The following is a 55,998-nucleotide window of genomic DNA, read 5'->3' as shown; positions in this document are numbered from 1 at the left end:
CGCTATTCTGGCGGTGGGCGAATTCTATCAGAATGCCGATGTGGTCCGGGGCGCGCTGCTGACCTCAGCCAAGACGACGTGGCTCTTCGTCGGGCCGGTGGCGATCATCGTCTTCACCATGCTGTTCCTGATCGTGCGGCGCGGCAGCCTGACGATCGAGCGTCAGACCGTCGAGCTCCGCCGTCAGTTCTCCGAGCGCGAGCGTCTGCTGCTCGGCAATTCGCAATTGCACCGCTCGATCGCCGAGGCCGCGCAGAATGCGTCGAATATCGACGAGCGCGCGAAACGCCGCATCGGGGCGGACCTTCATGATGGGGCGTGCCAGCTTCTGTCCTATCTGGTGCTGGAGATCGACCGGCTGGAGCATATGATTCGTTCCCCCGGTGCGACCGATGAGCCGAAAGCGGCCGGGATTGTCGCGGAAATCAAGAAAGTCGCGCGCAAGACGATGGAGGAAATCCGTGCCATCTCGGGCGGATTGGTCGCGCCGCAATTCGACGCCGCGCCGACGCTTGCCGCGCTGATCGAAACGCTCGCCACGGACCATGGCCGACGCACCGGGGCGCAGGTCACACTCGCGCTTGCGCCGGGCGCGCCGGAGCTGACCGAGACGACGCGGCGCACCTTGGGTCGGATCGTGCAGGAGGCCTTGGCCAATGCTGCGCGTCACGCGCCCGGATCGAGCCAGAAAATTGAAACCTATCAAGAAGATGGCTCATTCGTCCTGCGTATCTCCGACAGTGGCCCGGCCCCCGGCTACACCATCGAGCAAGAGCGCGAATACCGCGAGGGCGGGCTTGGCTTGCCGGGGATGCAATTCCGGGCGCAATCGCTTGGCGGCACGCTCGAATTCCGACGTCTTGAGCCGCAGGGCGCGGAGGTGGTTTGCCGCATTCCGCTCGCTCCAGACGCCCCCTGCAGGTGACGCGCACGTAATCCTAACGGTCTATAGCCATAGCCAGATGGGACTATTCTGTAAGCGTCTTTCTTTATTGTGTTTATTCAGGACACCTTCATTCTGTTGGTCAGGGGGAAGAAGGATTTCGCGGCATTCCGGACGGCACGGCCGTCGCGCGTTGGGGAACGCGGTCGCGGGATCGTTTAAGGGGTATTTCCATGTCTGATTTCGTGCCGACGACGGCTTGTATTATCGATGATCATCCAATTTTCCGGCAGGGGCTGTGTGCCGTTCTGCAAGACGCGCTCGGGATCGACGTGATCGATCAGGGCAGTTCTGCCATCGACGCGATCGAGCTTGCCCGAACGCGCAGGCCGGACGTCATGATCCTCGATCTCAGCATGCCCGGCGGCGGGCTGAACGCGCTGCGCAAAATCATTGATCATGACCCGTCCATGCAATGCATCCTGCTGACGGCCTGCGACGAGCCCGCAACCGCGATCGAAGCGATGAGCGCGGGCGCGAAGGGTTACATTCTCAAGGGCGTGGGCGTCTCGGAGTTGCAGGCCGCAATCGACGCGATCCTGCATGGCGGCACCTTTGTCTCGCCCAGCTTCGCGGCGGCGCTGCTGCAGGCGGCGCTCTCTGGGCAGGAGAAATCCGAGAGCGAGAACCTCACCCATCGCGAAATGCAGGTGCTGCGGGAGTTGGAACGCGGCAAGACCAACCGCGAAATCGCCACGCGCCTCGCGATCAGCGAGAAGACGGTGAAGTTCTACATGACGAATATCATGCAGAAATACGGGGTGAAGAACCGCCTGGAGGCCGTGATCGCCCATCGACAGGCGCATGAGCGCGCGCTCTCGTCGCGCCCCTATTGATCTGGCGGAGCGTTCTCGCTCCGCCAGAGGGTTTTCCGATTACAGCGCCGTCCAGCCGCCATCGACCGAGATCGTCGTCCCGGTGATCTGCGCAGCCGCATCCGAGCACAAGAACACGGCGGTGCCGCCGATCTGCTCCACCGTCGCGAATTCCTTCGAGGGCTGACGCGCGAGGATGACCTTCTCGATCACTTCTTCCTCGGTCATGTTGTATTCCTTCGCCGTGTCGGGGATCTGCGCCTCGACCAGCGGGGTCTTCACATAGCCCGGGCAGATCGCGTTGACGGTGATGTCTTCCTTCGCTGTCTCGAGTGCTGTGACCTTGGTCAGGCCCACGACGCCGTGCTTGGCCGAGACATAGGCCGATTTATAGGGCGAGGCGGTCAGGCCATGCGCGGAGGCGATGTTGACCACCCGGCCCCAGCCCGCCTTGCGCATCATCGGCAGCGCGACGGCGGTGGTGTGGAAAGCCGAGGTCAGCATGATCGCGATGATCGCATCCCATTTCTCGACCGGAAAGTCCTCGATCGGCGAGACGTGCTGGATGCCCGCGTTGTTCACGAGGATATCGCATTTGCCCGCCTGCTCGATCAGCGCGCGCGCCTCGGCGCCTTTCGACAGGTCGGCCTTGATGTAGCGTGCGGTGACGCCGAATTCCTTTGCGATATCGGCGGCGAGCTGGTGGTCCTCATCGCGATCGGTGAAGGAGTTGATGACGACATCGGCGCCGGCCCGCGCCAGTTCGCGCGCGACCCCGAGACCGATCCCGGAATTCGACCCGGTAATGACGGCGGTTTTTCCCTGAAGCGACATGTTCTCTCCTTCGGTGGCGATAAGTTACGGATTCGCCGGGATCATGCCGTGCCGCGCCTGCGAACGCCATGCTGCAAGCGCAATACCGCGTGATATCGCGGTGAGGACCTTGTTTTCATGGGGAATGACGTAAAAAAAGACGCCCGCGCTAGGGCGGGCGTCAAGTCATGAGGCAGGTTTCATACAGGCAAGAAACCTATCGAGCAGTGCATCCCTTATAAGCAATCCTGCGCCGCTCTCCAAGGGAAAAGTTTGCGCAGTTTCAAACGTCTCGCTAGCTTGGCGCCAATAAATGCAGGCAAGGCAGGGATTGTTAACATGACGAGATCGGTGTTTTTCCATTTACTCGGCGGGGCGCTTTTCGGGCTCGCCCCTGTATTTACAGGGATCGCTGCCGCGGAGCCACAACCTGCGATTGCAATGTATGGAGAGCCTGCACTTCCGGCCGGCTTTACCCACCTACCCTATGCCAATCCCGACGCGCCCAAGGGCGGCGAGATCAGATTTGGCGTGGCCGGCATGTTCGATTCGCTTAACCCGTGGATTCTGAACGGGCGCCCGGCGGAGGGAATCAGCCGCTATGTCGCCGAATCGCTGATGGGCCGCTCGATGGACGAGCCTTTCACGCTGTACGGGCTTCTCGCCGAATCGGTGGAGACCGACCCTGACCGCACCTGGGTGGAATTCACCCTGCGCCCCGAGGCCAAGTTCTCCGACGGCAATCCGGTGACGGTCGCGGATGTGATCTGGTCCTACGAGACGCTCGGGACAGAAGGTCATCCGCGCTACCAGAACGCCTGGTCGAAGGTCGAGAAGATCGAGAAGACCGGCGAGCGCAAGGTCCGCATCACCTTCAAACCCGAGGTGAAGGACCGCGAAATGGCGCTGATCATGGGGATGCGCCCGGTGCTGGAGAAAGCGCAGTGGGAGGGGCATAACTTCGCCTCCACCACCAATATGGCGCCGATCGGGTCCGGGCCCTATGTCGTGGGCCGCGTCGATCCCGGCAAATTCATCGAGCTCAAGCGCAACCCAGATTACTGGGGCAAGGATCTGGGCTTCAACAAGGGTCGAAACAATTTCGACACGATCCGCTACGACTACTTCGGCGATGGCGGGGTCGTGTTCGAGGCCTTCAAAGGCGGCGAGACCGACAGCTATACCGAATGGAACGCTGCCGACTGGGGCCGCAATTACAACTTCCCCGCTGTGCAATCGGGCGGCGTGGTGAAATCCGAGATCCCGAACGGGCGTCCCTCGGGTATCAAGGGGCTGGTCATGAACACCCGCAACCCGGTCTTCGCCGACTGGCGGGTGCGTCAGGCGATGATCGACGCGTTCAATTTCGAGTTCATCAACAAGACCATCAATGGCGGCGCGGAGCCGCGGATTTCCTCCTATTTCTCGAATTCCGAGCTTGGGATGGAGCACGGCCCCGCAGCGGACAAGGTCAAAGCCCTGCTGGAGCCTTTCGCCGATCAACTGCCGCCCGGTACGATCGACGGCTACAGCCTGCCCACCTCCGACGGCGGCGTGCGCAACCGCAAGAACATGCGCGCCGCGGCGAAGCTGCTGGAAGACGCGGGCTGGCAGGTCGATAGCGATGGCGTGCTCAAGAAGGACGGCAAGCCTTTCACCTTCGAGATCGTGCTTCAGCAAGGCGCGGCGGAGACCCAGAGCATCGTCGATATCTACATCGAGGCGCTCAAGAAGCTGGGCATCTTCCCGAAAGTGACCGTGATCGATGACGCGCAATATACGCAGCGCACCAATGCCTATGATTTCGACATGGCGTGGTACTGGCGCGCGCTGTCGCTGTCGCCTGGCAACGAGCAGAACCTTTATTGGGGTTCGAAAGGCGTGAAAGAGCCCGGCTCGCGCAATTGGATGGGCATGAACTCCCCCGCTGCCGAGGCGATGGTCAAGGCCATGCTCGATGCGAAAAGCCACGAGGATTTCGTCGCCGCGACCCATGCGCTCGACCGGGTGTTGACTGCAGGTCGCTATGTCATCCCGATCTGGTATGCCCCGGTTGACCGCATCGCCCATATCAAGCAGCTTCACTACCCTGAGAAGACCCCGCTATACGGGGCATGGCCGGGTTTCCAACCCGATGTCTGGTGGTATCAAGAGGCAGGACAATGAAGAAACTTATCCTTCTGGCAGCAGTCGCTGCGGCATTGGCAGGGTGCAACACGGTGGCCGGTGTGGGCGACGACATCTCTGGCGGTGCGCGCTCGGTGCAGGGCTGGTTCAGGTAACCTCCCGGATCTGATCACGATATGGAACCGCGCGAGGTATCTTTGCCTTGTGCCTTGCAAAGCCCCCCGGGCGTCCCTTTCTCAGAAATAGGGCCGCCCGTGAGACGAGCCGCGAAGAAAAGGATCAAAAGCGATGAAATGGCACCATATCGAGGAAAACTGGGCGGCATTTTACGAGGCGATCGTGGACAAGTGGCCCGAAGCCGACGAGGCCGAACTTGACGAGATCGACGGCGATCAGAAGGCCTTCATCCGGTATATCGCCGAGCTGACCGAACAGGAACCGGCCGACGCGCGCGACGAAATCCGCGACTGGATGCGGGGCGAATTGCCCTCCGACGTTGTCATGGACCCGACCCATGACGGTCATTCGATTGCGCTTTCGGCGAAATATGTCGGCGAGGGCGAAGACGAGTATGACGACGACGCCCGCTTCGGCGATGACGACGAAGAGTGAGCGTCGCGCGCATGACCTAGGTTGCAGGGGGCTCTGCCCCCGCGGCTACGCGCCCTTCGCTTGCGCTCCGGGCGTTCGGCGGGGCGTCCTTCCACTGGAAGTCCGCTCGTCCCGCCTCACCCCCCGGGATATTTTCGCCATGGCGAAGCCAGAGTGATGGCGGCGCGTTCGGGCTTGCTCGGGCGCGTGCTGCGTCCTAGCTAGGCTGCATGGATTCCGTTTACCGCACAGACCCGATCCCCGACCCGCCAAGCGCCTTCAACATGGCCGCACATGTTTTGGCGGCGGGGTCCGCGACGCCCGACAAGCTGGCGATGCAGATCGTGAAGCCCTCGGGCGCGCAGCGCTGGTCCTATGGGCGGCTGATCGCGGCGGTGCGCGGTGCGGGGACGCTTTTGCGCGACGCGGGGCTGGCGCCCGGCGACCGCGTGATGCTGCGGTTGGGCAATGGGCCGGAATTTCCCATCGCTTTCCTTGGCGCCATTGCCGCGGGGCTCGTGCCGGTGCCGACCTCGGCACAGTTGACCGAGGCCGAGATCACCAAGCTCGCCGCCGATCTCGATCCGGCGGCTGTCGTGGCGGGCGACGGGATCGCCCTTCCCGATCATGCGGCGCGCGTGATCCCCGCCGATAGTCTGCGCAAGGCCGAGGAAGCCGCGCCCTGCGAGTTCGCGATGGGCGATCCGAACCGCCTCGCCTACATGATCTTCACCTCCGGCACGGGCGGTTCCGCGCGCGCGGTGATGCATGCGCACCGTGCGATCTGGGCGCGGCAGATGATGTATCGCGGCTGGTATGGAATGGGGTCGGACGACCGTCTGATGCATGCGGGCGCCTTCAACTGGACCTACACGCTCGGGACCGGGCTGATGGACCCGTGGACCTTGGGCGCGACCGCGCTGATCCCGGCGGACGGGGTGGAGCCCCGCAGCCTGCCCCTGCTGCTCAAACGGTTCGACGCGACGATTTTCGCTGCCGCCCCCGGGGTCTACCGGCAAATCCTTAAACATCACGAGACGCTGTCGCTGCCGAAGCTGCGCCATGGGCTGAGCGCGGGCGAGGCACTGCCCGAGCCCACGCGCACGGCCTGGAACGCGGCGACGGGCACCAAGGTTTATGAGGCGCTCGGAATGTCCGAATGCTCGACCTTCATCTCGGGCAGTCCCGATCACCCCGCGCCGCCCGGCACCTGCGGCTATCCGCAGGCGGGCCGCCATGTCGCCGTGCTGGGCGAGGATGGACAACCGGTGCCGCGCGGCGAGCCGGGTCAGCTTGCGATCCATGCAAGCGATCCGGGGCTCTATCTGGGCTATTGGAACGCCCCCGAAGAGACGGCGGCGCGCCGGATCGGCCCGTGGTTCGTGACCGGCGACACGGTCGCAATGGGCGAAGACGGTGCGATCACCTATCTTGGGCGCGGCTATGATATGATGAATGCGGGCGGCTTCCGGGTCTCGCCGATCGAGGTCGAGGAGGTCATGCATGACTGCCCCGGCGCGGGCGATGTGGCCGCCGTCGAGATCGCGGTGAAGGCCGATGCCAGCGTCATCGCGCTTGCCTATACCGGCGAGGCGGAAGAAGACAGTTTGCGCGCCCATGCCGAGGCGCGGCTTGCGCGTTACAAGCAGCCCCGCCTTTACGCCCATATCGGCGCCCTGCCCCGCAACCGTAACGGCAAGGTGCTGCGATCCGAAATCCGCGCCATGCTGCAACAGGAGGTCACCTCATGATCACGCTCGATATTTTCGCCGATCCCGTTTGCCCGTGGTGCTTCATCGGCAAGGCGCGGCTGGACCGAGCCTTGGCGCAACGCCCGAACCACCCGTTCCAGCGCGCCTGGCAGCCGTTCGAGCTCAACCCGACGATGCCGCCCGAGGGCATGGGGCGCGCCGATTACCTGCAGGCGAAATTCGGTCAGGACGGGGCCGCGAAGATGCATGTGCAGCTCCTCGAGATCGCCGAGGCCGAGGGCTACGATTTCCACCCCGAGCGCGTCACGCATCAGCCCAATACCCGCAACGCCCACCGCCTGCTCCATTGGGCGGGGCTGGAAGAGCGTCAGGAGGATGTGATGGAGGGGCTGCTGGCCGCGCATTGGCGCGACGGGCGCAATATCGGCGACGCGACCGTACTGTGTGAGGTGGCGGAGGCCGCGAAGATGGATCCGCGACTGGTGGAGCGGCTGCTGGCTTCGGACGCCGATATCGACACGATCGTCGCGAAGGAAGCGCATGCGCGCGAGCGTGGGATCAACGCGGTGCCCTCGGTCGTTGTCGCGAACGCCCATCTGGTGAGCGGCGCGCAGCCGACCGAGCTATGGCTGAAGGTGATCGACGAGCTGTCCGGCGCACCCTCCGACGCGACCCAGCACTGACCGCTCTGTGCGGCGTCGCAGCCGCCGTCACTATCGCGTGAGCGCACAGGGGGCTGCGCGCCCGGCCCTCTGGCCAAATCGGCGCAGCTCCCTATGCTCGCGCTTCGAATAAATCCGACTTTCGGAAAGTCCCCCAGAATGTCCCAGATCTCTGACGCGCCCCGGGCGCGCACGCCTCTTTCGCTGCCCGAACTGACGGTCATGCTCGCCTCGCTGATCGCGACGGTCGCCTTCTCGATCGACGGGATGCTGCCGGCGCTGCCGGATATCGCGGCCGAGCTAAGCCCCGATGCGGTGAACCGCGCGCAGTTGGTGCTGACCTCCTTCGTGCTGGGCATGGGCGTGGGCACGCTGTTTGCCGGGCCGATCTCGGATGCGCTGGGGCGGCGCAAGACCATCGCGGGCGGGATTGCGATCTACATGGTCGGGGCGTTCGTCGCAGCCCATGCGCAAAGCCTCGAGGCGCTGCTGGCTGCGCGGGTGCTGCAGGGGATCGGCGCTTCTGGCCCGCGGATCACCGTGATGGCGCTGGTGCGCGACCTGTTTGCCGGGCGCGAAATGGCGAAGATCACCTCCTTCATCATGATGATCTTCATCCTCGTGCCCGCCGTGGCGCCGTCGATCGGCCAGCTCGTGATCGCGTTTGCGGGCTGGCGCGGCGTGTTCTGGGCCTTCATGGTCTTCGGCTGCGTCGGCGTGAGCTGGCTGCTGATCCGGCAACCCGAAACGCTCGCCCCCGAGGATCGCCGCCCGTTGAACGTGTCGAAGCTGCGCGCCGCGGCGCTGGAGGTGATCACCCATTCCGATGTGCGGCTCTATATCGTAACGATGACGCTGGGTTTCGGGCAGATGTTCGCGCTGCTGTCGACCGCGCAACAGCTTTATGCGGCGCATGGCGTGACCGACACCTTCCCGATGTGGTTCGCCATTGGCGCGCTGATGGCGGGCACCGCCACGATCTTCAATGCGCGCTACGTGATGCGGCTGGGAATGCGCAAGATCGTCAAGGGGACCTATATCTCTCAGGTGGCGATCTCGGCGGTCATGCTGGTGCTGGTGCTTAGCGGGCTGACCGACGGCGCGTCGGGCTTCCCGTTCATCTTCGTCTATTCGGTCTCGGTCTTCGCGATGGCGGGCCTGACCTTTGGGAACCTGAACGCGCTGGCGCTGGAGCATATGGGCCATATCGCCGGCATGGCGGCCTCGATCGTCGCCGCGATCTCGACGGTCGGCGCGGTGGTGATCGCAGCCCCCGTGGGGCTGTCCTTCAACGGCACGGCGCTGCCGATGGTGGTCGCGACGTTAATCTGTTCGAGCCTCGCCTGGTGGCTGATCCGCAAGACGCAGGAGACCGACTGACGGGGCTTTACGCACGGGGGCAAAGGGCGCATACCCGCGCATCTTTCCCCGATCCCGAGTCGCTCCCGATGTCCTCGCCCTATGCCCGTCCCGGGTTCTACGATGAGGCGCTCGCCAAGGGCCGCCACCGCGATATCGTGGGCGGGCGCTGGGACGAGACGGGCCGTGCGCAGATGGCGGCGCTCATGGATCACGGGTTGCGACCCGATCATGTACTTCTCGATATCGGCGCGGGCGCGTTGCGACTGGGCTGCAAGGCGGTGCCCTATCTGGAGCCGGGCCATTACTGGGGCACAGATGCCTCGCGCGCGCTGATGCTGGCGGGCTATGCGGCGGAGCTTGACGCCCGCGACCGGCTCGATCCTTTGCAACTGGTCGAGGATGCAGATTTCGGCTTCGCTGGTGTCACCGACACGGTCACCCATGCCATCGCGTTCGGCGTCTTTCCGCATCTGGAAAGCGACGCAATTGCACGCTGCTTCAACGGGTTGCGACGCTTTCCTCAACTGGAATGCGTGCTGCTCACGGTGTTCCTCGCGCCCGACGAGGCGACGAGCCACCGCCAGAAGGACGGCGTCGTCACCCATGCCGCCCGCGCGCCCTATCACCTCTCGGAGACCGCGCTCTACGCGATGGCGGACGCCTCAGGCTGGAGCCTCAGTCGCGACGACCGGATGCTGCCGCGCGGACAGGTGATGTTCCGCGCAGAGCCGCTCAGGCCTTCGCCTTCTTCGCCTCGATAACCTTCTCGGCCAGATCGCGGGCAATCGCGAAGGCGCCCTTGATCTTGTCCTTGTCGTTCTTCCAGTCGCGGCGAATGACCAGCTTGTTGTCCTTCACCTTGGCCAGTTCGCGCTGTGCGGTCAGGAATTCCACGAGGCCCTGCGGGTTCGGGAATTTGTCGTTGTGGAACTGGACCGTCGCGCCTTTCGGACCGGCATCGAGCTTGGCGATCATCGCGCGTTTGCACATCGCCTTGATCCGAACGACCAGCAGCAGCGTGTTCACCTCTTTCGGAAGCTCGCCAAAGCGATCGATCAGCTCGGCGGCAAAGCCTTCCAGCTCGACCTTGGTGGTCAGGCTCGACAGGCGGCGGTAGAGGCCGAGGCGGACGTCGAGATCGGGGATGTAGCTGTCGGGGATCATCACCGGCACGCCGAGATTGATCTGCGGCGACCAGTCGCCATCCGCCGTCTCGGTCAATTCGCCCGATTTCAGCTTCGAGATCGTCTCTTCCAGCATCGACTGATACAGTTCGTAGCCCACCTCGCGAATATGGCCCGACTGTTCCTCGCCCAGAAGGTTGCCCGCGCCGCGCAGGTCGAGGTCCTGCGAGGCAAGGTTGAACCCCGCCCCGAGACTGTCGAGCGACCCCAGCAGACGCAGCCGTTTCTGCGCCTGCGGCGTCAGCGGCATCCGCGGCTTCGTCGTCAGGTAGCAATAGGCCCGCGTCTTGGCGCGGCCCACACGGCCCCGGATCTGGTAAAGCTGGCTCAGGCCGAACATATCGGCGCGGTGGATCACCATCGTGTTCGCGGTCGGAATATCGAGGCCGCTTTCGACAATCGTGGTCGCCAGCAACACGTCGTATTTGCCGTCATAGAAGGCGTTCATTCGGTCGTCCAACTCGCCCGCGGCCATCTGGCCGTGCGCCACGAGATATTTCACCTCCGGCACGTGGGTTTGCAGAAATTCCTCGATTTCGGGAAGATCGGAAATCCGCGGCACGACATAGAAGCTCTGCCCGCCCCGGTAATGCTCGCGCAGCAGCGCCTCGCGCACGGTGACGGTGTCGAATTCCGAGACATAGGTGCGGATCGCGAGCCGGTCGACGGGCGGCGTGCCGATGATCGACAGATCGCGCACCCCGGTCAGCGAGAGTTGCAGCGTGCGCGGGATCGGCGTCGCGGTCAGCGTGAGCACGTGGATTTCCGAGCGCATCTCTTTCAGGCGCTCTTTGTGCTGCACGCCGAAATGCTGTTCCTCGTCGATGACCAGCAAGCCGAGATTGGCGAATTTCACCGATTTCGCCAGAACCGCATGGGTGCCGATCACGATATCGACCGTGCCATCGCGCAGCCCCTCGCGGGTTTTTGTGGCCTCCTTGGCGGAGACGAAGCGGCTGAGCGGTTTGACGTTCAACGCGGTACCGCGGAAGCGTTCGGCGAAGGTCTTGTAATGCTGGCGCGCAAGCAGCGTCGTCGGCGCAATCACCGCGACCTGCATGCCAGATTGCGCGGCGACGAAGGCCGCGCGCATCGCGACCTCGGTTTTGCCGAAGCCCACATCGCCCACGACGAGACGGTCCATCGGCGTGCCCGATTTCAGATCGTCCACGACATCCTCGATCGCGCTCATCTGATCGTCGGTCTCGGTATAGGGGAAGCGCGCGGCGAAACTTTCCCACTCGTGATGCGGCGCCTCCAGAATGGGGGCGTTGCGCAGGTGGCGCTCGGCCGCGATCCGCATCAACTTGTCGGCGATCTGGCGGATGCGTTCCTTCAGCTTGGCCTTCTTGGCCTGCCATGCGCCTCCGCCGAGCTTGTCGAGCAAGCCCTCCTCATGGCCATAACGGCTAAGCAGTTCGATATTCTCGACCGGCAGATAGAGGCGATCCCCGCCCGCATATTCCAAGAGCACGCATTCATGCGGCGCGCCAAGCGCCGTGACCGTCTCCAGACCCTTGTAGCGCCCGACCCCGTGATCGACATGGACGACCAGATCGCCGGGCGACAGGGTCGTGTGTTCGGTCAGGAAATTCTCGGCCTTGCGCTTGCGCCGCGGCTTCGAGACGAGCCGTTCACCCAGCACGTCTTGCTCGGAGATCACGGTCATCTCGCCGCCGTCACGCGGGGCCTCGAACCCCTCGTCGAGCGGCCAGACCGTGAGGTTCACCCCGGGCCCGATCTCGCGCGCAGAGTCGATCAGCTTGGCACCGATCAGCCCTTCATCTTCCATCAATCCGCGCAGACGTTCGCGCGCGCCCTCGGACCACGAGGCGATCACCACGGGCCCATCGGCCAAGCGCGCCTGAACATGATCTTTCAAGGCGCTGAACAGGCTGACATTTTCTACTTTGCGCTCGGGCGCGAAATTGCGCCCCACGCGCCCGCCGGCATTCAGGATACCGGGACCGGGCGGCGCCGGGATCACCTGCAGACGCAGCACGCGAAGCGGTTTCAACACCGCCTCCCAACCCTCTGGGTTCAAGTACAAAAGCTGCGGCGGGGCGGGTTTGTAGACAGAGTCCAGCCGGTCGCGCCGGGTCATCGCCTCGCGCCGCGTGTCATACTGATCCGCAATCCCGTCCCAGCGGCTTTCCTGCTGCGCGGCGATCTGATCGTCGAGCATCACCGACGCGTTGGGCAGATAGTCGAAGATGGTCTCGAGCTTTTCATGGAAGAAGCCCAGCCAATGCTCCATCCCCGCCTGTTTGCGCCCTGCCGAGACGGCCTCGTAAAGCGGATCTTCCGCACCGCCCGAGCCGAACTCGATCCGGTAATTCTGCCGAAAGCGGGTGATTGCGGCCTCGTCGAGAATGACTTCGGAGACCGGCGCGAGCTCCACTCCTTTCAGCTTCTCGGTCGTGCGCTGGCTCACCGGATCGAAGCGGCGCGCGTCGTCGAGCACATCGCCGAACAGGTCGAGCCGCACCGGCCCGCCCTCGCCGGGCGGGAAGATGTCGATGATGCCGCCGCGGATCGCGTAATCGCCGGGCTCGGAGACGGTCGAGGCCTGCGAAAAGCCCATCCGCACGAGGAATTCGCGCAACGCCTGCTCGTTGATCCGCTTGCCGACCTGCGCGGTGAAGCTCGCACCCGCCAGCACCTCGCGCGCGGGCACGCGCTGCATCGCAGCCGAGAGCGTCGTCAGCAGAACGAACGGCCCGGGCATGCCCGAGGCCAGCGCGGCCAACGTCGCCATGCGCGTGGCCGAGATATCGGCATTGGGCGAGACCCGGTCATAGGGCAGACAATCCCAGGCCGGGAAGTCGAGTACCGTCGCCTCGGGCGCAAAGAACGCAAGTGCCCCGCGCATGGCCGCCAGACGGCGATCGTCGCGCGCGACATGGATGACCGATTTGCCCTTGGCGAGCTCTTTGGCTAGCAAGGCGGCGTCGAACCCTTCCGGGGCGCCCGAGAGAAGAAAATGCTCCATAGCCAAGCGAGGTATCGGCCCTGCCGCCGGTGTCAAGTTGCTTCGCGCGTCAAACTAGCATCGAGGCGAGAAGGTTCTGATACATTCCCCAAAGTGCGCTCACGATGATCGCCACCACGCCGATCGCCTGCACGTTCACCCGGTGGCGCGAGAGCGCCTTGATCGCAAGCGTCGGATCATGCGCCAGAGCTGGGTCCGCGTCGAGTTTGTGCGCCAGTCGCAGGCTCAGCCCGAACACCCCCATCATCGGCACCAGCAGCAGCGCGAATGCCTGCGCCGTCTCCGAGCCATAGATGAAACCGGTGATCAGCAGGAAGCTCAGCATGAACGGGATGGTGATCGACATCGAGACGCCCGCATCGCGCCGGATCCGGTTCAGCCTGCGGGCGCTCAGCGCCGTCATCGCGGCGAGATCCTCGGCCGCCTCGCCGCCCTTCCGGCGCGCGCGGATCACCATGTCCCACGGCACGCCCAGCACCCAATGCGAGGCCGAGGACCAGACTGCGGCCAGCGCGATCCAGTACCACAAGTTGGAAAAGCTGCGCAGGTCGATCAGCCGCGCGATCGTGTCGAAAACTTCCAAGCCCCTCGCCCTCGTTCTTCCGGGTCGTCGTGTCGCGGCCCCTCTCGTCGAGACATAGACCAGCCTCGGCCCGAGCGGAACCCCGCGCGGATCGGCCGCGCTTGCCTGTGGCAGCGATCCGTGGCACCCCTTTGGCCGAGCCAGAGGAGCCTGCCGATGAACCCGATCCTTCCGCCCTTCCCGCATACCCGTCTGCGCCGGATGCGCCGCACTGCAGCGTTGCGCGATCTCGCGCAGGAACACCGGTTGAGCGTGAAGGACATGATCTGGCCGATCTTCATTACCGACGTGCCGGGTGCGGATGTCGAGGTGCCCTCGATGCCGGGCGTCGTGCGTCGCACGCTTGAGGGCGCGGTGCGCGCCGCCGAAGAGGCCGCGAAGCTCGGCATCCCGGCGATCTGCCTCTTTCCCTATACCGATCCGGCTGTGAAAACCGAAGCCTGCGAAGAGGCCTGGAACCCCGAGAACATCACCAACCGGGTGATCCGCGCGATCAAGGCGGAGGTGCCGGAGATCGCGATCATGACCGATATCGCGCTCGATCCCTACAATGCCAACGGCCATGACGGGCTGGTGCGCGACGGGGTTATCCTCAACGACGAAACCGTTGAATGTCTTGTCAAAATGGGGATCGCGCAGGCCGAGGCCGGGGCGGATATCCTCGGGCCCTCGGACATGATGGACGGGCGGATCACGGCACTGCGCTCGGCGCTCGAGGCCGCAGGCCATGCTGATGTGACGATCCTCAGCTACGCCGCGAAATATGCCTCCGGTTTCTACGGGCCGTTCCGCGATGCGGTGGGCGCTACCGGCGCGCTCAAGGGCGACAAGAAGACCTATCAGATGAACCCCGGCAATTCCGACGAGGCGATCCGGCTGGTTGCGCGCGATCTCTCCGAGGGCGCGGATATGGTGATGGTGAAGCCGGGGATGCCCTATCTCGACATCTGCCACCGCGTGAAGGAACAATTCGGCGTGCCGACCTATGCCTATCAGGTGTCGGGTGAATACGCGATGATCATGGCGGCGGTGAATAACCGCTGGCTCGACCACGAGAAGGTCATGCTCGAAAGCCTGATGAGCTTCCGCCGCGCGGGCTGCGACGGCGTGCTCACCTACTTCGCGCCGGAGGCCGCGAAACTGCTCGGTAACGGCTGAGCAGGGTCTTGCCACTTCGGCGTGAATTGGCTCAAGAAGAAGTGACAAAGCGGGTTCCCTCGTCTATTAATTGTGCCAAGCGGTCGTAATAAGACCATTCAGCCCGGCGCGAGATCGGGCATATCGAGCGGAGCGACAGACATGACGAAACTTTCCAGACGGACCCTTCTGGCGATGGGCGGTGCGGGGCTTGGCCTTGCGGCCTGCGGCAACGGCGTGGGCAGTGCGGGCAGCGCCAAGCTGGACGCGCGGGTCGATGCGACCCGGAACTACCTTCTGACGAAATACCCCGGCACCCGCGATCTCGAGAACAAGTCGGTCGGCGTGCTCTGGATGCCTCTGATGACCGAAGCGGGTTTCGGCATCGGTGGCGCATTCGGGCGCGGCGCGCTGCGGATCAACAACGTGACCGTGGATTACTACTCGGCAGCGGCGGCGAGCTTCGGTCTGCAGATCGGCGCGCAGCAATATGCCCATGCCCTGTTCTTCATGACGCCCGAGGCGCTTGCCGGCTTCCGCCGCGGCGATGGCTGGCAGCTCGGCGCGGATGCGCGGTATGCGGTGCCGGATCAGGGCGGCGCGATTTCGGCCTCCACCCTGACCTCGACCGCGCCGATCATCGCGCTTGTCTTCGGCCAGGCCGGTCTGATGGCGGGCGCGACGCTCGCGGGCACGAAATACACCCGTATTATTCCGTAAGATCAGCCGCTTCGGCGGCTCTCTTCACCCAAGACATGAAGAAAGCCCCGCAGATCGCTGATCTTGCGGGGCTTTTTTTCCGGCATCCTTAAGGATCAACCGCCAAGGATGATCCGCACATAATTCCGGGTCTCGCGATAGGGCGGAATGCCGTTATGTTTCGCGACGGCCTCCGGTCCCGCATTGTAAGCCGCAAGCGCCAGCCGCCAGCTTCCGAACCGGTTATACATCATCTTCAGGTAGCGCGCGCCGCCTTCGAGGTTCTGCGCCGGATCGCGCGGGTTCACGCCGAGTTTGCGTGCGGTAGCGGGCATCAACTGCGCCAGCCCCATCGCGCCCTTGTGCGAGCGCGCCTGCGGGTTCCAACCGCTCTCCTGCTGCACGAGGCGCAGGAACAGATCGGTCGGGATGCCATGGCGCGAGGCCACCGATTTCGCGGTGCTCATATATTGGCCGCGGTACTTGCCGTTGTAGCGCGGCACGTTCTCGACACTGGCGGTCTGGGTCAGCTTACCCTTGGGCGTCAGCCGCGAGGAATGCTCGTATTGCTGCGCGGCGCGGGTATCGAGAATGTTGGTCTGGTTTCGGAACAGCATCGCGCGGGATTTCGAAGAACTCCCCTGAAGCCGCAGCCCCTCTGCCTGGGCGCTCATTGGGCCCGCCATCACCGCTGCCGCGGCAATCGCCGCCAGCCCGAGAATTCCGATCGTTCTACGCATCGGCCCCCACCACTCACTGTCCACGTATTCTGGGGCAAACTATAGAGAAATCAGCGAAAAGTTAAAGCAAAACGCCAATCGCCTCGGCAACGTCCCGCCGATAAGCTGCCGTTGCGTCAGATTGCGTGCGCCTGTTGCTTTTTCGCATCGGCCTTGATCGGGCCGTGAAACAGCTCCTCCACGAAGATCGAAACGAGCTGAGAGCGGCCCGAAACGCCTGCCTTGCGATAGACGGAATTGAGGTGGGATTTCACCGTGGCCTCGCTCGAGCCGCGAAAGGAGGCGGTCTCCGAGACCGAGAACCCCTTGATCGTGAACCCCGCGACATCGGCCTCTGCCGGGGTCAGCCCCCATTGGTCGAACTGCGCGCTCATCATCTCGGCCATTGCGCCTTGCGCGGCGCCGATCGTGCGGTCCGCGCGGGCCTGACGTCGCAACAGCGCCCAAAGCACCGCCGCCTCCACGACGATCCCCGCGATCAGGCCGAGATTGGCGAAAAGCTCCATGTTGAGATGCAGGGAGAGACGCCCGGCCTCGCGGAAGTCGTCGAACACGTCGGCCACGAAAAGCGATGTGCAGGCGGCTTGGAACAGGATGAGGGCGACCAATGCGCCCTCTTTCGTCCAGATCGAGACTCGCTCACGCGAAACCGCCATCGGCGCTTACCCTCTGTTGCCGCGGAACACCTTCTTACCGGTGATCATCGCGCGCGCAAGGTTCACGCGCAACCGGCGGCTTTCGAAGACGACGGCAGCGATATGGGCGGCGATCGAGACTTCGGCCCAGTTGACGGCGAGTTCATGCACTTCCTGAGGCCATTTCACGCCCCAATAGGCGTCAGTGGTCATCAACCACCCCGATCCCGCGATGACGAGAAGCGTGATCAAAAGGTTGTAAATCATCAGCGCCCCGAGCGGCGAATGGCCCAGATGCGCGTGCCGCCTTCCCGTGGCCATATCGCGCAGCTGCGTCAGCGCGCCTGTGGGCGATGGCGGGAAATCCTTGAAGCGCGCGTGGCGGGTGCCGAACAGCCCCCAGAGGATGCGCGCGGTCACGAGCCCTGCGACCGTGTAGCCGATCCAGTGGTGCAGATCGTGCTTCGGCGAGGTGAAGAACGCATTCGCGGTGAAGAGGCCCGCAATGGACCAGTGGAACACCCGGATGAACGGGTCCCATACGCTATGCGCACCGACGGGCGGCGGTTCTGCGTGAGACGTCTCCTGCGACGGAAGATCGGTAAAGCTCGCGTCTTCGATGGCCATGATCGGGCCCTCCTGCTGCTTCTGGAAAGACTGGCGTGAGGAAGACGGGCCGGATCATACCGGCCCGTCGAAAAGGCGCTGACGATTAGTTGTCGCCCGAGCGCTTCACCTGCTTGAGGTTGGAATCGAAGTAGAGTTGGGCGCGCTTGCCGTCCTTCATCGCGTAGACTTCGATATAGCCGTCTTCCATTTCCATCCGGCGCACGTCGTAGCCCTGATTTTTCAGCTCGGCGGAAAGCTTCTGCTCTTTCGCCGGGGCCACGGCGCCTTCGCCACCTTCTGCGAGAGCGGGGAGAGTGGAGGCTGCGGCAATCGTGGCGCTCGCGGCGATCAGCATCAGGTATTTCATGGGGTATCTCCTCATGGGATGTGGGGTTGCTCGACCGGATCGGGTGGGGTTCGTCCCCGTGTGCCGTCCGGCTCGTTCAGACCTGTGGCAAACCCACGGCCCCATCTATCGGCACAAGGTTGGAAATCCGGGGCCGAAATCGCTCTCAAACCAAAGATGCACGCGGGATTTCGCCGCTTTCCGTCACGGTTGAGCGAACCTTCGCCCCTAGGCTCTCGCGGGGCTCTGCTCTATACCCTTTGGGACCAATTCTAGAATCGCGAGGCGGAGGCAATATGGCAGGCAGCGTCAACAAGGTCATTCTGATCGGCAATCTGGGCCGAGACCCGGAGGTGCGGACCTTCTCGAACGGCGGCAAGGTGTGCAACCTGCGCATCGCCACGTCCGAGAACTGGCGCGACCGCAATACCGGCGAGCGCAAGGAGCGCACCGAATGGCATTCGGTCGCGATCTTCTCGGAGCCGCTGGCGAAAGTGGCCGAGCAATATCTGCGCAAGGGTTCGAAGGTCTATATCGAGGGCCAGCTGGAAACCCGCAAATGGCAGGACCAGAACGGTCAGGACCGCTACTCGACCGAGGTCGTGCTGCGCCCCTATCGCTCGGAACTGACCATGCTCGACGGTCCTGGCGGCTCGGGCGGCGGTCAAGGTGGCGGTGGCGGTGGCTACGGCGGCCCGTCCTCGGGTGGCGGCGGCTACGATGATGGCGGCGGCTATGGCGGCCCGTCCTCGGGCGGCTCCGGTGGCGGCGGCGGTGGCCGCTCGGATTTCGACGACGAAATCCCGTTCTGAGTTTCAAACAAGAAAGGCCCCCGGTTCGGGGGCCTTTACTTTTGATGCGATCGGGATCGGGGAAAGTGGCGCGCTCGCGCCCTGCCCTTTACTTCTCGGCCGTCTCGCCGTTCAGGAGCGGGCGCAGATCCGAGGCGATCACGCGCTCGGTCAGCGGACCGGCGAAGCGATAGAGCACTTTGCCCGTGCCATCGATCACGAAGGTCTCTGGCACGCCGTAAACGCCCCAGTTCAGCGCCATCTTGCCGTTCGGATCGGCGCCGAGTTCGGCAAACGGGTTGCCCATCTCGCTCAGGAAGCCCTGCGCTTTGACGGGCTTGTCCTTGTAATTGACCCCGTAGATCGGGATACCCTCTTCGGCGAGCGCTTCGAGGTTGGGATGCTCCACCCGGCACGGCGCGCACCACGAGGCCCAGAAGTTCACCAGCTTCACCTTGCCGTCCTTCAGATCGGCATCGGTGAAGGGCTTGAAATCACCCAGCGGTTCAAGTTGCACCGGCGGCGCGGGCTTGCCCGCGAAAGCGGTCGGCAGCTGCGTCGGGTCCTCGCGCGTCATCCCCCAGATGAACACGCCCGCAAGCCCCGCGAAGATCAGCGGCGGCAGCAGCATAAGCGGCTTAACCATGTGCGCCCCCTTTCCGGCGGGCCTCGGCCTCGGCCAGTTGACGTTTCACCTTCGCGCCACGCATCAACGAGACGACGATGATCAGCACCAGCAGCACGACCGTCGAGGCCCAGGCGATGTTGACGGTTTCGGTGTAGGATTTGGTGGACGGGTCCACGAGGACAACGCCGCCCTCGGTGACGGTGCCGCCTTGCTCGGTCGTATCACTCATGCCATGCGCTCACGTTGCTGGATGGCGCCCAGACGGCGCGCGCGGACCTCGGTGCGGGTGCGGATCAGCACCAGCGCGAGGAAGAAGAATATGAACCCGGCCATGCACAGAAGCAGCGGGAACCAGTAGACATCGGCGATGTGCTGTTCGGAATCCATCGAGAGCGTCGCGCCCTGATGCAGCCCCTGGTTCCAGAAATTTGCCGCATAGCGCGAGAGCACCGCAAACACCCCGCCGACGAGGCTGAGCACGCCGGTCAGATCGGCGGCCGTGTCGGGGTTCTCGACCGCCGCCCAGAGCGCGATATAGCCGAGGTAGAACAGGAACAGGATCAGGAACGAGGTCAGACGCGGATCCCATTCCCACCAGGTGCCCCACATCGGCTGGCCCCAGACCGCGCCGGTGATCAGCGCGATCAGCGTCATCACCGCGCCGATGGGCGCTGCAGCCTTGGCGGCCAGCGCCGAGACATGGTGGCGGCGGATCAGCCAGATCAGCGAGGTCACGACCATCATCACCCAGATGTTGATCGCCATCATCGCGGCGGGGACATGGACATAGATCACCTTCACCGAGCCGCCGAAATTCTCGGCGGCGGGGACGAAGAAATAGCCCCAGACCAGCCCGACGATCAGCGTGATCGCGGCAATTCCCACCGTCCAGGGCAGGATCTTGTCCGTGGTCTTCATGAATTTGACGGGGTTGGCGTATTCCCAGATCGACATCTTGTTGTTCTGCTCACCTTCTGGCCAGGTTGGCTCTGTGTATCACGGCTCTTCCTATCACGGCGCGCGCGCGGGTTGCGCTAGCGCAGATTGACGCGGATCGCGGCGGCCGAGGCGAAGGGCACCAGCGCGACCGTCGCCGCCGTGATCCCGGCCAGCATCAGAAGCGGTGTCTCAGTGTTCATCCCCTCGGCGCCACGGCGCACGAGCTCCGCACCGAAGATGAGGGTCGGCACATAGAATGGCAAGACCAGCAGCGACAACAAAAGACCGCCGCGCTTCAGCCCGACCGTCAGCGCGGCCCCGAACGTTCCCAGAACCGACAGCGCCGGCGTGCCCAGAAGAAGCGAGATCACCATCCAGACATGCGCGCCCTGCGGCAGATGCAGCAAGATCCCGAACACGGGCGCAGCGACCACGAGCGGCAATCCGGTCGTGATCCAATGCGCGAGCGCCTTGATCGAGACGACCCCTTCGAGCGGCACCGGCGCGGTGACCAGCAGATCGAGCGAGCCATCCTCGTAATCGAGCGCGAAAATCCGGTCGAGCGAGAGCAGGCAGGCCAGAAGCGCGCCGACCCACAGGATGCCCGGCGCGATCCGCGCGAGGATTTTCCCCTCGGGACCGACGCCGAACGGGACCAGCGTCACAACGATCAGGAAGAAAGCCAGCCCGAGACCGAAGCCGCCGCCTGCACGCACCGCAAGGCGCAGGTCTCGCAAGAGAAGTGCGATCATGCCCGGCCTCCTTTGCCAGCCAAGGGGGCGCTGCCCCCTTCGCGGCTGCGCCGCTCATCCCCCGGGATATTTCCGCCAATCCGAAACAGCGCGCAGCTGCTTTCGGCTTGGTCCAAATATCCCCGCCGGAGGCTCCCGACCGCGCCGATAGCGCGCCGCGCGATCATAGGAAGGCCTCGTCGAAAGCGCCCTGCATCCCGCCCTCTTCCGGCGTCTTGGCCTTGAAGGGCGTCAGGTCGAGAACCTTGGCCTCGTTCAGCCCGAGATCGATATGGGTCGCGATCAGCGCGGCCCCGCCGCTCGCCAGATGGCCGCGCACGGCCTCGGCGAAGAGCGCGACAGAGGCGGTATCGAGCGAGACGGTCGGCTCGTCCAGCACCCAGATCGGGCGACCGGTCACCAGGAGTCGCGCAAGACCAAGGCGGCGCTTTTGCCCGGCAGACAGGCTATGGGCGGGCCGCGTCTCGAGGCTTTGAAGGTTCATGCGTTCCAGCGCCGGTTCGATATCGTTCGTCGCATAGACCGAGGCCCAGAAGCCGAGGTTCTCGCGCACGGTCAGCGTCGATTTCAGACCGTCGGAATGGGCGGCATAGGCCATGCTTTCGGGCGGCATCGACACCGTCCCGGCCAGCGCCGGTTGCAGCCCGGCCAAGGTGCGCAGAAGCGTCGTCTTGCCGACCCCGTTGGGGCCGCGCAGCACCAGCGCATGGCCTGCGTCGAGCGAAAAGCTCAGGTCTTCGAGAACCGGGAGACCACCGCGCGACACCGCGAGCCCTTCGACTGACAACATGCTCATTCAGGCGTCTCGGGGTTTTCCGGCATCGCGATCAGCGCGCAGCCGACCCGGCGGCCTTCTGACAGCAGCACGTTGTAGGTGCGGGCCGCCGAAGGCGTGGCCATGCCTTCGCACATCAGCCCCTCGGCCTCCAGCTCGGCCACGAGGTCCTTCGGCAGATGGGCGATCTCTTCGCCGGTGCCGATGAACAACACGTCGAGCTTGTCTGCCAGCGCACGCAGCGCAGCGCGGTCGTCCAGTCCGCCCCAGCTGCCCATCTCCTGGCCCGCGACCCAGATCGAGCCTCGCGTGACTTCACCAGCCACGCGGAAGAAACCCGGCCCGTAGCCGTCGATCGGCAGCGAGGCCCCGAAATTGGCTTCAGTCAGTAGCGACATCCGTTTTGTCGAAGAACTTCTCCGAGGGGTCCTTCTTCTCCTTGTTGCGGTCGAGCCCGATGAACAGGACGATGTTCTTTGCGACATAGACCGAGGAATAGGTGCCCACGATCACGCCCCAGGTCATCGCGAAGACGAAGTTGCGGATCACGTCGCCGCCCAGAACCAGCAGCGAGATCAGCGCCAGCAGCGTGGTGCCGGAGGTCATCACGGTACGCGACAGCGTCTCGTTGACCGAGAGGTTCATCACGTCGCGCAGCGGCATCTTCTTGTATTTCACGAGGTTCTCGCGAAGACGGTCGAAGACGACGACGGTATCGTTGATCGAATAGCCGAGGATCGTCAGCAGCGCCGCGATGATCGACAGGTCGAACTTGATCTGGAACAGCGCGAAGATCCCGACCGTGACGGTCACGTCATGGATCAGCGCGGCAACCGCGCCCACCGAGAACTGCCACTCGAACCGTAGCCAAATATAGACGAGGATCGCGGCCACGGCGGCCAGAACGGACCAGATCGCGGTCCAGATCAGCTCGCCCGAGACCTTCGGCCCGATCGACTCTGTCGCGACGATCTTGATGTCCTTGTTCACCGATTTGAGCGATTCCAGCACCTTGGCCTGGGTATCGGGGCTGATCGCCTCCTGACCGTCCTGCGCCTGAATGCGGATCGTGACGACCTTCTGATCGGCGCGGAAGTTCGGGTCATAGACCTGCGTGATCAGCACGTCGCCCAGATCGAGCGGCGCGATGGCCGAGCGGTAAGCCCCGATATCGACCGGCTCGGTCTGATCGGCCTCGGTCCGGATCGTGGTGCCGCCCCGGAAGTCGATGCCGAGGTTCAGCCCCATCACGAGCACCAGCACGATCGAGGCCAGCACCATGAAGACGGAGAAGCCGAAGGTCGCGACCTGATGTTTGAAGAAGTCGAAGTTGGTCTTCTCGGGGACCAGTTTCAGACGGAATGCCATGTCTTGATCTCCCTTACAGTACGAGTTCGCGGGGACGGCGGCGCGCGAACCAGATGCTCACGAACAGCCGCGTCACCCAGATCGCGGTGAAGACCGAGGTGATGATCCCGATCAGGAAGGTGACGGCGAAGCCCCGCACCGGGCCTGCGCCCAGCACGAAGAGGATCACCGCCGTGAGGAAGGTGGTCACGTTGGCGTCGACGATGGCGGACATCGCACGCTCATAGCCGAGCTCGATCGCGCGGGCGGCTTTCGCCTTTTGCTGATTGCGAAGCTCCTCGCGGATACGCTCGAACACGAGCACGTTGGCGTCGACCGCCGTACCCATCGTCAGCACGATCCCTGCGATACCAGGCAGCGTCAGCGTGCCGCCGATCACCGAGAGGATCGCGAAGATCAGCGCGATGTTGATCGCCAGCGCCAGCGAGGCGAAGACGCCGAAGGTGCCGTAGGACGCGATCATGAAGACCACCACGAGCACTGCGCCGACGGCTGCGGCCATCTTGCCGGCCGCGATCGAATCCGCGCCCAGCTCCGGGCCGATGGTCCGTTCTTCGAGGAAGGTCATCGAGGCGGGCAGCGCACCGGCGCGCAGCAGCAGCGCCAGGTCGGTCGCCTCTTTCACAGTGAACCGGCCGGTGATGATGCCCGAGCCGCCTGCGATATGCGATTGGATCGTGGGCGCCGAGATCACCTTGTTGTCGAGCACGATGGCGAAGGGCTTGCCGATATTGTTCTGCGTGTAGTCGCCGAAGGTGCGGGCCGCGCTCGCGTTGAAGCGGAAGGCCACCGCCGGATAGCCGTTCTGATCGGTATCGGGGCGCGCATCGGTCAGGTCCTCGCCGGTCACGACCGGAAGGCTGTCGAGGATGTAATAGAGCCCCTTCTGGTCGGCCGAGGGCAGGATTTCCTGATCCGAGCCCACCGCCTCGTTCGGATTCGAGCTGGTGCCGATCACCGAGTTGAAGGTCAGTTTCGCCGTGGTGCCGATCAGCTGCTTGATCTCTTGTGCGGAGCTTGCGCCCGGCACCTGGATCAGGATGCGGTCGGAGCCTTCGCGCACGATCGTGGGTTCACGGGTGCCCGCGGCGTCGATCCGGCGGCGCACGATCTCCAGCGATTGCTGCATCGTGCGGTCGTCGGTCGCGGCCTTCTCGGCATCCGAGAGCTGGATGATCAGCTGGTTGCCTTGGGTCGTGATCGCGAGGGTTTTCTGCCCCACACCGGTCAGCGACGAGACCGGGTTGTTCAGCGTCTCGGCGATCTTCTGGGCTTCCGCGATCTGGTCGGTATTGCCGATCTGGATCCGCAGAACGCCCGGGTCGGCATTCAGGCGACGGATCGAGCCGAGCGTGCCGCGTTCGGCGGCGAGCGCCTTGCGGAACTCGGGCCAGAGCGCATCGACCCGCGCCTTGTAGACCTCACCGACATTGACCTCGGCCAGAAGCTGCGCGCCACCGCGCAGATCAAGGCCGAGATTGACGATGTCGGAGGGCAGCCAATCGGGCCAGCCAGCCTGCGCGGCCTGCTGCTCGGGCGTCAGAGACTCGCCCTTCGCGGCGGCGGCAACGGCATCGTTATGCCCCTCCACCCGGTTGTAAAAGATGTTCGGCGCGGCAAAGACGACCCCGATCAAAATGATGATCAGGATCAGCACGCGCTTCCACAGCGAGATGTGCAACATGGGGGACGGGCCTTTTATGGCTTATTCAGAGGTCTTGGCGGGTTCGGTGCGCGAAACAACCTGCACGATGGTCGATTTCACCACGCGGACTTTGACGCCCTGCGCAATCTCGACCTCGACCTCGCCGTCTTCCTTGATATGGGTGACTTTGCCGAGAATGCCGCCCTGGGTCACGACCTGATCACCGCGGCGCAGCGCCTCGAGCATCGCCTTGTGCTCCTTGGCTTTTTTCTGCTGCGGACGGATCAGCAGGAAATACATGATCACGAAGATCAGGATCAGGGGAAGGAACTGGCCGAACGCAGCGGCGGGGTTACTGGCGCCACCGGCGGCCTGCGCGAAAGCGGGGGTCACGAACATGATCTATGGTCCTTTGTCATGGGCCTTGGGGGCAGCAAGCCCCGGTTGTCGGCGCGCACCCTAGCCGTGGCCCTGAGGCTTGGCAAGGCGAAGCGGCCCCTGTGAACGCGTCCTCACGTCGCGGTGACGGGGCGAAAGGAAACGGGGCGCAGGCCCCCTATCGCCAGAGGGCTGTGATCGGCAAGGAAAAAGGGGCTCTGCCCCCGCTCCTGCGGAGCGTCCCCGGGATATTTCGATCGAGAAGAAGGGAGAGGTCTCAGCCCAAGGGCAAGGCACGCTCGGCCAGTCGGGCGAGGTAGGATGCGCCCACCGGGGCGGCTTCGTCGTTGAAATCGAAGCGCGGATGGTGGAGCCCCGCGCCCTCGCCGGTGCCCATGAAGAGATAGGCGCCGGGCCGGGCCGCCAGCATATAGGCGAAATCCTCAGCCCCCATTTCGCGCGGAGCGTCGGTCACGACGCGCTCGGGGCCTGCGATTTCGCTTGCGACTTCGGCGGCGAAGCCTGTCTCGTCGGGGTCGTTCACGGTGGGCGGGTAACCACGTTCGTATTCGATCTCGACGCTGACGCCATGCGCCGCGGCGATCCCTTCGCAAATCTCGCGCAGCCGTTTTTCCGCCAGATCACGTACTTCCGGCTCGAAGCAGCGAATCGTCGCGGTGAGGAAGCCGCTTTCGGGGATGATGTTGAGCGCGGTACCCGCATGGATCTGCGTGACCGAGACGACGAGCGCATCGCCCGCGCCGACATTGCGCGACACGACCGTTTGCAGCGAGGTCACCATCGCCGAGAGCGCCGGGATCGGATCGATGCAGCCCTGCGGGGTCGCCGCATGGCCGCCGCGCCCCGTCACCGTCACGCGCGCCTCGTCGACCGAGGCGAGATAGGGGCCAGGCGTGGTGTAGAAATGCCCGAACGGGAGCCCCGGCGCATTGTGGATCGCGAAGACGCGCGAGATGGCGAAGCGCTCCATCACGCCGTCCTCGACCATCACCTCGGCGCCGCCACCGTCTTCCTCGGCGGGTTGGAAGATCAGCGCCACGGTGCCCGCGAATTTCCGGGTCTCGGCCAGATAGGCCGCAGCCCCCAGAAGCATCGCCGTATGCCCGTCATGGCCGCAGGCATGCATCTTGCCGGGCGTCTCGGAGGCGTAATCCGCATGGGTCTCTTCCGTGATCGGCAGCGCATCCATATCGGCGCGTAGGCCGATGGTGGGGCCTTCGCCCTGCCCCTTGATCAGCGCCACGATGCCGGTCTGCGCGATCCCTTCATGGATCTCATCCACCCCGATTTCGCGCAGCCTTGCTGCGACAAACTCCGAGGTCTGGTGCAGATCGAAACGCAGTTCGGGATGGCGATGCAGCCAGTGCCGCCATTCGGTCATTTGCGGGCCGAGATCGGCGATACGGTTGAGAACGGGCATAGTGGACTTCCCCTTGCGGGCTGGTTAGGCCAGAGGCATTCGCATGGCAGGAGGCAAGCTGCAATGGCCAAACCCGACGACGCACTCATCTTCGACGATACGGGCGATGCGGCCCATCAGTTCACTCGGCTGACCGCGATCATGGAATGCCTGCGTGATCCAGAGAGCGGTTGCCCGTGGGATCTGCAGCAGGATTTCGCTTCCATCGCGCCCTACACGATCGAGGAAGCGCATGAGGTGGCCGATGCGATCGCGCGCGAGGCGTGGTCGGAATTGCCCGGAGAGCTGGGCGATCTGGCGCTGCAGGTGGTCTATCACGCGCAGATGGCGTCCGAGGACGGGCGCTTCGATATCTCCGACGTGCTGCGTGCGATCAACGCGAAGATGGTGGCGCGCCATCCGCATGTCTTCGGCGACGAGAGCCGCGAGAAATCCGCGGAACAGCAGACCGCCGATTGGGAAGCGATCAAGGCGGCCGAGCGCAAGGCTGCCGGTAAATCCGAGCGTATCGGTGTGTTGGACGGGGTGGCTCTGGGCCTGCCCGCGCTGACCCGTGCGATCAAGCTGCAGAACCGTGCGGCGCGGGTGGGGTTCGACTGGCCCTCGACCGATGAGGTGCTCGACAAGATCGTCGAGGAAGCGCGCGAGCTGGAAGAGGCGCGCGACGAATTGGGACCGGAGGAGCTGGCCGAGGAATATGGCGACCTGCTGTTTGTGATGGTCAATCTCGGGCGGCATCTGGGATTGGACCCCGAAGCGTCCCTGCGCGCAGCCAATCTGAAATTCACCAATCGGTTCAATCATATCGAGCGCGAACTTGAGGCGCGCGGCAAGGCGCCGAAGGATAGCGATCTGGCCGAGATGGATGTGCTTTGGAACGAGGCGAAGGCGCGCAAGATCAAGTGACGGAGGGGGCGCTGCCCCCGCGCGCGGCTGCGCGCAAAACTCAGAGGTTGAGGGGGCGCTGCCCCCGCGCTACCGCGCCCCCCGGGATATTTTCGCCAAGAGGAAGTTCAGAGAAACGCTTTGCGGAGCATGTTGAGTGCGACCAGCATCAGGAAGCCCGCGAAGACGCGCTTGAGTTTCTTCGGGTCGAGCTTGTGGGCCAGTGCCGCGCCCAGCGGGGCGGTGATCGTGGTCATCGCGATGACAATTAGGAAGGCGGGGATATTGACCGCGCCGATCGAGTAAGGCGGGGCGTCGGCCACTGGCGTCAGCAGGAAGCCGATCGCCGAGGGCAGCGCGATGGTCACGCCGAAGCCTGCCGAGGTCGCGACCGCGCGGTGGATCGGGATACCGTGAAGCGTCTGCATCGGCGTGCCGATCGAGCCGCCACCGATACCCAGCAGGACCGAGAGGAACCCCATCAGCGGGCCGAACCATGCGCGGAAGATCCCGCCCGGCAGCCCGTCCGAAATCCGCCAGCTCGATTTACCGAACATCATGTAGCAGGCGATCACCAGCACCATCACCGCGAAGATGATCTGCATGGTCGAGGAGCGCAGTTGATGGACGACCAGCACCCCGATGATCGCACCGATGGCGATGGGGGCGATCCATTGCTTGAGGATGTTCCAGTCGACCGCGCCCTTGCGGTTATGGGCCATGACCGAGCGGATCGAAGTGACGATGATCGTAGCCAGCGAGGTCGCAACGCAGACCTGCATCAGATCGTTTGAACCGTAGCCCAAGCCGCTGAAAAGATAGAAGAAGGCGGGCACGAGGACGATCCCGCCGCCGACCCCCAGAAGCCCCGCCAGAACGCCTGCGAACGCCCCCACTGCCATCAGGATCAAGACGAGCGGCGCGAGCGTAGCGAAATCGGGCATGTCGGGAAATCTCCTTGGGTTCCGCTCAGTTAACCCGTTCACGTACGGCTGACAACGCACTCTCGAAAAGTTCAACCCCGGCGCCGTCGCGGGTCGCGCCTTCCGACAGGATCTGCCGGAAGCGGCGCGCGCCGGGCTTGCCGTGGAACAGGCCGAGCATGTGGCGGGTGATCTGGTGCAGCCTGCCGCCGCGCTCGATATGACGCGCGATATAGGGGATCATCGCCTGCGCCACGTCGAAGGGATCGCGGGCCTCGCCCTGCCCCCAGATCCGCTGATCGGCGGCGCCAAGCACTTCCATCGGCTGATGATAAGCTGCGCGGCCCACCATCACCCCGTCGAGCCCTTGCGCGAGTTCCGCCTCGGCTGCGGCGAGATCTTTGATACCGCCATTGATCGACAGATGGAGCTGCGGATAGGCCGCCTTCATCGCGTGGACGAGTGGGTAATCGAGCGGCGGGATTTCGCGGTTATCCTTGGGCGAGAGGCCTTGCAGCCAAGCCTTGCGGGCATGGATCGTGATGCGGGTCACGCCTGCGGCAGCGACCTTCTCGATGAACTCGGGCAGCACCTCTTGCGGGTCCTGATCGTCGACACCGATGCGGCATTTCACCGTGACTTCAATCGGTTGCGCATCGATCATCGCGGCACAGCACTCCGCAACAAGATCGGGCGACTTCATCAAAACCGCGCCGAACGCCCCGGATTGCACGCGATCCGAGGGGCAGCCGCAGTTTAGGTTAATCTCGTCATAGCCGAAATCCGCGCCGACTTTTGCTGCCTCGGCCAGTTCCTTGGCGTCCGAGCCACCGAGTTGCAGCGCCACCGGGTGCTCTGCCTCATCGAACCCCAGCAAGCGGTCGCGATCGCCATGAATCACCGCGGGCGCGGTTACCATCTCGGTATAAAGCAACGCGTTGCGGCTGATCTGACGGTGGAAGTAGCGGCAATGGCGGTCGGTCCAGTCCATCATCGGCGCGACCGAGAGCTTCGCTGCGCGGATCAGGGCGTCATCTGTCGTCATCGCATCTCTCATCGGGTCTGTCTCGGGGCCGTCTCGATAGCGTCTGTGCCGCCCCCAAGGCGCTGAAATTCCGGAAACTGGGGGAAGTGGCGCACCCAGAAGGATTCGAACCTTCGGCCTCTGCCTTCGGAGGGCAGCGCTCTATCCAGCTGAGCTATGGGTGCCTGAAGCGGCGTATAAAGAAGGAGCGCGCGGCTCGCAACTGGGAAATCGGCTTACCGGGCGGCGAGCGCGTCGTCGAGCACGCCTGCCAGCACATCGCGTGGCACATCCGAGGTCACGAAAGCCTCCCCGATGCCGCGCGCGAGGATGAAGCGCAGCTTGCCGTCGAGCACTTTCTTGTCCTGCGCCATCAGGTCGATCAGCGCGTCGCGGCCCGGCAGATCGCCCTCGATATCAGCGAGATCGGTCTTCATTCCCATGTCGCGCAGATGCGCGCGCACGCGGCTCGGGGCTTCTTGCGAACACAGGCCGAGGCGCTGGCTCAGCTCGAACGCCATCGCGCAGCCGATCGCCACGCCCTCGCCATGCAGAAGCCGGTCGGAATAACCGGTCGCGGCCTCCAGCGCGTGGCAGAAGGTGTGACCGAGGTTCAGAAGCGCGCGATCGCCCTCCTCCGTCTCGTCGCGGGCCACGATCTCGGCCTTCATCTCGACCGAGCGTTTCACCGCATGCAGGCGCTTTTCCATATCGCCCGCCGCCATCGCAGGCGCGTTGGCCTCGAGCCAGTCGAAGAATTTCGCATCGCCCAGAAGCCCGTATTTCACCACTTCGCCATAGCCCGCGAGGAAGTCGCGCGGCTCGAGCGTTCCCAGCACGTCGAGATCGGCCAGCACCAACGACGGCTGATGGAAGGCGCCGATCAGGTTCTTGCCCTGCGGCGCGTTGATCCCGGTCTTGCCGCCCACGGAGCTGTCGACCTGCGCGAGAAGCGAGGTCGGGATCTGCACGAAACGCACGCCCCGGCGCAGCACGGCGGCCGCAAACCCCACCAGATCGCCGATCACGCCGCCGCCCAAAGCGATGACGATATCCTTGCGCTCGACCTTCTGCTCGAGCAGCCATTCGACGGTGCGGGTAAACTGCGGCCAGCTTTTCGTGCCCTCGCCCGGCGGCAGGGTCAGCGAGACCATCTCGATATCGCCAAGGCCGCGGCGCAGGGTCGCGAGATGCAGATCGGCCACTGTCTGATCGGCGACGACCGCCACGCGCGGACGGCGCAGCAAGGGCGCGATCTCGGTTCCGGCATTTTCCAGCAGACCGGTGCCGATGCGCACCTCGTAGGAACGCTCGCCCAGCTCGACCGGCACGATCTCACGCATCTTTCACCTCTTCGATCAATCCATCCACTTCGCGCAAATGCGCCACCACCTTGCGCGCCATGCCCTGCACCGAGAGGCCCGGCTCGGCCTCGACCACGATCTGGGCCTTTTGATAATGCGGAATGCGCGCGGCCAGCAGATCGCTCAGCGTTCGTTTCGGGTCGGCCGTGCGCAGCAAGGGCCGCGTGTTCTTGTGGCGCACCCGGTTCCACAGGATCTCCAGATCCGCTTTCAGCCAGACCGAGACGCCGAGCCGGTTGATCAGCTCGCGGTTCTTCTCGGACAGGAAGGCCCCGCCACCGGTCGAGATCACGCCGGGCGGGCCCATCAGCAGCCGCTCCAGCACTTCCGATTCGCGGGCGCGGAAGAACGGCTCGCCGTCGCGGGCGAAAATCTCGGCCACGGTCATCTGGGCGGCACGTTCGATTTCATGGTCGCTGTCGAGGAATGCCGAATCGAGCATCTTGGACAGGGCGGTGCCGACTGCCGTCTTGCCCGAGCCCATCATGCCGACGAGCACGACGGAGCGCGTCAGATGCCCCTCGATCCCGGTTTCGCCTTCCACCTAGCGCCCCCTGCCTCGCGTCGCCTGCGGTTTTCCTGCCCTGTCAATCCCGGCGGGACGGACAAGGCTTGCCATCGGCGGAGCCTTGCACAATCGTGACGCAGGACCCCTTGAATGGCGTGAACTTCCCTGAAATGCCATATATGATCAACGCGAAACCGCAACCAAGAACGGCCCGCCCGCCGAGAGACACGTTATGGGACGGGCCGCGACAGACGGCAGAAAAGAGAGATTATGGGGCGCATCTTCAAGCTTATCGTCATCCTTCTGGTGCTTGGCGCGATCGGCGTGATCGGCTTTGCTTACTTGGGCGACATGAGCCCCGACAGTCAGGAACAGCGGATCGAAGTCACCCTGCCCGACGGCTCGGGCATGGCGGGCACGAGTAATTCCGATGCAGGTACTGCGACAGGCACTGACAGCGAGGCTGCGAGTGGCAACTGATGGCCGTGCGGCGACCCTTGGCCTGATCTGGCTGAGCGGGTTCGCGCTTGGCGGTCTGGTGGCGGGTCCCGCCGCCGCGCAATCGAATGCCGCGGTGGACGCCAGCGCTGCGGCCGGCAGCCCGATGTCGGCGATCGACTGGCTGTCGCATTCCCTGGCGAATTCGCCGCGCGACGGGTCGGCGTCTTCGACTGCGCCTGTCACCGGGGCTGGCGGGATTGAGGATATCGCGGTGCTCTCGCTCGACGCGCCCTCCGCCGATACGTTGGGGCTGCTGACGCCGGATCGCACCGGGTTGCCGCGCGATCTCTGGGGCAAGACGCCCGAACCGGAACTGGCGCAGGCCTTGCGGGCGATGCCGCTTGATCAGTTGCCCGCGCTGCGGGAGCTGAGCCTGACATTGCTGCTGGCCGAGCTGAACCCGCCGCAGATCGAGACGCCGTCGCAGCGCAACCAGCTGTTCCTTGCCCGGATCGACCGGCTTCTGGACATGGGCGCGCTGGAACAGGCCAATGCACTTCTGGGACAGGCTGGCACGGCGAGCCCCGAGATTTTCCGCCGCAGCTTCGACGTGGCGCTGCTGCTTGGTCAGGAGAACCGCGCCTGCAAGATCATCGAGCGCACGCCCGGTATCGCGCCTTCCTACGCCGCGCGGGTGTTCTGTCTTGCGCGCAACGGGCAGTGGGACACCGCAGAGCTGATCTATGGCACGGGTGCCGCGTTGGGGCAGATCCCGCAGGAGGATCGCTCTCTGCTGGAACAATTCCTCGATCCGGCCCTGGCCGAGGAGGCCGGAGATGCGCCGCCGCCCGATCACGTCACGCCGCTTGCGTTCAAGATGATGGAGGCGATCGGTCAGCCGCTACCCACGGCGACGCTGCCTCTGGCCTTCGCGCAGGCCGATCTGACCGAAAATAACGGCTGGAAGTCGCAATTGGAGGCCGCAGAGCGTCTGGCCCGCGCGGGCGTCCTCGACCCGAACCGGCTGCTAGGCCTCTATACCGAGCGCAAAGCGGCGGCGTCAGGGGCGCTCTGGGATCGCGTGTCAGCCGTGAGTGCGCTCGATCAGGCGCTTGAGGCGAGCGATACCGACAGGGTCGCGACCGCCCTGCCCGCCGCCTATGACGTAATGGCCTCGGAAGATCTCGCCCCGGTTCTGGGCGCGCTGTTCGGCGACCAGCTCGCCGGGATGGACCTGCCGGGCCGCGCGGGCCGCCTCGCGTACGAGCTGAGCCTGCTGACCCCGAATTATGAAGAAAACGCCCGCAAAGGCACGCAGAGTTCGGCGCAGGCCGCGCTGCTCAAGGGGCTGGCCGCTGGCGATACCAGCGCAACTCCCGCAAGCGGCGCGCGCGATCAGGCGCTGAAGACGGTCTTCGATGCGCCGCCGGGTGCCGCGCCCGACCGCTACAAGGGATTACTGCCCGACCAGCTTGGCCTCGCTCTCATCGAGGCGATCGGGGATGTGGGCGACGGCGCGAAGGGCGATTATCCGCGGCTGCAGGACGGTCTGAGCCTGCTGCGACTGGCCGGGCTGGAAACCGTCGCGCGGCGCGCCGCGATCGAGCTGATCGTGCTGGGAGATCGCGGATGACCGGACCCGGTTCAGACGCGCCGCCCGATCCGCAATGGCTGCCGAGTTTTCTGGATGCGCAATCCGCCGAAGCCGGTGCCGCGCGCAACACGATCCTGAGTTACGGGCGTGATCTCAATGACTTCGCAGGCTTTCTTCAGGCGAAGGGCCTGAGCTATGCGACGCTCACCCGCGCCGATATCGAGACCTATCTGATCCGCTGCGAGGCGGAGGGGCTGGCGAAATCAACCCGCGCGCGCAGGCTCTCGGCGATCCGGCAGCTTTACCGCTTCGCTTATGAGGAAGGCTGGCGCGCCGACAATCCGGCGATCCGCATTTCAGGCCCCGGCCGCGCGCAACGCCTGCCGAAAACGTTGAGCCTCGAAGAGGTCGAGGCGTTGCTGGAGGCCGCGCGCGATCAGGGCCGCTCGCAGAAAGACCAGATCCGCAATCGCTGCCTGATGGAGCTGCTCTATGCGACGGGGATGCGGGTCTCCGAACTGGTCTCGCTGCCCGTCTCATCTGCGCGCGGCGATCCGAGGATGCTGCTCGTGCGCGGCAAAGGGGACAAGGAGCGGATGGTGCCGCTCTCGCCACCGGCGCGCGAGGCGCTGGCCGACTGGCTGAGTGCGCGCGACGCGGCCGAGGAACAGGCCCGCATCGAGCATCGCGCGCCGCCCTCGCGCTTCCTCTTCCCCTCGGGCGGCAAGGAAGGTCACCTGACCCGTCAGGGCTTTCACAAGCTGCTCAAAGACATCGCGGTAAAGGCTGGGGTCAGCCCCGCCAAGGTCACGCCCCACGTCTTGCGCCACGCCTTCGCCACGCATCTTCTGCAAGGTGGCGCGGACCTGCGTGCGATCCAGATGCTGCTGGGGCACGCGGACCTGTCGACCACGGAAATCTACACCCATGTCCTCGACGAACGGCTCAAGGAGTTGGTGCTGACGCATCACCCGCTGGCGAAACCGCGCGGCAAAAGTGACGGCACCGCTTGAATGCGCCCTGCCCGCGCCCCATAACCTGACACCATGGAAAACACTCTCGATTTTGCCTTCTGGATCACCGCCGGTTCGATCATCCTGCTGCTGGCGCTCTCGGCCTTTTTCTCGGGCTCGGAAACCGCGCTGACGGCGGCCAGCCGCGCGAAGCTGCGCGCGCAGGCCGACAAGGGCGAAAACGGCGCACAGACCGCGCTGGAGGTCACCGAGGATAGCGAGCGCCTGATCGGCGCGATCCTTCTGGGCAATAACGTCGTCAACATCCTCTCGGCCTCGCTCGCGACCGCGCTTCTGACGCGGGTCTTCGGGCAATCGGGCGTGGCGCTGGCGACGCTGGTGATGACGCTTCTGGTTCTGATCTTCGCAGAGGTGCTGCCCAAGACCTACGCGATCACCCTGCCCGAGAAAGTGGCCTCGAAGGTTGCGGGGCCGATCCGTGTCGTGACGCTCATTCTCGCGCCGATCGTCGCCATCGTGCGGATGATCGTGCGCGGCATTCTCTATGCCTTCGGGATGCGGACCGACAAGGACACCCATATGTTCTCGATCCACGAGGAGATCGCGGGCGCGCTGGCGCTGGGTCAATCCGAGGGCACGGTCGACAAGGAAGACCGTGACCGGCTGCTGGGCGCGCTCGATCTGGGCAATCGCACGGTCGAAGAGATCATGCTCCACCGGAGCCAGATCGAGATGATCGATATCGAGGAAGACCCCGACACGATCCTGACGGCGGTGCTCTCCTCGCCCCATACCCGGCTGCCGCTCTATCGCGGCGAGCGCGAGAACGTGGTGGGCGTGATCCATTCCAAAGACCTGCTGCGTGCGGTGGAGAAGGTCGTCCGCGGCGGCGACGGCACGCTGGAAAGCGTCGCCGATCTCGACATCGCCAAGGTGATGATGAAGCCCTATTTCGTCCCCGAGACGACGCCGCTCGACGAGCAGATGCAGGAGTTCCTGAAACGTCGCACCCATTTCGCGCTGGTGGTGGATGAATATGGCGATCTGCGCGGTCTGCTGACGCTCGAGGACATCCTCGAAGAGATCGTGGGCGAGATCACCGACGAGTTCGACCCCAAGGCCGAGAAGCGTCTGAAACCCACCGAGAGCGGCGATTACATCGTCGACGGCGCGATGACGATCCGCGACCTGAACCGCGAGACCGATTGGACGCTGCCCGATGAAGAGGCCAACACCGTCGCCGGTCTGGTGATCCACGAGGCGCAGACGATCCCGACCGAGGGACAGGTCTTCTCCTTCCACGGCTTCCGCTTCGAGGTCGCCGGCCGCAAGGACAACCGGATCACGCGGCTGAAGATCCGGCCGCTGATCCCGGGCGGCTATCCGGAGAGCTGAGCGGCGATCCCGGAGGGGGCGCTGCCCCCGCGGCTGCGTGGCCCTTCGCTTGCGCTCCGGGCGTTCGGCGGGGCGTCCTTCCACTGGAAGGCCGCGCGTCCCGCCTCACCCCCCGGGATATTTTTGCCAAGAGGAAGGGGGCCGCCGCGCGATAAATTACCGTCGCGCAAGCTGCCCTCTTGCCAAGCGCGAAAACGCGTCCTAATGCCAACGGCATGACAGACCATCAGCGCCTCCTCATCATCGACTTCGGCTCTCAAGTCACGCAGCTGATTGCGCGGCGGCTTCGCGAGCTTAACGTCTATTGCGAAATCCATCCCTATCAGAACGTCACCGACGCCTTCCTGAAAGAGTTCGCCCCGAAAGCGATCATCTTCTCGGGCGGGCCGGATTCGGTCACGCGCGAGGGCTCTCCCCGGCCGCCGAAATCGGCCTATGAGCTGGGCGTGCCGATCCTCGGTATCTGCTACGGCCAGCAGGTGATGATGCAGGATCTGGGCGGTCTGGTGGAGGCCAAGCACGGCTCCGCCGAATTCGGGCGCGCCTATGTGACGCCGACCGAGACGCGGATCGATTTGCTGACCGGCTGGTTCATGGATGGCGCGGGCCGCGAGCAGGTCTGGATGAGCCATGGCGACCATGTCAGCCGTATCGCGCCGGGCTTCGAGGTCTATGGCACCTCGCCGGGCGCGCCTTACGCGATCACCGCCGATCTGAGCCGTCGCTTCTACGCTGTGCAGTTCCACCCGGAGGTGCATCACACGCCCAACGGCAAGACGCTCTATGAGAACTTCGTGCGCGACGCGGGTTTCACCGGCGACTGGACGATGGATGCCTATCGTGACGAGGCAATCCGCCAGATCCGCGAGCAGGTGGGCGACAGCCATGTCATCTGCGGCCTGTCGGGCGGCGTCGACAGCTCGGTCACCGCGATCCTGCTGCACGAAGCGATCGGCGATCAGCTGACCTGCGTCTTCGTGGATCATGGCTTGCTGCGGATGAACGAGGCCGAAGAAGTGGTCACGATGTTCCGCGACCATTACAACATCAAGCTGATCCATGCCGACGAGAGCGAGCTGTTCCTCGGCGAGCTGGAAGGCGTCACTGACCCTGAGGTCAAGCGCAAGACGATCGGGCGCCTCTTCATCGACGTGTTCCAGAAATATGCGGGCGAGATCGAGGATGCGAGCTTCCTCGCGCAGGGCACGCTTTATCCCGATGTCATTGAATCGGTGAGCTTCTCGGGCGGCCCTTCGGTCACGATCAAGTCGCACCACAATGTGGGCGGTCTCCCCGAGAAGATGGGCCTCAAGCTGGTCGAGCCGCTGCGCGAGCTGTTCAAGGACGAGGTCCGCGCGCTGGGTCACGAGCTGGGTCTGCCGGCGTCGTTCATCGGCCGTCACCCCTTCCCCGGCCCCGGCCTTGCGATCCGCTGCCCTGGCGAGATCACCCGCGACAAGCTGGAGATCCTGCGCAAGGCCGACGCGGTCTATATCGACCAGATCCGCAAGCACGGGCTTTATGACGAGATCTGGCAGGCTTTCGTTGCGATCCTGCCGGTGCGCACAGTTGGCGTGATGGGCGACGGGCGGACCTATGATTACGCCTGCGCCTTGCGCGCGGTGACCTCGGTCGACGGCATGACCGCGGATTACTACCCGTTCAGCCACGAGTTCCTCGGCGAGACCGCGACGCGGATCATCAACGAGGTGAAGGGCATCAACCGGGTGACCTACGACATCACCTCGAAGCCCCCCGGCACGATCGAGTGGGAGTGAGTTTCAGGCCCGCGTCCGAAAGGCGCGGGCCTTTTCTTTTGGGGAGACAAAGATGGCCGTCAAACTGACCGGGCGCCTGATCTGCGCCGATGCCGCCGAGGTGGGAATTGTCCGCGTTCACCTGCCCGAGCATATCGCGCTGACCCATGCCGAGCCGGGATGCGAGATGTTCGAAGTCAGGCAAGGAGCCGATCCGCTGGTCTTCACCGTCACGGAACGCTTCACCGACCGGGCCGCGTTCGAGGCGCATCAGGCGCGGACGAAGGCCTCGGAATGGGGCCGCGCGACCCAGGGGATCGCGCGGGACTATCAGATCGAGGAAGACTGAGCGGTTACAGGAAGGCGTCGGGCACTTCGGCCTTCTTGCGCGCGACATAAGCCGCCAGCGCCTCGGCGACGCTCGGATCCATGGCGGGCTGCTGATACTCGCTGAGCATCTTCTCCACCCGCTTCGTCGCCAGCGCCATCGTGTCGGGCGCGCCCTGCTCTTCCCAGGTCTCGAAGGGACGGTAATCGAGCAGTTTCGTGCGCCAGAACGCATCCTTGAAGTTCGCCTGCGTATGGGCGCAGCCGAGATAGTGACCGCCTGGCCCCACTTCGCGGATCGCATCCATCGCCTGACCGTTCTCCGAGATATCGACGCCTTTTGCGAGGCTGTGCAGGATGCCCAGCTGGTCGGCATCCATCACGAATTTCTCGTAGGACGAGACCAGACCGCCCTCCAGCCAGCCGCAGCCATGCAGCATGAAGTTCACACCCGCATAGAGCCCGTTATTGAGCGTATTCGCGGTCTCGTAAGCGGCCTGCGCATCGGGCAGCTTGGACCCGGTGAAACCGCCCGCCGAGCGATACGGCAGGTTCAGACGCCGCGCGAGCTGCCCCGCGCCCAGCGTGATCAGCGAGGCTTCCGGCGTGCCGAAGGTGGGCGCGCCCGAGTTCATGTCGATCGAAGTCACGAAGGCCCCGAAGATCACCGGCGCACCGGGACGGATCAGCTGGGAATAAGCCACGCCTGCCAGCACTTCGGCCAGCACCTGCGTCAGCGTGCCCGCGACCGAGACCGGCGCCATGGCACCACCGACGATGAAGGGCGAGATGATGCAGGCCTGGTTGGCCTTCGCATAGACCTCGAGCGCCCCCATCATCGTGGAGTCGAAGGTCAGCGGCGAGTTGATGTTGATGAGCGAGGTCATCACGGTGTTCTGGTCGACGAACTCGTCACCGAAGAGGATCTTCGACATCTCGACGCTGTCGGCGGCACGCGAGGGCTCGGTGACCGAGCCCATATAGGGCTTGTCGCTAAGCGTCATATGCGCGTGGAGCATGTCGAAATGACGCTTGTTCACCGCCACATCGGTCGGCTCGCAGACGGTGCCGCCGGAATGGTGGACCCATTTCGACATGTAGCCGAGTTTCACGAAGTTCCGGAAATCCTCGATCGTCGCGTAGCGGCGGCCACCCTGGCTGTCGCGCACGAAGGGAGGGCCGTAAACCGGGGCGATGACGAGGTTGCGCCCGCCGATCTCGACATTGCGCTCGGGGTTGCGGGCGTGCTGGGTGAATTGCGACGGCGCGGTCGCGCAGAGCTTGCGGGCAAGGCCGCGCGGGATCCGCACGCGCTCGCCTTCGATCGAGGCCCCGGCCTCGCGCCAGCGTTCCAGCGCTTCGGGGTTCTCGACGAAATTGACGCCAATCTCTTCGAGCACGGTTTCCGCGTTATGCTCGATGATCTCGAGGGCTTCCTCGTTCAGGATTTCCATGTCGGGGATGTTGCGCGTGATGAAGCGCGAGAACTCCACCTTCACGGCCGTGCGTTCGGCACGACGGGCTGCCCCGCCACCACCGCGCGCGCGACGCCCCACACGTTCACCCAGTTCCGAATCGGCCATGATTGCCTCCGCCCGTTTATCTCGCCTCAAACTAACGGGCAGAGGGATGCGCGATGGCCTGTTTGCGTCCGTCAGCGGTAGAGAAGCGACTGACCGTCCGCGAAGAGATGCACTTTGGACGGGTCGGCGCCGAGAGAAATCTCGGTATAGCGGCGGTCGTGATGGATGCCGGGCAGTTTGGCGATGATCGGGTCGTGACCGCCTTCGGCCTCGAAATAGAGAAGCGTCACCTCGCCCAGAGCTTCGACAATATCGACGCGACCGGTGTAGATCGCCGCGTCCTCGGTGGGCACGAAATCCTCGGGGCGCACCCCGATTTTCACGCGCCGCGACAGGTCCTCGGGACGCGTCGGAATGGTGGAGCGTGCGATGCCGCCGCCATCGAGTTTCACCGTGGTCATCTCGCCCGTCTCGGTGATCTCGCCCGACAGCAGGTTCATCGCGGGAGACCCGATGAACTGCGCGACGAACTCGTTGCGCGGCTGTTCATAAAGCTCCAGCGGCGTGCCGACCTGCGCGATCCCCTTATTCGCCAGCACGACGATCCGGGTCGCGAGCGTCATCGCCTCGACCTGATCGTGGGTGACGTAGATCATCGTGCGATCGGGCATCGCCTCTTTCAGTTGTGCGATCTCGATCCGGGTGGCGACGCGCAGCGCCGCATCGAGGTTCGAGAGCGGTTCGTCGAAGAGATAGACCTTCGGGTCGCGCACGATGGCGCGCCCGATGGCGACCCGCTGCCGCTGACCGCCCGAGAGCGCCTTCGGCAGACGGTCGAGATAGTCGGTCAGTTGCAGCATATCGGCCGCCTTATTGACGGCGGCATCGATCTCGTCCTTGCTCATCTTCGCGATCTTCAGGGCGAAGGCCATGTTGTCGCGCACCGTCATGTGCGGATAGAGCGCGTAGGACTGGAAGACCATCGCGATGCCGCGGTTCGAGGGCGGCACGTCATTCATCCGCACCCCGTCGATCTCGAGCGTGCCGCCCGTGATTTTCTCGAGCCCCGCGATCATCCGCAAAAGCGTCGATTTCCCGCAGCCCGAGGGGCCCACGAAGACGATCAGCTCGCCCGCTTTGATGTCGAGGTTGATGTTCTCGAGAACCGACACCTCGCCATAGCTTTTCGCGACGTTTTCCAGTTTGAGTTCGGCCATAGTCTCCCCCTCAGGCCTCGTGTTCGTCGAGGCGCAGAATGCTCGGCTGCCATGGGCCGAGATGCAAAGTGTGATCAGGCATCGGTCGGATCGAGCCCAGCTCGCCCCCGACCGTCACCCAGTTGCCCGGCGGAACGGTGGCGTTCACCGGATGATCGGACAGGTTGAAATAGCACAGGATCGTCTCCTCCTCGTTCCTGCGCGTGAAGACCAGCAGATCGCCGGAACAGTACATGTCCTCCATCGCGCCGGTCCGAAGCACGTCGTGATTGCGACGGAAGCCGATCGCGCGGCGGTAATGGTGCAGCAGCGACGCCGGATCGTGCTCGGCCACATCGGTCGCGATGTTCTGGTGCGTGGTGGGCACCGGCAGCCACGGGCGCGCCCGCGAGAAACCCGCATAGGCGGCGTCGCGTTCCCAGACCATCGGCGTACGGCAGCCATCGCGGCCCTTGAACTCCGGCCAGAACTCCTTGCCGTAAGGGTCTTGCAGGTCTTCGTAGGAAAGTTCCGCCTCCGGCAGACCGAGTTCCTCGCCCTGATAGAGACAGAGCGACCCGCGCAGGCACATCATCAGCGACGTATAGAGGCGCGCCGAGGCCGGCGTCAGCTGCCAGCGCGAGATATGGCGCTCCACGTCGTGGTTCGAATAGGCCCAGCAAACCCAGCCGTCCTTCGCAACCGCATCGACCTTGTCGAAGACGGATTTGAAGTAGCTCGCCTTGAGCGGTTCATGCCCGGAGAGCAGCTCGAACGCGTAGGACATCTGCATCTTGTCCGCGCCGGAGGTGTATTCGCCCAGGATCTCAAGCCCGCGCTGGCTGTCGCCCACCTCGCCCACGGCCGCGGCGTTGTAATTGTTCATCAGCGTCCGGAGCTTGCGCAGGAAGCGCAGGTTCTCGGGGTTGTTCTTGTCGTAGATGTGGCGCTGGTGATTGTAGGGGTTCACCTTGGGCGCGGTCTGGTCGTTACGCTCTTCCGGCGGCAGCGGCGGGTTATCGCGCAGCTCGTCGTCATGCATGTAGAAGTTGATCGTATCGAGGCGGAAGCCGTCGACGCCGCGCTCCAGCCAGAACTGCGCGACGTTGAGCAATTCCTGCGTCACTTCCGGGTTGTGGAAGTTCAGATCGGGCTGCTCCACGAGGAAGTTGTGCATGTAATACTGCTCGCGCCGGCTGTCCCAATGCCAGCCCGGACCGCCGAAGATCGACAGCCAGTTATTGGGCGGCGTGCCGTCGGGCTTGGGATCGGCCCAGACATACCAGTCGGCCTTCGGGTTGTCCCGGCTCGACCGGCTTTCCTGGAACCAGGGGTGCTGATCGGACGTGTGGCTCAGCACCAGATCGATCATCACCTTCAGACCCAGCGCATGGGCGGTCGCGATCACCTGATCGAAATCGGCGAGGCTACCGAACATCGGATCGACATCGGTGTAATCGCTGACGTCATAGCCGAAATCCTTCATCGGCGACGTGAAGAAGGGCGAAATCCAGACCGCATCCGCCCCGAGGCTCGCGACATGCGGCAGGCGCCTCACGATCCCCAGAAGGTCGCCGATGCCATCGCCATTGCTGTCCTGAAAGCTGCGCGGATAGATCTGGTAGATCACGGCCCCGCGCCACCAGTCTTCTTTCTTTGTAAGGGTTTTCATCAACCACCTTTAACCGAACCCGCCAGCAGACCGCGGACGAGATATTTCTGCATAGCGAAGAACACCAGAAGCGGCACGGCGATGGAGATGAAGGCGGCGGACGCCAGAATGCCCCAGTCGCCGCCGCGTGACCCCAGAAGGTCGTCGGCGATCTTCACAGTCATCACCTTCGAGGCGTCGTTCGCCGGAAGGAAGACCTTCGCGACAAGTAGGTCATTCCAGACCCAGAGGAATTGGAAGATTGCAAAAGAAGCAAGCGCCGGGAATGACAAAGGCAGCACGATTTTCATGAAGATCTGGAAATCGGTCGCCCCGTCGACCTTCGCGCTCTCGATGATGTCGCGCGGAAGACCGACCATGTAGTTGCGCAACAGGTAGATCGCGAGCGGCAAGCCGAACCCGGTATGGGCCAGCCATATCCCGAGGAAGCTTTGCCCGATGCCGATCTCCTGATGGAGCCGCAAAAGCGGCACCAGCGCGAGCTGCAGCGGCACGACCAGAAGGCCCACAACCGCTGCGATCAACAGGCCTCGGCCCGGAAACTCCATCCAGGCCAGCGCATAGGCCGCGAAGGCCGCGACGAGGATCGGGATGATCGTCGCCGGGATCGTCACCGTCAGCGTGTTCATGAAGGCCTGCCCCATGCCGTCGGAGAACAGCACGTTGCGGTAATTGGCCAGGGTGAATGCGGGCGGCATCTCGGCCACGAAATAGACCCGCGGGCCCGAGCCCTCGAAGCTCGTCTTCGACGTCGCCTTGTAGGTGCCGTCCTTGGCGACGCTCAGCGTGCCGCCATCGCCGGTATCGACCGTCTCGCCCGCCTTGTAGGCGCCCGGCTTGATGCCCGAGGTGCCGAAGGCGGTGATCGTCGTGCCCGCTTTCAGGTCGTTCGCGTTCTGCCCGTTATTGAGCAGATCGCCCTCGAGCACGTAGAGCCCGTCGACCTGTTTCTCACCGTCGGCCGGGATGCGGTCGCGGAAGGCTTTCTCCACCGAGAACGCCGCGTCCCACCAACCCGACTGGCTGATCTGGTCGGTCGTGCGGAAGGAGCTGACCAGCAGCCCCACCGTCGGCACCAGCCAGAGCACCACCATGAAGACGACCGAGAGTTGCACCGCCCAAGTCAGGCGCGATTTCTGTCCTGCGATAGCGGCCATCAGCGCGTCTCCCTACGGGCTTGAATGATGTTCCAGATCATCACCGGCAGCACGATGATCATGATGACGAAGGCCACAGCCGTCGCGCGCCCGTCATCGCGGAACATGTATTGCATCATGTAGCTGGGCAGGATCTGCGTGCCGAAATTCCCGCCGGTCGTGGCGTAGACGATGTCGAAGACCTTCAGCACGAGGATCGTGATCGTGGTCCAGACCACAACGATCGTCGGCATGATCTGCGGCACCTTGATCTTGAAGAACAGCTGGAACGGGTTCGCGCCATCCAGCACCGCGGCCTCGATCGTCTCCTCGGGGATGCCGCGCAGCGCGGCCGAGAGGATCACCATCGCGAAGCCGGTCTGGATCCAGATCAGGATCACCATCAGGAAGAAGTTGTTCCAGAACGGCACCTGCAAAGGATCGAGCGGCTGCATGTGGAAGGCCACGCGGATCGCGTTGATCATCCCGATATCGGGGTTCACCGCATAGACGAATTTCCAGATCAGCGAGGCGCCCACGAAGGAGATCGCCATCGGCATGAAGATCAGCGATTTCGCGATGTTACCCCATTTGATGCGGTCGGTAAGCTGCGCTGCCAGCAGACCGAGGAAGGTCGCGAGCGCGGGCACCACCAGCACCCAGAGGAAGTTGTTGAACACGGCCTGACGGAAGCTCGGATCCATCGCGAGCCGTTCGTAATTGCCAAGGCCGACGAAAGTGCCGCCGTCCCGGTTGAACAGCGAGCGCCAGAACGAGCCCACCACCGGATAGGCGAGATACAAACCGAGCGCGAAGATCGCCGGGAACAGGAACAGCCAGGGGCGGACCATGTTCGCGCGGTTGATATTGCGCCCCGGGTCTTTGCCGCTCGGCGGGAAGATGACTTTGTCGAGGACGATATTCGCGGCGTAGAAATAGGCGACGCAGCCGCCCACCCCAAGCGCGATCGTAATCAGACCCTGCAAGATCGGTGACATCTGGCCCCTCCCCGAACCGGCGTGAAAAGATGCGAACGCCCCCGGAGAACGGCTCCGGGGGCGCAGGCGTTACTTACTTCTGGATGCTGTCCCAGCGCTTCTGAACCGCGTCTGCGGCCTCTTGCGCGGTCTCGTCACCGGTGGTGTAGGCGACCATCGCCTTCCAGAACGCGTCGGTGCCGATCTCGCCCGGCATCTGGTCCGACCCGTCGAAGCGAAAGGTCGTCGCGTCCAGCAGGATCGAGTTCATGTGACGCTGCACGTCATTGGCGAAGGCCGCCGGATTGACGTTCTTGTTCGGCGTCAGGAAGCCCGATTGCGCCATCCAGATTTCCGAGGCGATCGGCGTCTCGAGGAACTTCACGAAGGCTTCGGCCGCCTTGGAATCCTTGGTGATGCCGAACATCGTGCCCGCACCGAGGACCGGCTTGCCCAGATCCTTGCTGGCATAGGACGGGAAGTAGAAAAAGTTCACGTCCTGACCCACCTTGGTCCCATCGGGGAAGAAGGTCGGGATGAAGCTCGCCTGCTTGTGCATGTAGCATTTCGGCGGGAAGTCGAAGAGACCTTTCGGGCTGTCGCGGAAGTCGGTGGTGGCCACCGCCTGCTCGCCGCCTTCGGCGAAGCCGGGGGTCTTGGCGAACCAGCCGTAATCCTTGATCGCCTCGACGACCTTGGGATCGTTGAACTTCAGCTTGTTGGTGACCCAGTCGTCATAGGTCTCGGGCGACTGCGTGCGCAGCATGAAATCCTCGACCCAGTCGGTCGCGGGCCAGCCGGTCGCAGCCCCGGAGCCCAGACCGATGCACCACGGGGTGCCGCCATCGGCCTTGATCTGCTCGGTCAGCGCCTTGAGGTCCTCCATCGTCTCGGGAACCTTGTAGCCCGCTTCCTTGAAGTTCTCCGGCACGTACCAGACGAGCGATTTCAGGTCCGCCTTGAACGGGAAAGTAAAGGTGTGGTTCTCGCCATCCTTGCCCTTGTAGGTCGACAGATCCTCCCAGGACTTCCCGGCGGCGTAATTGTTCTTGATCCAGTCACCCGTGCCATCGGGCATCGCCGTCAGGTAGCCCTGCTTGGCCATGTCGGAGGCGAGGCCCGGCTGCGGGAAGACCGCGATGTTCGGCGGCGTGCCAGCCTTCGCGGCGATCACAATGTCCTGCTCGAAGCTTTCCGAACCGGAGTAGTTCACCTTGGCGCCGGTCGCGGCCGAGAAATAGGCCAGAACGCTCTCGAAAAGCGCCTTGTCGTTGCCCGTCCACGGGCCGGTGATCGTGAGCGTCTCGCCGCTCAGATCGGTGTCGTTCTTGAATTGATCGTAGCTCGCCCAGTCAAACTTGTCGGCATCGCTGCCCGGCGCGAATTTGAGATCCTGCGCGTGAGCGAGCCCCGCCGACAGCGCGAGCGCCGCGATCCCAAGCATCAGATGTTTGGTCATGAAATCCTCCCGGTGTGTCGCGCTTTTTGGCCCAAGGCGACTCGCCCGCCCAAAGCGCTTTGGACAGCTCCGACCGTTTCAGAGCCTCGCGAAGAAGTCAATTGTGCCTGCTCACGCTAAAATCAATTCCGCTTTATATCCTCATGACTTACCCAGAAGTTTATGCCGCATCGCAGCATATGCCGCGCCGCACGCGCATCATTGACGCCGTTAGATGCGCACCCTACCCTCTCGATAATCCAAAGCGGTTTGGCTCATGAATCTCAAGACATTGGCACTCGAATTGGGGCTGTCGCCCACCACTGTGAGTCGCGCGCTCAACGGCTACCCGGAAGTGTCCGAGGCCACGCGGCGTCGGGTGCGCGAAGCGGCAGAGGCCGCCAATTATCATCCCAACACGCAGGCCAAGCGCCTCGCGACGGGCCGTGCGATGGCCATCGGCCACATCATTCCGATCTCGGACCGCCACGAGATCGTGAATCCGGTTTTCGCGGATTTCATCGCGGGTGCCGGTGAAGTCTATGCGCGTGCGGGTTACGATATGGTCATGACCATCGTGCCCGACGATTCCGAGGCCCGCGCCTATGCCGAGCTGCGCTCGAAAGGGAATGTGGACGGCGTGCTGATTCACGCGCCCAAGGTCGAGGATCACCGGATCGCCATGCTCGACACGCTTGGGATGCCCTACGTTCTGCACGGGCGGGTCAGCGGATCGGATTCCGCCTTCAGCTGGGTCGATGTGAACAACAAGCGCGCTTTCGAACGGGCGACGAATTTCCTGCTCGACCTGGGGCATCGCCGGATCGCGCTGATCAACGGTATCGGTGAGATGGATTTCGCCCGCAGGCGCCGGCGCGGCTATGAGGCGGCGCTCAAAGCGCGCGACATGGCAATCGACCCGGCTCTGATCGTCGAGGGCGAGATGACCGAAGCGCAGGGCCATGATGCGGCGCGCGAGATGCTGCAATGGCCCGACCCGCCGACGGCCTTCCTGACCGCCTCGCTACTCTCCGCGATGGGCGCGCGGCGCGGGATCGAAGAGGCCGGGTTGGTGATGGGGCGCGATGTCTCGATCGTGACCCATGACGACGAGCTGGGTTACCTGAAAAACGGCACGGCGGAAGAGCCGATCTTTACCGCGACGCGCTCCTCGGTGCGCGAGGCGGGACGGCGCTGCGCGGCGCTTCTGATCGAACAGATCGAGAGCGGCGACCGCAGCCCGCGCCATGAATTGATGGAGGCGGTTCTGGTCGTCGGCCAGTCCACAGGTCCGGTCCCCACGCAATGAGGCGCGCTGCGCCCGAGTTGAAACCAATTTTATATACAGGATGAAGATGCTCCCGAAACGCGCTGATTTTCCTGCCGATTTCCAATTCGGCGTCGCCACCTCCTCCTATCAGATCGAGGGTCATTCCTTCGGCGGTGCGGGCCCCACCCATTGGGACACTTTCGCCGCCACGCCGGGCAATGTCGTGCGCGCCGAGAACGGTGCGGTCGCCTGCGACCACTATCACCGCTGGGAGGAAGACCTCGACCTGATCGCCAATGCAGGGTTCGACATCTACCGCTTCTCGACGTCGTGGGCGCGGGTCATGCCGGAAGGCCGAGGCCCGGTGAACCGCGAGGGGCTGGATTTCTACGACCGGCTGGTCGACGGAATGTTGGAGCGTGGCCTCAAACCGGCGCTTACCCTCTATCACTGGGAATTGCCCGCCGCGCTCGCCGACAAGGGCGGCTGGCGCAATCGCGACATCGCCTCGTGGTTCGCCGATTTCACGCAGGTGATCGCGGATCGCCTCGGCGACCGCATCTGGTCCGCCGCCCCGATCAACGAGCCCTGGTGCGTCGGTTGGCTCAGCCATTTCCTCGGCCATCACGCACCGGGCCTGCGCGACATCCGCGCCACGGCCCATGCGATGCATCACGTGCTGCTCGCCCATGGCAAATCGATCCGGGTGATGCGCTCACATGGGATGAAGAACCTCGGCGCGGTGTGCAATCTCGAATACCCGATCCCCGCCGACGAGACGCCCGAGGCCGCGGCGGCCGCCAATCTCTATGACGCCTATTACAACCGCTTCTTCGTGGAGGGCATCTTCAAGGGCCGCTATCCGGATGAGGTGATGGAGGCCTTCGCCCCGCATATGCCGCATAACTGGGAAGACGATTTCGCTCTGATCGGCGAGAAGCTCGACTGGCTCGGCCTCAATTACTACACCTGCAAGCGCATCGCGCCTACCGAGGGACCTTGGCCTGCGCATCATGAGGTCGACGGCCCGCTGCCCAAGACCGCTATGGGATGGGAGATTTATCCCGAGGGGCTCTATCAGTTCCTGACCCGTCTCGCGCGCGACGACACCGGCGATCTGCCGCTCTACGTGACCGAAAACGGCATGGCCGCGCCCGATGTGGTCGAAGACGGCAAGGTCGAGGACCCGCATCGCATCGCCTATTACCGAGACCACCTCGCCGCCGTGCAGCGTGCGATAGCCGAGGGCGTGCCGGTAAAGGGCTATATCGGCTGGTCGCTGATGGACAATTACGAATGGGCCCTGGGATACGAGAAGCGCTTCGGGCTCGTCCATGTGGACTTCGACAGCTTGCAGCGCACCCCCAAAGCGTCCTATCTGGCATGGAAAGACGCATTGGGGAGCCGCGGATGAGCGATCAAATCACCCTGCTGGCCGATATCGGCGGCACCAATACACGCGTGGCGATGGCCCGCGACGGCAAGCTGATCCATGCCACGATCCGCCGCTTCTCGAACAAGGGGCGCGGGGCGCTGGAGGACATCCTCGAGGAGTATATCCGCGACGAGGATTGCGGCGAGATCGCGGGCGCCTGCGTGGCTGCCGCCGGTCCGGTGCGCGACGACGTGGCCGAAATGACCAATCTCGCCTGGGTGATCCGCGCCGATAATATCGCGCGGCTGACCGGGACCGATCATGTCTTCGTGCTCAACGATCTGCAGGCGCAGGGCCATGCGCTGGGAAGCCTCGCCGACGATGCCGTGCATTCGATTCTGCCCGGCCTGCCCGCGAAGGAAGGCTCTGCACGACTGGTGGTCGGCATCGGCACCGGGTTCAACGCAGCCCCCGTGCATGAGGGCCCCGGCGGGCGCGTCGTGCCGCCCTCCGAGGCAGGGCACACCACCTTGCCGATCGAGACCGAGGAGGATTTCGCGCTCAAGACCTATCTCGATGCGAAGCACGATTTCGCCAGTGTCGAGCACGTCGTGTCGGGACGCGGTCTGGAACGGCTTTACGCCTATCTCAGAGGCGAGGACGACGCGACCACCTCGGGCCAAGAGATCCTCGAAGCGATCACCCGCGGCGAAGAGACGGCCGTCGCGGCCGGGCAGCTTTTCGTACAGATGCTGGGCCGGGTCGTGGGCGATCTGGCGCTGACCCACCTGCCCTTCGGCGGCATCTACCTGATCGGTGGGGCGGCACGCGGCGTCGTCCCGTGGCTCGACGAGTTCGGTTTCGCCGAGGCGATGCAGGCCAAGGGGCGCTTCTCGGAATTCCTGCGCGCCTTCCCGGTCAGCGTGGTCGAAGACGACTACGCAGCGCTTCAGGGCTGCGCCTCCTATCTTTCTTCGCGCATGGTGCGATAGGCGCGTTTCCGTCAAGGCTATTTTAACGGCTTGGGCGTAGACCTCTTTCACGGATGTGTTTGAAAGAGGTTGCCGATGCGTACGCTCTGCCTTCGTGACTTTGTGGTGGCGCCATGACCGCGTTTGCCCTGCCCGACCGGATCGACCTTGCGACCGTGCGCCCCTTGCAAGCGTCGCTGCAATGCGTGGCGACGGAAGATGTCGCCCTCGATGCCTCCAGCGTGACCCATTTCGGCGCGCTGGGGCTGCAACTGCTGCTTTCTGCGGCGAAGACTGCCCGCATCGCAGGTCACCGCCTCGAGATCGCCGACAGTTCGGAGGCGTTCGACAGCGCCCTGACCCGGTTCGGACTCTCGCGTGAGGATCTTCAGCACCTCCCGGATGCGGAGGCCCCATGTCACTGAAAGTTCTCGCGGTCGATGACAGTCGCACCATTCGCGACATGCTCAAGCTCACCCTCGAACATGCCGGGATGGAGCTTTACCTCGCCGAAGACGGCGTGCACGGGCTGGAGGTGCTCGACGGGCTGGAGCCTGACGCGATCATCTCCGACATCAACATGCCGCGCCTCGACGGATTCGGCTTCATCGAGGCCGTGCGCGGGCAGGACCGCCACCGCGCGACCCCGATCCTCGTCCTCACCACCGAATCCGCGGCCGAGCTGAAAGCCCGCGCCCGCGCCGCCGGGGCAACCGGCTGGATCGTGAAGCCCTTCGACCCGACCAAACTGGTCAAGGCGCTCAACATGGTTGCCGGATAAGGAGTGCGACATGTCCGACCCGATGGCAGAAATCAAGGCGTCCTTCTTCATCGAATGTGAAGAGCTGCTCGAAAGCCTGCAAGACGCGCTCTCCGACCTCGACGAGGGCGCTGACGATGGCGAAACGATCAATGTCGTCTTCCGGGCAGTCCATTCGATCAAGGGCGGCGCAGGCGCGTTCGGTCTCGATGCGCTGGTCGCTTTTGCGCATCGGTTCGAAACCGTTCTGGACGAGCTACGCGCCGGGAGGCTCGACCTGACGCCTGAGGCGGTGAAACTCTTTTTTCAGGCGGCCGATCTACTTGCAGACGAAATCCACGCCGCGCGCGACGCGTCTCCCGAACCCGAGGCCGCCGAGGAGTGCCTTCAGGCGCTTGAGGCGCTTTTGGGGGATCGCGGACCTTCACATACGGCTGATGCGGAAGACGAGGTGGAGGCGGCGGACTTCCAGCCGATGGGCCTCGCGTTCGACCTCGACTTCGATTTTACGCCCGAGGACGCGTCCCCGACCGGCTTCACCCTGCAGTTCCGCCCCGACGGCGCGCTCTATGCCTCAGGTAACGAGCCGCTGCAGCTCCTCCGCGCCCTCGCCGAGATCGCGGAGGTCTCGACCACGACCAACGCATCGGTGGTTCCGCCACTTGATGCGCTCGACCCTGAGGAGAACCATCTCAGCTGGACCGTCCAGATCACTGGGGATGTAACGGAAGACGAAATCCGGGAAGTGTTCGAATTTGTCGAAGACGTCTGCCAGATCGATATTTCGCCGATCCTCGATAAACGGGAGACGCCCCTCCCGGATCTCCCCGAAATAGATGGCGAACCGTCAGGCGTCACTGAGGAAGATGAGAATCTGGAATCCGAGGCGGAGAGGGATACATCCGGTCCCGTCGATCCCGCGCCGCCCCCAACCAATGAGACAGCGGAGATCGCAACCGAAGCTCCCGCGCGCACGCATGATCCGGCCCCGACAGAGCAACAAGCGGAGGCCGCGAAGCCCTCCGCCGCTCAGCCTACGGCAGCCAACACCGCTCCCGCGGCAGAGCCCGGCGCCACCGTGCGCGTCGATATCGAGCGCATCGACCGGTTGGTGAACCTCGTCGGCGAATTGGTGATCAACCAAGCCATGCTTGCTCAATCCGTCGCCGAATCCGGTCTGCCGCCCAATTCCGCCGTGAATACCGGGCTCGAAGCCTTCATGATGCTGACCCGTGACATTCAGGACAGCGTGATGATGATCCGCGCTCAGCCGGTCAAGCCGCTGTTCCAGCGGATGGCCCGGATCGTGCGCGAAGCCTCTTCAGCGATCGGCAAGGATGTCCGTCTCAAAACCGAAGGTGAAACAACCGAGGTCGACAAGACTGTCATCGAGCGCCTCGCCGATCCGCTCACCCATATGATCCGAAACGCCGTCGATCACGGCCTCGAATCCCCCGACAGACGCGAAGCCGCTGGCAAAGCGCGCGAAGGAGTCGTCACCCTCTCCGCTCAACACCGCTCCGGCCGCGTCGTGATCGAAGTTAGTGATGACGGTGGTGGCATCGACCGCAAGAAGGTCTTCGAAAAAGCCATCGAAAAGGGGCTTGTCACCCCGGATGCTCAGCTTTCCGATAGCGAAATCGACAACCTTCTCTTCCTGCCCGGTTTCTCCACTGCGGACCAGGTTTCCGCGCTCTCTGGCCGCGGCGTCGGCATGGATGTTGTGAAAAGCTCGATCCAGTCCCTCGGCGGTCGAATTTCAATCACCTCTGAACCTGGTAAAGGCAGCTGCTTCTCGATCTCCCTGCCACTGACCCTAGCCGTGCTCGACGGCATGGTCGTCAATGTCGCGGGCGAAACCCTCGTGGTCCCGCTCTCCTCGATCCTTGAGACTGCGACGCTCACAAGCGAAGATATCCGCGCGCTCGGCCCGTCGACCAACGTCATCCATCTGCGGGGCGCCTTCGTGCCTCTTTTCGATCTCGGTGCCGAACTCGGATATCGCGCACCTAAGCGCTCGTATAGCGGCGACGTCGTTCTGCTCACCGCTCAGGAAGATGGCGCCCGTTCCGCCCTCGTCGTCGATTCAATTCTCGAGCAGCGCCAGGTCGTCATCAAGGGTCTGCAGCAGTCCTACGGTCACATCCCGGGCGTCGCTGCCGCCACGATTCTTGGCGACGGTCAAATCGCGCTCATTCTCGACCCCGCTGATCTCGTCCAATCCGCATCGGGCAACACCCGCGCCATTGATCTCTCACTCGCAGGATAAGCCATGACCGAAGACACCATGCCGAAAACCGAAGCCGCAGAGGTTGAGCTTCTCTCTTTCCGACTCGGCGATGAAGAATACAGCGTCGACATCATGTCCGTGCGCGAAATTCGAGGTTGGACCCGGGCGACGCCGCTCCCGCACGCCCCCGCATTTGTACGCGGCGTGATCAACTTGCGAGGTACCGTTCTACCTGTCGTCGACCTTTCCATCCGGCTCGGTATGGAACCGGTCGCCGGTGACGCACGCAACGTGATCATTGTCGTCCAGGTCGGCAGCCAAACCGCAGGGCTTCTCGTCGATGCGGTCTCGGACATACTCGCCCTGCCCCGCTCTGAAATGCAATCTCCGCCCGACCTTAATGCCGACATTTCGCAACGATACATCTCGGCGCTCACTATCGTAGAAGGCCGGATGATCAGGATTCTCGATCTCACGTCCGTGTTGCCACAAGAGGCGATCGAAGCTGCATGAACGTGCCCCTGTCCACATTGGGGCAGGTCGCACCGACCGAGTCCGAATTCAGAGCTATCGCTCAGCTCCTGCACGAGACGACGGGCATTGTGCTTGCGCCCGGAAAATCTTCGATGGTGCAAAGCCGTCTTGCAAAGAGACTTCGGACCTTGGGGCTCGCGCAATACAAAGACTATATCGCTCTCGTGACCTCCGAATCTGGTCGCGAAGAGCGTCGACAAATGGTGTCCGCACTCACCACAAACGTGACCCATTTCTTCCGCGAGAACCATCATTTCGAATCTTTGCGCCGTATCGTTCTTCCCACCCTCTTGGAAACTGCAAGGAATGGTGGTCGCGTTCGGCTCTGGTCTGCGGGATCGTCGAACGGACAAGAAGCCTATTCGATAGCCATGACGATTGCCGAATGCGCGCCTGATTTTGCGAAGCTAGACCTTCGGATACTCGCAACCGACATCGACCCTCTTATGATCGCAGCAGGGTCGAAGGGTTTCTATCCCGCGACCGCAGTTGCAGCTGTGCCCGAGACTTTGCGAAAGAAATATTTCCGACCGGAGGGTGAAGACTTTCAGATCATCTCAGAGCTCCGCGATATCGTGAAGTTTCGCGAACTCAATCTTCACGATCCTTGGCCAATGCGCGGAAAATTTGACGTGATCTTCTGCCGCAACGTCGTCATCTATTTCGCGCCCGAGGCACAAGTCAGTCTTTGGAAACGGTTTGAGGAACAGCTAGCGCCAGGCGGATACTTGTTTGTTGGCCATTCGGAAAGGGTGACAGATGGCGATCAGTCTAAACTCAGAACAGCTGGTGTCACCTCTTATAAACTGACTTAACCTAACTGGACAGGATCGCATTTTATGGCATTACGAGACCAATTACGCATCCTCGTGGTCGATGACATGTCGACAAGCCGCGGGCTCATCATGCAGGCGCTTGACGCGATGGGAATCCGGCAGGTCGGATACGCAACCGACGGCAAAAGCGCGCTCCAGATCCTCGAAGCCAAGCCTGTCCATCTTGTGATTTCTGACTATAACATGCCGGGAATGGACGGACTGCAATTCCTTCAGGCGATGCGAAAGGATGCTCGCACAAAGGGGTTAGGCTTCATCCTGATCACCGGGCGGGCCGATCCTGAAGTCATCGATACGGGTCGACGGTTCGGGATGAATAACTTCATCAAGAAACCGTTCACTCCGCCCGAACTAAAAGCGTGTATTGAAGCAGTTGTAGGACGTTTGTAATGCAACAGCAGGCACGCCGAGTTCCGCTTGCTGATCTAACTGCGCGCGTCGGGCGTGAACTGGAAGCGCTCGCTCGCATGTCGATTTCACTCCAGCGTGCCCTTTCGGCGAGCGGGATCGACAGCAGCCTTGCTCCGCAGATCATTCGCGAGTTACAGAGCATTGATCGCATCAGCCAATCGCTCGAAGATCTCGGGGTGTTCGTCAGCACACTAGCTGAACAGATTTCACCCGACTTAGCCTGTGATGCGGACCCAATTTTCGCCTCGCTTCGACTTCAAGATCTCGCTGATGCACTCGATCCGCAGCACTTCACGGAAATTGAAACGCGCGCCTCAGAAGGTGACGTCAGTTGGCTTTGATTGAATAGCCCCGTGTATCGTCGACGCCTTCTTTGCTAATTTTGAAGCAAGGAGGCCATGATGAGCAGCGACCCACGTTCAGCGACGATTTCAAGCGAGATGCCGTCGCGCAGCTCTCGGAGAGGAGTTACCCGTTCAGGGAGGTAGCCGAGCGCTTGGGCGTGAGCCAATACTCCCTCTACTTCTGAAAGAAGATGTTCTCGAAAGCCTCGACTGGCGACGCGGAGAAGGATGCCGAGATCCGTCGGCTCAAGCGTGACCTCCTGAGAGTGACGGAGGAGCGGGACATTAAAAAAAAGTGCGAGCCATTGTCCGCCATTGGTCCGAGGACAATGGCGAGCGCCTATTTCGCCAGGGATGCCACGTGAGATACGCGTTCGTGGCCGAGCATCGCGGGCAGTTCTCTATTCGGGCGATGTGGCGTTGCTTACGTATCCAGCCGAGTGGCTTCTACGCGTGGCTGAAGGCCCCACTGAGCAAGCGAGCTCGAGAAGACGAGCGGCAGATTGCGCTGCTGAAGGAGGCGTGGGTGGAAAACGGCAAAGTCTGTGGTCACCGCAAGCTACATGACGACCTTCTGGAGCAGAGCGAAAGCATCTGCCTGAACCGGGTCGCCCTTTTGGCCAGGCTGGCGGGCATAAAGGCGCAGATCGACAACACTCTAGACCGACAGTTCAGCGTGGCGACACCGGATAAGGCCTGGGTGACCGAGATTTCCTATCCGCAAACAGGAAGGTTTCGCCTATCTCGCCGTGGTCATTGATGGTCGTCAGGAAAACGATCCCCCGGATCGTTTTCTCATCCTCATCTATCTCGCGTCGTGTCGTCGGCTGGGTAATGCAGAGCCGCCAGACGACAGACGTTGTCCTGCAAGCGCTATTCATGGCGCCATGCCGGAGGAAACCCCGCGCAAAGGTTTTGTGACCAGCCACGGGATTTTTCCTCCACCATCGATTGGAGACCGACCCAACTTGAGGATGGACAATGAAGCGAATGAGATTCACGGACGAGCAGATCATCGGCATCCTGGCCGAACACGAGGCAGGCGTGAAGTGCGCGGACCTGTGCCGCAAGCACGGCGTGTCGGAAGGGAGCTTCTATAACTGGAAGGTGAAGTTCGGCGGCATGACGGTGCCGGAGGCAAAGCGGCTGAAGACGCTCGAAGACGAGAACGCCAAACTGAAGAAGCTGCTGGCCGAGCAGATGCTGGACTTGGCGGCGAAGAAGGAACTGGTTTCAAAAAAGTGGTGACGATAAGCCATGTCATGCCATTGGTCCGAGGACAATGGCGAGGGGCACGGAACTGACCTCCAACGCCATCCTGCGGTGGTGTGCCGAGCACCGGATCGAATGGCACTACATCGCGCCGAGCAAGCCGATGCGAGACACGGCTTCGTGGAGAGTTTCATGTATAGACGGCCCCGCGGGCGCAAGTGTTTTGAACGTGATCTTCATCGGCCGGTGCGTTC

General features: G+C 63.6%; 56 protein-coding genes, 1 tRNA gene and 2 pseudogenes (1 of these 59 only partly in view). 31 read left to right on the top strand and 28 right to left on the bottom strand.

The genetic code is table 11. The features are described from left to right. Together BMI87_RS07970 and BMI87_RS07965 are read left to right on the top strand one after the other, a co-directional pair. Positions 1-925, top strand: the 3' portion of a protein-coding gene (locus BMI87_RS07970) for a sensor histidine kinase (protein WP_168175176.1). It extends 566 nt beyond the left edge of the window; the window shows 925 of its 1,491 coding nt (coding positions 567-1,491); the start codon falls outside the window, past its left edge; its stop codon occupies positions 923-925. A 191-nt stretch (positions 926-1,116) separates the two neighbouring features. Then, the gene (locus BMI87_RS07965) at positions 1,117-1,779 is read left to right on the top strand and encodes a response regulator transcription factor (RefSeq protein ID WP_078520657.1); all 663 of its coding nucleotides are present in this window, start codon (positions 1,117-1,119) and stop codon (positions 1,777-1,779) included. Positions 1,780-1,818: 39 nt separating this feature from the next. On the opposite strand, the gene BMI87_RS07960 is transcribed toward BMI87_RS07965, so the two are convergent. Beyond that, positions 1,819-2,592, bottom strand: coding sequence for a 3-hydroxybutyrate dehydrogenase (locus BMI87_RS07960; protein ID WP_078520656.1), 774 nt, complete (start codon positions 2,590-2,592; stop codon positions 1,819-1,821). Positions 2,593-2,910: 318 nt separating this feature from the next. Between BMI87_RS07960 and BMI87_RS07955 the strand changes: the two genes are divergently transcribed. From BMI87_RS07955 to BMI87_RS07930, 7 genes are all read left to right on the top strand, one after another. Continuing rightward, on the top strand, positions 2,911-4,737 hold the full coding sequence (locus BMI87_RS07955; RefSeq protein WP_078520655.1) for an extracellular solute-binding protein: 1,827 nt from the start codon (positions 2,911-2,913) through the stop codon (positions 4,735-4,737). Further along, positions 4,734-4,853, top strand: coding sequence for a lipoprotein (locus BMI87_RS23010; RefSeq protein ID WP_338113616.1), 120 nt, complete (start codon positions 4,734-4,736; stop codon positions 4,851-4,853). The genes BMI87_RS07955 and BMI87_RS23010 overlap by 4 nt, the downstream gene beginning before the upstream one ends. Positions 4,854-4,986: 133 nt before the next feature. After that, a complete protein-coding gene (locus BMI87_RS07950; protein WP_078520654.1) occupies positions 4,987-5,310 on the top strand; it encodes a hypothetical protein in 324 nt (107 codons plus the stop codon). A 209-nt stretch (positions 5,311-5,519) separates the two neighbouring features. After that, entirely contained in the window at positions 5,520-7,040 is a 1,521-nt protein-coding gene (locus tag BMI87_RS07945; RefSeq protein WP_078520653.1) for a class I adenylate-forming enzyme family protein, read from the top strand. Continuing rightward, positions 7,037-7,684 (top strand): DsbA family protein, encoded by a 648-nt coding sequence (locus BMI87_RS07940; protein WP_078520652.1) that lies wholly within the window; start codon positions 7,037-7,039, stop codon positions 7,682-7,684. The genes BMI87_RS07945 and BMI87_RS07940 overlap by 4 nt, the downstream gene beginning before the upstream one ends. A gap of 138 nt (positions 7,685-7,822) precedes the next feature. After that, entirely contained in the window at positions 7,823-9,043 is a 1,221-nt protein-coding gene (locus BMI87_RS07935) for a multidrug effflux MFS transporter (protein WP_168175175.1), read from the top strand. Continuing rightward, positions 9,010-9,786 (top strand): class I SAM-dependent methyltransferase, encoded by a 777-nt coding sequence (locus tag BMI87_RS07930; RefSeq protein ID WP_246832667.1) that lies wholly within the window; start codon positions 9,010-9,012, stop codon positions 9,784-9,786. The genes BMI87_RS07935 and BMI87_RS07930 overlap by 34 nt, the downstream gene beginning before the upstream one ends. Here the strand turns inward: BMI87_RS07930 and mfd are convergent. Both mfd and BMI87_RS07920 read right to left on the bottom strand, forming a co-directional pair. After that, entirely contained in the window at positions 9,758-13,201 is a 3,444-nt protein-coding gene (gene mfd / locus BMI87_RS07925; protein WP_078520650.1) for a transcription-repair coupling factor, read from the bottom strand. The genes BMI87_RS07930 and mfd overlap by 29 nt on opposite strands. Positions 13,202-13,250: 49 nt before the next feature. Further along, positions 13,251-13,784 carry a hypothetical protein gene (locus BMI87_RS07920; protein WP_078520649.1) on the bottom strand — a complete coding sequence of 178 codons (534 nt, stop codon included), beginning with the start codon at positions 13,782-13,784 and terminating at the stop codon, positions 13,251-13,253. A 156-nt stretch (positions 13,785-13,940) separates the two neighbouring features. Here BMI87_RS07920 and hemB point away from each other — a divergent pair, with 156 nt between their 5' ends. Beyond that, complete coding sequence (hemB, locus tag BMI87_RS07915) at positions 13,941-14,942, top strand: porphobilinogen synthase (RefSeq protein WP_078520648.1); 1,002 nt, start codon at positions 13,941-13,943, stop codon at positions 14,940-14,942. Positions 14,943-15,083: 141 nt separating this feature from the next. Next, the gene (locus tag BMI87_RS07910) at positions 15,084-15,641 is read left to right on the top strand and encodes a YSC84-related protein (protein ID WP_078520647.1); all 558 of its coding nucleotides are present in this window, start codon (positions 15,084-15,086) and stop codon (positions 15,639-15,641) included. Positions 15,642-15,736: 95 nt separating this feature from the next. On the opposite strand, the gene BMI87_RS07905 is transcribed toward BMI87_RS07910, so the two are convergent. The 4 genes from BMI87_RS07905 to BMI87_RS07890 form a co-directional block, all read right to left on the bottom strand. Continuing rightward, positions 15,737-16,360, bottom strand: coding sequence for a lytic transglycosylase domain-containing protein (locus BMI87_RS07905; RefSeq protein ID WP_078520646.1), 624 nt, complete (start codon positions 16,358-16,360; stop codon positions 15,737-15,739). Positions 16,361-16,476: 116 nt separating this feature from the next. Continuing rightward, positions 16,477-17,016 (bottom strand): helix-turn-helix transcriptional regulator, encoded by a 540-nt coding sequence (locus BMI87_RS07900; protein ID WP_078520645.1) that lies wholly within the window; start codon positions 17,014-17,016, stop codon positions 16,477-16,479. A 6-nt stretch (positions 17,017-17,022) separates the two neighbouring features. Beyond that, positions 17,023-17,622 (bottom strand): cytochrome b/b6 domain-containing protein, encoded by a 600-nt coding sequence (locus BMI87_RS07895; RefSeq protein WP_078520644.1) that lies wholly within the window; start codon positions 17,620-17,622, stop codon positions 17,023-17,025. Positions 17,623-17,707: 85 nt separating this feature from the next. Continuing rightward, positions 17,708-17,971, bottom strand: coding sequence for a PepSY domain-containing protein (locus BMI87_RS07890; RefSeq protein ID WP_158522159.1), 264 nt, complete (start codon positions 17,969-17,971; stop codon positions 17,708-17,710). 275 nt (positions 17,972-18,246) lie between these two features. Here BMI87_RS07890 and ssb point away from each other — a divergent pair, with 275 nt between their 5' ends. Further along, a complete protein-coding gene (ssb, locus tag BMI87_RS07885) occupies positions 18,247-18,762 on the top strand; it encodes a single-stranded DNA-binding protein (protein WP_078520642.1) in 516 nt (171 codons plus the stop codon). Between the two features lie 88 nt (positions 18,763-18,850). Here ssb and BMI87_RS07880 read toward each other — a convergent pair whose 3' ends face one another. From BMI87_RS07880 to BMI87_RS07835, 10 genes are all read right to left on the bottom strand, one after another. Next, positions 18,851-19,387 (bottom strand): DsbE family thiol:disulfide interchange protein, encoded by a 537-nt coding sequence (locus BMI87_RS07880; RefSeq protein WP_143594747.1) that lies wholly within the window; start codon positions 19,385-19,387, stop codon positions 18,851-18,853. Next, the gene (ccmD, locus tag BMI87_RS07875) at positions 19,380-19,598 is read right to left on the bottom strand and encodes a heme exporter protein CcmD (protein ID WP_078520640.1); all 219 of its coding nucleotides are present in this window, start codon (positions 19,596-19,598) and stop codon (positions 19,380-19,382) included. The genes BMI87_RS07880 and ccmD overlap by 8 nt, the downstream gene beginning before the upstream one ends. Beyond that, the gene (locus BMI87_RS07870) at positions 19,595-20,323 is read right to left on the bottom strand and encodes a heme ABC transporter permease (protein ID WP_078520639.1); all 729 of its coding nucleotides are present in this window, start codon (positions 20,321-20,323) and stop codon (positions 19,595-19,597) included. Before BMI87_RS07870 ends, ccmD begins: the two co-directional genes overlap by 4 nt. A gap of 80 nt (positions 20,324-20,403) precedes the next feature. After that, a complete protein-coding gene (ccmB, locus tag BMI87_RS07865; RefSeq protein WP_078520638.1) occupies positions 20,404-21,060 on the bottom strand; it encodes a heme exporter protein CcmB in 657 nt (218 codons plus the stop codon). Positions 21,061-21,223: 163 nt separating this feature from the next. Next, positions 21,224-21,856 (bottom strand): heme ABC exporter ATP-binding protein CcmA, encoded by a 633-nt coding sequence (ccmA, locus tag BMI87_RS07860; protein WP_078520637.1) that lies wholly within the window; start codon positions 21,854-21,856, stop codon positions 21,224-21,226. Continuing rightward, positions 21,853-22,233 carry an Mth938-like domain-containing protein gene (locus tag BMI87_RS07855; RefSeq protein WP_078520636.1) on the bottom strand — a complete coding sequence of 127 codons (381 nt, stop codon included), beginning with the start codon at positions 22,231-22,233 and terminating at the stop codon, positions 21,853-21,855. Before BMI87_RS07855 ends, ccmA begins: the two co-directional genes overlap by 4 nt. Beyond that, positions 22,217-23,203, bottom strand: coding sequence for a protein translocase subunit SecF (secF, locus tag BMI87_RS07850; RefSeq protein WP_078520635.1), 987 nt, complete (start codon positions 23,201-23,203; stop codon positions 22,217-22,219). Before secF ends, BMI87_RS07855 begins: the two co-directional genes overlap by 17 nt. A gap of 13 nt (positions 23,204-23,216) precedes the next feature. After that, positions 23,217-24,887, bottom strand: a complete 1,671-nt coding sequence (gene secD / locus BMI87_RS07845) for a protein translocase subunit SecD (RefSeq protein ID WP_078520634.1) — start codon at positions 24,885-24,887, stop codon at positions 23,217-23,219. A 21-nt stretch (positions 24,888-24,908) separates the two neighbouring features. Then, positions 24,909-25,247 carry a preprotein translocase subunit YajC gene (yajC, locus tag BMI87_RS07840; protein WP_078520633.1) on the bottom strand — a complete coding sequence of 113 codons (339 nt, stop codon included), beginning with the start codon at positions 25,245-25,247 and terminating at the stop codon, positions 24,909-24,911. Between the two features lie 256 nt (positions 25,248-25,503). Further along, the gene (locus tag BMI87_RS07835) at positions 25,504-26,667 is read right to left on the bottom strand and encodes a M20 aminoacylase family protein (RefSeq protein WP_078520632.1); all 1,164 of its coding nucleotides are present in this window, start codon (positions 26,665-26,667) and stop codon (positions 25,504-25,506) included. A gap of 63 nt (positions 26,668-26,730) precedes the next feature. Between BMI87_RS07835 and mazG the strand changes: the two genes are divergently transcribed. Beyond that, on the top strand, positions 26,731-27,573 hold the full coding sequence (mazG, locus tag BMI87_RS07830) for a nucleoside triphosphate pyrophosphohydrolase (protein WP_078520631.1): 843 nt from the start codon (positions 26,731-26,733) through the stop codon (positions 27,571-27,573). 107 nt (positions 27,574-27,680) lie between these two features. On the opposite strand, the gene BMI87_RS07825 is transcribed toward mazG, so the two are convergent. The 5 genes from BMI87_RS07825 to BMI87_RS07805 form a co-directional block, all read right to left on the bottom strand. Further along, entirely contained in the window at positions 27,681-28,496 is an 816-nt protein-coding gene (locus tag BMI87_RS07825; protein WP_078520630.1) for a sulfite exporter TauE/SafE family protein, read from the bottom strand. A gap of 25 nt (positions 28,497-28,521) precedes the next feature. Beyond that, positions 28,522-29,520, bottom strand: coding sequence for a tRNA dihydrouridine(20/20a) synthase DusA (gene dusA / locus BMI87_RS07820; RefSeq protein ID WP_078520629.1), 999 nt, complete (start codon positions 29,518-29,520; stop codon positions 28,522-28,524). A gap of 87 nt (positions 29,521-29,607) precedes the next feature. Beyond that, positions 29,608-29,684, bottom strand: a tRNA-Arg gene (locus BMI87_RS07815). Between the two features lie 51 nt (positions 29,685-29,735). Continuing rightward, a complete protein-coding gene (gene aroB / locus BMI87_RS07810) occupies positions 29,736-30,842 on the bottom strand; it encodes a 3-dehydroquinate synthase (protein ID WP_078520628.1) in 1,107 nt (368 codons plus the stop codon). After that, positions 30,835-31,407, bottom strand: coding sequence for a shikimate kinase (locus BMI87_RS07805; RefSeq protein ID WP_078520627.1), 573 nt, complete (start codon positions 31,405-31,407; stop codon positions 30,835-30,837). The genes aroB and BMI87_RS07805 overlap by 8 nt, the downstream gene beginning before the upstream one ends. A 234-nt stretch (positions 31,408-31,641) precedes the next feature. Here BMI87_RS07805 and BMI87_RS07800 point away from each other — a divergent pair, with 234 nt between their 5' ends. From BMI87_RS07800 to BMI87_RS07775, 6 genes are all read left to right on the top strand, one after another. After that, positions 31,642-31,851 carry a hypothetical protein gene (locus BMI87_RS07800; protein WP_078520626.1) on the top strand — a complete coding sequence of 70 codons (210 nt, stop codon included), beginning with the start codon at positions 31,642-31,644 and terminating at the stop codon, positions 31,849-31,851. After that, complete coding sequence (locus BMI87_RS07795; protein ID WP_078520625.1) at positions 31,841-33,445, top strand: hypothetical protein; 1,605 nt, start codon at positions 31,841-31,843, stop codon at positions 33,443-33,445. The genes BMI87_RS07800 and BMI87_RS07795 overlap by 11 nt, the downstream gene beginning before the upstream one ends. Continuing rightward, positions 33,442-34,419, top strand: coding sequence for a site-specific tyrosine recombinase XerD (locus BMI87_RS07790; RefSeq protein WP_078520624.1), 978 nt, complete (start codon positions 33,442-33,444; stop codon positions 34,417-34,419). The genes BMI87_RS07795 and BMI87_RS07790 overlap by 4 nt, the downstream gene beginning before the upstream one ends. A 33-nt stretch (positions 34,420-34,452) precedes the next feature. Beyond that, positions 34,453-35,775 carry an HlyC/CorC family transporter gene (locus BMI87_RS07785; RefSeq protein WP_078520623.1) on the top strand — a complete coding sequence of 441 codons (1,323 nt, stop codon included), beginning with the start codon at positions 34,453-34,455 and terminating at the stop codon, positions 35,773-35,775. 215 nt (positions 35,776-35,990) lie between these two features. Continuing rightward, positions 35,991-37,553 carry a glutamine-hydrolyzing GMP synthase gene (guaA, locus tag BMI87_RS07780; RefSeq protein ID WP_078520622.1) on the top strand — a complete coding sequence of 521 codons (1,563 nt, stop codon included), beginning with the start codon at positions 35,991-35,993 and terminating at the stop codon, positions 37,551-37,553. Between the two features lie 52 nt (positions 37,554-37,605). Next, positions 37,606-37,881, top strand: a complete 276-nt coding sequence (locus BMI87_RS07775; RefSeq protein WP_078520621.1) for a putative quinol monooxygenase — start codon at positions 37,606-37,608, stop codon at positions 37,879-37,881. 4 nt (positions 37,882-37,885) lie between these two features. On the opposite strand, the gene BMI87_RS07770 is transcribed toward BMI87_RS07775, so the two are convergent. From BMI87_RS07770 to BMI87_RS07745, 6 genes are all read right to left on the bottom strand, one after another. Then, a complete protein-coding gene (locus tag BMI87_RS07770; protein ID WP_078520620.1) occupies positions 37,886-39,442 on the bottom strand; it encodes a trimethylamine methyltransferase family protein in 1,557 nt (518 codons plus the stop codon). Between the two features lie 71 nt (positions 39,443-39,513). Beyond that, positions 39,514-40,599: an ABC transporter ATP-binding protein gene (locus tag BMI87_RS07765; RefSeq protein ID WP_078520619.1), complete on the bottom strand. Its 1,086-nt coding sequence runs from the start codon at positions 40,597-40,599 to the stop codon at positions 39,514-39,516. Positions 40,600-40,609: 10 nt separating this feature from the next. Next, the gene (locus BMI87_RS07760) at positions 40,610-42,250 is read right to left on the bottom strand and encodes an alpha-glucosidase (RefSeq protein WP_078520618.1); all 1,641 of its coding nucleotides are present in this window, start codon (positions 42,248-42,250) and stop codon (positions 40,610-40,612) included. After that, positions 42,250-43,407, bottom strand: coding sequence for a carbohydrate ABC transporter permease (locus BMI87_RS07755; RefSeq protein WP_078520617.1), 1,158 nt, complete (start codon positions 43,405-43,407; stop codon positions 42,250-42,252). Before BMI87_RS07755 ends, BMI87_RS07760 begins: the two co-directional genes overlap by 1 nt. Further along, positions 43,407-44,384: a carbohydrate ABC transporter permease gene (locus BMI87_RS07750; protein ID WP_078520616.1), complete on the bottom strand. Its 978-nt coding sequence runs from the start codon at positions 44,382-44,384 to the stop codon at positions 43,407-43,409. Before BMI87_RS07750 ends, BMI87_RS07755 begins: the two co-directional genes overlap by 1 nt. Positions 44,385-44,457: 73 nt before the next feature. Then, positions 44,458-45,822 (bottom strand): ABC transporter substrate-binding protein, encoded by a 1,365-nt coding sequence (locus BMI87_RS07745; protein ID WP_078520615.1) that lies wholly within the window; start codon positions 45,820-45,822, stop codon positions 44,458-44,460. Positions 45,823-46,078: 256 nt separating this feature from the next. Between BMI87_RS07745 and BMI87_RS07740 the strand changes: the two genes are divergently transcribed. From BMI87_RS07740 to BMI87_RS07680, 12 genes and pseudogenes are all read left to right on the top strand, one after another. Further along, on the top strand, positions 46,079-47,110 hold the full coding sequence (locus tag BMI87_RS07740; protein WP_078520614.1) for a LacI family DNA-binding transcriptional regulator: 1,032 nt from the start codon (positions 46,079-46,081) through the stop codon (positions 47,108-47,110). Positions 47,111-47,156: 46 nt separating this feature from the next. Beyond that, positions 47,157-48,485: a GH1 family beta-glucosidase gene (locus BMI87_RS07735; protein ID WP_078521026.1), complete on the top strand. Its 1,329-nt coding sequence runs from the start codon at positions 47,157-47,159 to the stop codon at positions 48,483-48,485. Beyond that, on the top strand, positions 48,482-49,438 hold the full coding sequence (locus BMI87_RS07730; RefSeq protein WP_078520613.1) for an ROK family protein: 957 nt from the start codon (positions 48,482-48,484) through the stop codon (positions 49,436-49,438). Before BMI87_RS07735 ends, BMI87_RS07730 begins: the two co-directional genes overlap by 4 nt. Before the next feature lie 113 nt (positions 49,439-49,551). Then, complete coding sequence (locus tag BMI87_RS07725) at positions 49,552-49,842, top strand: STAS domain-containing protein (RefSeq protein WP_078520612.1); 291 nt, start codon at positions 49,552-49,554, stop codon at positions 49,840-49,842. Continuing rightward, positions 49,833-50,198: a response regulator gene (locus tag BMI87_RS07720; RefSeq protein WP_078520611.1), complete on the top strand. Its 366-nt coding sequence runs from the start codon at positions 49,833-49,835 to the stop codon at positions 50,196-50,198. Before BMI87_RS07725 ends, BMI87_RS07720 begins: the two co-directional genes overlap by 10 nt. A gap of 10 nt (positions 50,199-50,208) precedes the next feature. Beyond that, positions 50,209-52,446 (top strand): chemotaxis protein CheA, encoded by a 2,238-nt coding sequence (locus BMI87_RS07715; RefSeq protein ID WP_078520610.1) that lies wholly within the window; start codon positions 50,209-50,211, stop codon positions 52,444-52,446. Positions 52,447-52,449: 3 nt separating this feature from the next. Next, entirely contained in the window at positions 52,450-52,920 is a 471-nt protein-coding gene (locus tag BMI87_RS07710) for a chemotaxis protein CheW (RefSeq protein WP_078520609.1), read from the top strand. Beyond that, positions 52,917-53,756 (top strand): protein-glutamate O-methyltransferase CheR, encoded by an 840-nt coding sequence (locus tag BMI87_RS07705; protein ID WP_078520608.1) that lies wholly within the window; start codon positions 52,917-52,919, stop codon positions 53,754-53,756. The genes BMI87_RS07710 and BMI87_RS07705 overlap by 4 nt, the downstream gene beginning before the upstream one ends. Positions 53,757-53,780: 24 nt before the next feature. Continuing rightward, a complete protein-coding gene (locus BMI87_RS07700; RefSeq protein WP_078520607.1) occupies positions 53,781-54,167 on the top strand; it encodes a response regulator in 387 nt (128 codons plus the stop codon). Then, on the top strand, positions 54,167-54,529 hold the full coding sequence (locus BMI87_RS07695; protein ID WP_078520606.1) for a hypothetical protein: 363 nt from the start codon (positions 54,167-54,169) through the stop codon (positions 54,527-54,529). Before BMI87_RS07700 ends, BMI87_RS07695 begins: the two co-directional genes overlap by 1 nt. A gap of 41 nt (positions 54,530-54,570) precedes the next feature. Then, positions 54,571-55,450 (top strand): annotated as a pseudogene (locus BMI87_RS22025) (transposase); the annotation flags it as partial. A gap of 63 nt (positions 55,451-55,513) precedes the next feature. Further along, a pseudogene (locus BMI87_RS07680) lies at positions 55,514-55,774 on the top strand (transposase); the annotation flags it as partial. Positions 55,775-55,998 lie beyond the last annotated feature (224 nt).

This window comes from Thioclava sp. F28-4 (assembly GCF_002020045.1).
In the GTDB taxonomy this organism is placed as follows: Bacteria; Pseudomonadota; Alphaproteobacteria; order Rhodobacterales; family Rhodobacteraceae; genus Thioclava; species Thioclava sediminum.
The sequence above is the reverse complement of the archived record's forward strand: the minus strand, read 5'-3'. Positions and strand labels throughout refer to the sequence as shown.

Bases quoted from the DNA above. Each gene is read 5' to 3' on its own strand.
- BMI87_RS07965 (WP_078520657.1), top strand. From the start codon at position 1,117: ATGTCTGATTTCGTGCCGACGACGGCTTGTATTATCGATGATCATCCA.
- BMI87_RS07960 (WP_078520656.1), bottom strand. From the start codon at position 2,592: ATGTCGCTTCAGGGAAAAACCGCCGTCATTACCGGGTCGAATTCCGGG.
- BMI87_RS07955 (WP_078520655.1), top strand. From the start codon at position 2,911: ATGACGAGATCGGTGTTTTTCCATTTACTCGGCGGGGCGCTTTTCGGG.
- BMI87_RS23010 (WP_338113616.1), top strand. From the start codon at position 4,734: ATGAAGAAACTTATCCTTCTGGCAGCAGTCGCTGCGGCATTGGCAGGG.
- BMI87_RS07950 (WP_078520654.1), top strand. From the start codon at position 4,987: ATGAAATGGCACCATATCGAGGAAAACTGGGCGGCATTTTACGAGGCG.
- BMI87_RS07945 (WP_078520653.1), top strand. From the start codon at position 5,520: ATGGATTCCGTTTACCGCACAGACCCGATCCCCGACCCGCCAAGCGCC.
- BMI87_RS07940 (WP_078520652.1), top strand. From the start codon at position 7,037: ATGATCACGCTCGATATTTTCGCCGATCCCGTTTGCCCGTGGTGCTTC.
- BMI87_RS07935 (WP_168175175.1), top strand. From the start codon at position 7,823: ATGTCCCAGATCTCTGACGCGCCCCGGGCGCGCACGCCTCTTTCGCTG.
- mfd (WP_078520650.1), bottom strand. From the start codon at position 13,201: ATGGAGCATTTTCTTCTCTCGGGCGCCCCGGAAGGGTTCGACGCCGCC.
- hemB (WP_078520648.1), top strand. From the start codon at position 13,941: ATGAACCCGATCCTTCCGCCCTTCCCGCATACCCGTCTGCGCCGGATG.
- BMI87_RS07910 (WP_078520647.1), top strand. From the start codon at position 15,084: ATGACGAAACTTTCCAGACGGACCCTTCTGGCGATGGGCGGTGCGGGG.
- BMI87_RS07905 (WP_078520646.1), bottom strand. From the start codon at position 16,360: ATGCGTAGAACGATCGGAATTCTCGGGCTGGCGGCGATTGCCGCGGCA.
- BMI87_RS07900 (WP_078520645.1), bottom strand. From the start codon at position 17,016: ATGGCGGTTTCGCGTGAGCGAGTCTCGATCTGGACGAAAGAGGGCGCA.
- BMI87_RS07895 (WP_078520644.1), bottom strand. From the start codon at position 17,622: ATGGCCATCGAAGACGCGAGCTTTACCGATCTTCCGTCGCAGGAGACG.
- BMI87_RS07890 (WP_158522159.1), bottom strand. From the start codon at position 17,971: ATGAAATACCTGATGCTGATCGCCGCGAGCGCCACGATTGCCGCAGCC.
- ssb (WP_078520642.1), top strand. From the start codon at position 18,247: ATGGCAGGCAGCGTCAACAAGGTCATTCTGATCGGCAATCTGGGCCGA.
- BMI87_RS07880 (WP_143594747.1), bottom strand. From the start codon at position 19,387: ATGGTTAAGCCGCTTATGCTGCTGCCGCCGCTGATCTTCGCGGGGCTT.
- ccmD (WP_078520640.1), bottom strand. From the start codon at position 19,598: ATGAGTGATACGACCGAGCAAGGCGGCACCGTCACCGAGGGCGGCGTT.
- BMI87_RS07870 (WP_078520639.1), bottom strand. From the start codon at position 20,323: ATGTCGATCTGGGAATACGCCAACCCCGTCAAATTCATGAAGACCACG.
- ccmB (WP_078520638.1), bottom strand. From the start codon at position 21,060: ATGATCGCACTTCTCTTGCGAGACCTGCGCCTTGCGGTGCGTGCAGGC.
- ccmA (WP_078520637.1), bottom strand. From the start codon at position 21,856: ATGAGCATGTTGTCAGTCGAAGGGCTCGCGGTGTCGCGCGGTGGTCTC.
- BMI87_RS07855 (WP_078520636.1), bottom strand. From the start codon at position 22,233: ATGTCGCTACTGACTGAAGCCAATTTCGGGGCCTCGCTGCCGATCGAC.
- secF (WP_078520635.1), bottom strand. From the start codon at position 23,203: ATGGCATTCCGTCTGAAACTGGTCCCCGAGAAGACCAACTTCGACTTC.
- secD (WP_078520634.1), bottom strand. From the start codon at position 24,887: ATGTTGCACATCTCGCTGTGGAAGCGCGTGCTGATCCTGATCATCATT.
- yajC (WP_078520633.1), bottom strand. From the start codon at position 25,247: ATGTTCGTGACCCCCGCTTTCGCGCAGGCCGCCGGTGGCGCCAGTAAC.
- BMI87_RS07835 (WP_078520632.1), bottom strand. From the start codon at position 26,667: ATGCCCGTTCTCAACCGTATCGCCGATCTCGGCCCGCAAATGACCGAA.
- mazG (WP_078520631.1), top strand. From the start codon at position 26,731: ATGGCCAAACCCGACGACGCACTCATCTTCGACGATACGGGCGATGCG.
- BMI87_RS07825 (WP_078520630.1), bottom strand. From the start codon at position 28,496: ATGCCCGATTTCGCTACGCTCGCGCCGCTCGTCTTGATCCTGATGGCA.
- dusA (WP_078520629.1), bottom strand. From the start codon at position 29,520: ATGACGACAGATGACGCCCTGATCCGCGCAGCGAAGCTCTCGGTCGCG.
- aroB (WP_078520628.1), bottom strand. From the start codon at position 30,842: ATGCGTGAGATCGTGCCGGTCGAGCTGGGCGAGCGTTCCTACGAGGTG.
- BMI87_RS07800 (WP_078520626.1), top strand. From the start codon at position 31,642: ATGGGGCGCATCTTCAAGCTTATCGTCATCCTTCTGGTGCTTGGCGCG.
- BMI87_RS07790 (WP_078520624.1), top strand. From the start codon at position 33,442: ATGACCGGACCCGGTTCAGACGCGCCGCCCGATCCGCAATGGCTGCCG.
- BMI87_RS07785 (WP_078520623.1), top strand. From the start codon at position 34,453: ATGGAAAACACTCTCGATTTTGCCTTCTGGATCACCGCCGGTTCGATC.
- guaA (WP_078520622.1), top strand. From the start codon at position 35,991: ATGACAGACCATCAGCGCCTCCTCATCATCGACTTCGGCTCTCAAGTC.
- BMI87_RS07775 (WP_078520621.1), top strand. From the start codon at position 37,606: ATGGCCGTCAAACTGACCGGGCGCCTGATCTGCGCCGATGCCGCCGAG.
- BMI87_RS07770 (WP_078520620.1), bottom strand. From the start codon at position 39,442: ATGGCCGATTCGGAACTGGGTGAACGTGTGGGGCGTCGCGCGCGCGGT.
- BMI87_RS07765 (WP_078520619.1), bottom strand. From the start codon at position 40,599: ATGGCCGAACTCAAACTGGAAAACGTCGCGAAAAGCTATGGCGAGGTG.
- BMI87_RS07760 (WP_078520618.1), bottom strand. From the start codon at position 42,250: ATGAAAACCCTTACAAAGAAAGAAGACTGGTGGCGCGGGGCCGTGATC.
- BMI87_RS07755 (WP_078520617.1), bottom strand. From the start codon at position 43,407: ATGGCCGCTATCGCAGGACAGAAATCGCGCCTGACTTGGGCGGTGCAA.
- BMI87_RS07750 (WP_078520616.1), bottom strand. From the start codon at position 44,384: ATGTCACCGATCTTGCAGGGTCTGATTACGATCGCGCTTGGGGTGGGC.
- BMI87_RS07745 (WP_078520615.1), bottom strand. From the start codon at position 45,822: ATGACCAAACATCTGATGCTTGGGATCGCGGCGCTCGCGCTGTCGGCG.
- BMI87_RS07740 (WP_078520614.1), top strand. From the start codon at position 46,079: ATGAATCTCAAGACATTGGCACTCGAATTGGGGCTGTCGCCCACCACT.
- BMI87_RS07735 (WP_078521026.1), top strand. From the start codon at position 47,157: ATGCTCCCGAAACGCGCTGATTTTCCTGCCGATTTCCAATTCGGCGTC.
- BMI87_RS07730 (WP_078520613.1), top strand. From the start codon at position 48,482: ATGAGCGATCAAATCACCCTGCTGGCCGATATCGGCGGCACCAATACA.
- BMI87_RS07725 (WP_078520612.1), top strand. From the start codon at position 49,552: ATGACCGCGTTTGCCCTGCCCGACCGGATCGACCTTGCGACCGTGCGC.
- BMI87_RS07720 (WP_078520611.1), top strand. From the start codon at position 49,833: ATGTCACTGAAAGTTCTCGCGGTCGATGACAGTCGCACCATTCGCGAC.
- BMI87_RS07715 (WP_078520610.1), top strand. From the start codon at position 50,209: ATGTCCGACCCGATGGCAGAAATCAAGGCGTCCTTCTTCATCGAATGT.
- BMI87_RS07710 (WP_078520609.1), top strand. From the start codon at position 52,450: ATGACCGAAGACACCATGCCGAAAACCGAAGCCGCAGAGGTTGAGCTT.
- BMI87_RS07705 (WP_078520608.1), top strand. From the start codon at position 52,917: ATGAACGTGCCCCTGTCCACATTGGGGCAGGTCGCACCGACCGAGTCC.
- BMI87_RS07700 (WP_078520607.1), top strand. From the start codon at position 53,781: ATGGCATTACGAGACCAATTACGCATCCTCGTGGTCGATGACATGTCG.
- BMI87_RS07695 (WP_078520606.1), top strand. From the start codon at position 54,167: ATGCAACAGCAGGCACGCCGAGTTCCGCTTGCTGATCTAACTGCGCGC.